The sequence below is a fragment of the Gluconacetobacter dulcium genome, from assembly GCF_014174165.1.
In the GTDB taxonomy this organism is placed as follows: Bacteria; Pseudomonadota; Alphaproteobacteria; order Acetobacterales; family Acetobacteraceae; genus Gluconacetobacter; species Gluconacetobacter dulcium.
Genome location: NZ_JABEQN010000002.1, coordinates 230,687 through 280,410, shown reverse-complemented (window position 1 = coordinate 280,410; position 49,724 = coordinate 230,687). Strand labels below are relative to the sequence as shown.

54 protein-coding genes and 1 tRNA gene (1 of these 55 cut by a window edge) are annotated in these 49,724 nt (G+C 65.5%); 15 read left to right on the top strand and 40 right to left on the bottom strand.

What is annotated here, in order from left to right:
• From dxs to HLH25_RS02965, 4 genes are all read right to left on the bottom strand, one after another.
• Positions 1-1,255 (bottom strand): 1-deoxy-D-xylulose-5-phosphate synthase (gene dxs, locus HLH25_RS02980; RefSeq protein ID WP_182972640.1); only part of this gene is annotated, 1,255 nt, incomplete at its 3' end.
• Positions 1,256-1,260: 5 nt separating this feature from the next.
• The gene (locus HLH25_RS02975) at positions 1,261-2,196 is read right to left on the bottom strand and encodes a polyprenyl synthetase family protein (RefSeq protein WP_182972639.1); all 936 of its coding nucleotides are present in this window, start codon (positions 2,194-2,196) and stop codon (positions 1,261-1,263) included.
• Positions 2,197-2,203: 7 nt separating this feature from the next.
• On the bottom strand, positions 2,204-2,434 hold the full coding sequence (locus HLH25_RS02970; RefSeq protein WP_114728417.1) for an exodeoxyribonuclease VII small subunit: 231 nt from the start codon (positions 2,432-2,434) through the stop codon (positions 2,204-2,206).
• Positions 2,435-2,576: 142 nt separating this feature from the next.
• Positions 2,577-2,822, bottom strand: coding sequence for a sulfurtransferase TusA family protein (locus HLH25_RS02965; RefSeq protein WP_114728414.1), 246 nt, complete (start codon positions 2,820-2,822; stop codon positions 2,577-2,579).
• Between the two features lie 127 nt (positions 2,823-2,949).
• On the opposite strand from HLH25_RS02965, the gene HLH25_RS02960 reads away from it, so the two are divergent.
• On the top strand, positions 2,950-3,864 hold the full coding sequence (locus tag HLH25_RS02960; RefSeq protein ID WP_182972669.1) for an ROK family protein: 915 nt from the start codon (positions 2,950-2,952) through the stop codon (positions 3,862-3,864).
• Between the two features lie 106 nt (positions 3,865-3,970).
• On the opposite strand, the gene HLH25_RS02955 is transcribed toward HLH25_RS02960, so the two are convergent.
• Together HLH25_RS02955 and HLH25_RS02950 are read right to left on the bottom strand one after the other, a co-directional pair.
• Positions 3,971-4,762 carry an RlmE family RNA methyltransferase gene (locus tag HLH25_RS02955; RefSeq protein WP_182972638.1) on the bottom strand — a complete coding sequence of 264 codons (792 nt, stop codon included), beginning with the start codon at positions 4,760-4,762 and terminating at the stop codon, positions 3,971-3,973.
• Positions 4,759-5,892 (bottom strand): Ppx/GppA phosphatase family protein, encoded by a 1,134-nt coding sequence (locus HLH25_RS02950; RefSeq protein ID WP_182972637.1) that lies wholly within the window; start codon positions 5,890-5,892, stop codon positions 4,759-4,761. The genes HLH25_RS02955 and HLH25_RS02950 overlap by 4 nt, the downstream gene beginning before the upstream one ends.
• Positions 5,893-6,061: 169 nt before the next feature.
• Between HLH25_RS02950 and HLH25_RS02945 the strand changes: the two genes are divergently transcribed.
• Positions 6,062-6,135, top strand: a tRNA-Gln gene (locus HLH25_RS02945).
• 205 nt (positions 6,136-6,340) lie between these two features.
• Here HLH25_RS02945 and HLH25_RS02940 read toward each other — a convergent pair.
• The 6 genes from HLH25_RS02940 to sthA all read right to left on the bottom strand — a co-directional run bounded on the left by HLH25_RS02940 (position 6,341) and on the right by sthA (position 12,516).
• Positions 6,341-6,730 carry a type II toxin-antitoxin system death-on-curing family toxin gene (locus HLH25_RS02940; RefSeq protein WP_182972636.1) on the bottom strand — a complete coding sequence of 130 codons (390 nt, stop codon included), beginning with the start codon at positions 6,728-6,730 and terminating at the stop codon, positions 6,341-6,343.
• A complete protein-coding gene (locus tag HLH25_RS02935) occupies positions 6,727-6,957 on the bottom strand; it encodes a hypothetical protein (RefSeq protein WP_182972635.1) in 231 nt (76 codons plus the stop codon). The genes HLH25_RS02940 and HLH25_RS02935 overlap by 4 nt, the downstream gene beginning before the upstream one ends.
• Positions 6,958-7,121: 164 nt before the next feature.
• The gene (locus HLH25_RS02930; RefSeq protein WP_182972634.1) at positions 7,122-7,781 is read right to left on the bottom strand and encodes a YoaK family protein; all 660 of its coding nucleotides are present in this window, start codon (positions 7,779-7,781) and stop codon (positions 7,122-7,124) included.
• A complete protein-coding gene (locus HLH25_RS02925; protein WP_182972633.1) occupies positions 7,781-8,950 on the bottom strand; it encodes an oxalate decarboxylase family bicupin in 1,170 nt (389 codons plus the stop codon). The genes HLH25_RS02930 and HLH25_RS02925 overlap by 1 nt, the downstream gene beginning before the upstream one ends.
• Positions 8,951-9,270: 320 nt before the next feature.
• Entirely contained in the window at positions 9,271-10,776 is a 1,506-nt protein-coding gene (locus HLH25_RS02920) for a YifB family Mg chelatase-like AAA ATPase (RefSeq protein ID WP_182972632.1), read from the bottom strand.
• 240 nt (positions 10,777-11,016) lie between these two features.
• Positions 11,017-12,516 carry a Si-specific NAD(P)(+) transhydrogenase gene (gene sthA / locus HLH25_RS02915; RefSeq protein ID WP_182972631.1) on the bottom strand — a complete coding sequence of 500 codons (1,500 nt, stop codon included), beginning with the start codon at positions 12,514-12,516 and terminating at the stop codon, positions 11,017-11,019.
• 279 nt (positions 12,517-12,795) lie between these two features.
• On the opposite strand from sthA, the gene HLH25_RS02910 reads away from it, so the two are divergent.
• Entirely contained in the window at positions 12,796-13,653 is an 858-nt protein-coding gene (locus HLH25_RS02910; RefSeq protein ID WP_182972630.1) for a phosphotransferase, read from the top strand.
• 118 nt (positions 13,654-13,771) lie between these two features.
• Here HLH25_RS02910 and HLH25_RS02905 read toward each other — a convergent pair whose 3' ends face one another.
• Positions 13,772-14,617: an aldo/keto reductase gene (locus tag HLH25_RS02905; protein WP_182972629.1), complete on the bottom strand. Its 846-nt coding sequence runs from the start codon at positions 14,615-14,617 to the stop codon at positions 13,772-13,774.
• Between the two features lie 142 nt (positions 14,618-14,759).
• Here HLH25_RS02905 and HLH25_RS02900 point away from each other — a divergent pair, with 142 nt between their 5' ends.
• On the top strand, positions 14,760-16,028 hold the full coding sequence (locus HLH25_RS02900) for a cation:proton antiporter (protein WP_182972628.1): 1,269 nt from the start codon (positions 14,760-14,762) through the stop codon (positions 16,026-16,028).
• A 199-nt stretch (positions 16,029-16,227) separates the two neighbouring features.
• Positions 16,228-17,484 (top strand): outer membrane beta-barrel protein, encoded by a 1,257-nt coding sequence (locus tag HLH25_RS02895; protein WP_182972627.1) that lies wholly within the window; start codon positions 16,228-16,230, stop codon positions 17,482-17,484.
• Between the two features lie 60 nt (positions 17,485-17,544).
• Here the strand turns inward: HLH25_RS02895 and HLH25_RS02890 are convergent, their stop codons facing one another.
• The 6 genes from HLH25_RS02890 to HLH25_RS02865 all read right to left on the bottom strand — a co-directional run bounded on the left by HLH25_RS02890 (position 17,545) and on the right by HLH25_RS02865 (position 22,543).
• Positions 17,545-18,333: a GIN domain-containing protein gene (locus tag HLH25_RS02890; RefSeq protein WP_182972626.1), complete on the bottom strand. Its 789-nt coding sequence runs from the start codon at positions 18,331-18,333 to the stop codon at positions 17,545-17,547.
• A gap of 42 nt (positions 18,334-18,375) precedes the next feature.
• Complete coding sequence (locus tag HLH25_RS02885) at positions 18,376-18,960, bottom strand: DUF1700 domain-containing protein (RefSeq protein ID WP_182972625.1); 585 nt, start codon at positions 18,958-18,960, stop codon at positions 18,376-18,378.
• Positions 18,957-19,292 carry a PadR family transcriptional regulator gene (locus HLH25_RS02880; protein ID WP_114728394.1) on the bottom strand — a complete coding sequence of 112 codons (336 nt, stop codon included), beginning with the start codon at positions 19,290-19,292 and terminating at the stop codon, positions 18,957-18,959. Before HLH25_RS02880 ends, HLH25_RS02885 begins: the two co-directional genes overlap by 4 nt.
• A gap of 216 nt (positions 19,293-19,508) precedes the next feature.
• Positions 19,509-20,288 carry a 5'/3'-nucleotidase SurE gene (gene surE / locus HLH25_RS02875; protein WP_182972624.1) on the bottom strand — a complete coding sequence of 260 codons (780 nt, stop codon included), beginning with the start codon at positions 20,286-20,288 and terminating at the stop codon, positions 19,509-19,511.
• A gap of 129 nt (positions 20,289-20,417) precedes the next feature.
• The gene (gene metC, locus HLH25_RS02870) at positions 20,418-21,608 is read right to left on the bottom strand and encodes a cystathionine beta-lyase (protein WP_246401103.1); all 1,191 of its coding nucleotides are present in this window, start codon (positions 21,606-21,608) and stop codon (positions 20,418-20,420) included.
• Positions 21,609-21,655: 47 nt separating this feature from the next.
• A complete protein-coding gene (locus HLH25_RS02865) occupies positions 21,656-22,543 on the bottom strand; it encodes a sulfurtransferase (RefSeq protein WP_246401101.1) in 888 nt (295 codons plus the stop codon).
• 205 nt (positions 22,544-22,748) lie between these two features.
• Between HLH25_RS02865 and HLH25_RS02860 the strand changes: the two genes are divergently transcribed.
• Together HLH25_RS02860 and HLH25_RS02855 are read left to right on the top strand one after the other, a co-directional pair.
• Complete coding sequence (locus HLH25_RS02860) at positions 22,749-23,819, top strand: AI-2E family transporter (RefSeq protein WP_182972622.1); 1,071 nt, start codon at positions 22,749-22,751, stop codon at positions 23,817-23,819.
• A gap of 62 nt (positions 23,820-23,881) precedes the next feature.
• Positions 23,882-24,517 (top strand): endonuclease/exonuclease/phosphatase family protein, encoded by a 636-nt coding sequence (locus HLH25_RS02855; RefSeq protein WP_246401097.1) that lies wholly within the window; start codon positions 23,882-23,884, stop codon positions 24,515-24,517.
• Here HLH25_RS02855 and cls read toward each other — a convergent pair.
• Positions 24,508-25,923 carry a cardiolipin synthase gene (gene cls, locus HLH25_RS02850; protein ID WP_182972620.1) on the bottom strand — a complete coding sequence of 472 codons (1,416 nt, stop codon included), beginning with the start codon at positions 25,921-25,923 and terminating at the stop codon, positions 24,508-24,510. The two genes, HLH25_RS02855 and cls, sit on opposite strands and share 10 nt — an antisense overlap.
• Before the next feature lie 97 nt (positions 25,924-26,020).
• Here cls and HLH25_RS02845 point away from each other — a divergent pair, with 97 nt between their 5' ends.
• On the top strand, positions 26,021-26,440 hold the full coding sequence (locus tag HLH25_RS02845; RefSeq protein WP_182972619.1) for a YraN family protein: 420 nt from the start codon (positions 26,021-26,023) through the stop codon (positions 26,438-26,440).
• Positions 26,441-26,478: 38 nt separating this feature from the next.
• Here HLH25_RS02845 and HLH25_RS02840 read toward each other — a convergent pair whose 3' ends face one another.
• The 10 genes from HLH25_RS02840 to purB form a co-directional block, all read right to left on the bottom strand.
• Positions 26,479-26,760 (bottom strand): hypothetical protein, encoded by a 282-nt coding sequence (locus tag HLH25_RS02840; RefSeq protein ID WP_182972618.1) that lies wholly within the window; start codon positions 26,758-26,760, stop codon positions 26,479-26,481.
• Between the two features lie 191 nt (positions 26,761-26,951).
• Positions 26,952-27,287, bottom strand: coding sequence for a Grx4 family monothiol glutaredoxin (grxD, locus tag HLH25_RS02835; RefSeq protein ID WP_182972617.1), 336 nt, complete (start codon positions 27,285-27,287; stop codon positions 26,952-26,954).
• Positions 27,288-27,349: 62 nt separating this feature from the next.
• Positions 27,350-27,583: a BolA family protein gene (locus HLH25_RS02830; RefSeq protein WP_114728372.1), complete on the bottom strand. Its 234-nt coding sequence runs from the start codon at positions 27,581-27,583 to the stop codon at positions 27,350-27,352.
• A 28-nt stretch (positions 27,584-27,611) separates the two neighbouring features.
• On the bottom strand, positions 27,612-29,825 hold the full coding sequence (purL, locus tag HLH25_RS02825; protein ID WP_182972616.1) for a phosphoribosylformylglycinamidine synthase subunit PurL: 2,214 nt from the start codon (positions 29,823-29,825) through the stop codon (positions 27,612-27,614).
• On the bottom strand, positions 29,822-30,523 hold the full coding sequence (gene purQ / locus HLH25_RS02820) for a phosphoribosylformylglycinamidine synthase subunit PurQ (RefSeq protein ID WP_182972615.1): 702 nt from the start codon (positions 30,521-30,523) through the stop codon (positions 29,822-29,824). Before purQ ends, purL begins: the two co-directional genes overlap by 4 nt.
• Positions 30,520-30,897 carry a Rap1a/Tai family immunity protein gene (locus HLH25_RS02815; RefSeq protein WP_182972614.1) on the bottom strand — a complete coding sequence of 126 codons (378 nt, stop codon included), beginning with the start codon at positions 30,895-30,897 and terminating at the stop codon, positions 30,520-30,522. Before HLH25_RS02815 ends, purQ begins: the two co-directional genes overlap by 4 nt.
• Positions 30,894-31,136 (bottom strand): phosphoribosylformylglycinamidine synthase subunit PurS, encoded by a 243-nt coding sequence (purS, locus tag HLH25_RS02810; protein WP_182972613.1) that lies wholly within the window; start codon positions 31,134-31,136, stop codon positions 30,894-30,896. Before purS ends, HLH25_RS02815 begins: the two co-directional genes overlap by 4 nt.
• The gene (gene purC, locus HLH25_RS02805; RefSeq protein WP_114728362.1) at positions 31,133-31,897 is read right to left on the bottom strand and encodes a phosphoribosylaminoimidazolesuccinocarboxamide synthase; all 765 of its coding nucleotides are present in this window, start codon (positions 31,895-31,897) and stop codon (positions 31,133-31,135) included. Before purC ends, purS begins: the two co-directional genes overlap by 4 nt.
• 156 nt (positions 31,898-32,053) lie before the next feature.
• Complete coding sequence (locus HLH25_RS02800) at positions 32,054-32,788, bottom strand: NRDE family protein (protein WP_182972612.1); 735 nt, start codon at positions 32,786-32,788, stop codon at positions 32,054-32,056.
• A 24-nt stretch (positions 32,789-32,812) separates the two neighbouring features.
• Complete coding sequence (gene purB / locus HLH25_RS02795; protein WP_182972611.1) at positions 32,813-34,168, bottom strand: adenylosuccinate lyase; 1,356 nt, start codon at positions 34,166-34,168, stop codon at positions 32,813-32,815.
• A 234-nt stretch (positions 34,169-34,402) separates the two neighbouring features.
• Between purB and HLH25_RS02790 the strand changes: the two genes are divergently transcribed.
• Genes HLH25_RS02790 through HLH25_RS02770 form a run of 5 tightly spaced genes read left to right on the top strand, consistent with a single transcriptional unit; the run spans position 34,403 to position 38,390 of the window.
• On the top strand, positions 34,403-34,993 hold the full coding sequence (locus HLH25_RS02790; RefSeq protein ID WP_310889043.1) for a YjbE family putative metal transport protein: 591 nt from the start codon (positions 34,403-34,405) through the stop codon (positions 34,991-34,993).
• Between the two features lie 33 nt (positions 34,994-35,026).
• The gene (locus HLH25_RS02785; protein WP_246401032.1) at positions 35,027-37,048 is read left to right on the top strand and encodes a lytic transglycosylase domain-containing protein; all 2,022 of its coding nucleotides are present in this window, start codon (positions 35,027-35,029) and stop codon (positions 37,046-37,048) included.
• On the top strand, positions 37,045-37,524 hold the full coding sequence (locus HLH25_RS02780; protein WP_182972609.1) for a phosphatidylglycerophosphatase A family protein: 480 nt from the start codon (positions 37,045-37,047) through the stop codon (positions 37,522-37,524). Before HLH25_RS02785 ends, HLH25_RS02780 begins: the two co-directional genes overlap by 4 nt.
• Positions 37,525-37,552: 28 nt before the next feature.
• Positions 37,553-38,050, top strand: a complete 498-nt coding sequence (locus HLH25_RS02775) for a CinA family protein (RefSeq protein WP_182972608.1) — start codon at positions 37,553-37,555, stop codon at positions 38,048-38,050.
• A gap of 58 nt (positions 38,051-38,108) precedes the next feature.
• Positions 38,109-38,390, top strand: a complete 282-nt coding sequence (locus HLH25_RS02770) for a hypothetical protein (RefSeq protein ID WP_182972607.1) — start codon at positions 38,109-38,111, stop codon at positions 38,388-38,390.
• A gap of 202 nt (positions 38,391-38,592) precedes the next feature.
• Here HLH25_RS02770 and HLH25_RS02765 read toward each other — a convergent pair whose 3' ends face one another.
• The 6 genes from HLH25_RS02765 to pdhA form a co-directional block, all read right to left on the bottom strand.
• Positions 38,593-39,090, bottom strand: coding sequence for a type II toxin-antitoxin system RatA family toxin (locus HLH25_RS02765; protein ID WP_182972606.1), 498 nt, complete (start codon positions 39,088-39,090; stop codon positions 38,593-38,595).
• Positions 39,090-40,079, bottom strand: coding sequence for a lipoyl synthase (gene lipA / locus HLH25_RS02760; RefSeq protein ID WP_182972605.1), 990 nt, complete (start codon positions 40,077-40,079; stop codon positions 39,090-39,092). Before lipA ends, HLH25_RS02765 begins: the two co-directional genes overlap by 1 nt.
• A gap of 138 nt (positions 40,080-40,217) precedes the next feature.
• A complete protein-coding gene (lpdA, locus tag HLH25_RS02755) occupies positions 40,218-41,627 on the bottom strand; it encodes a dihydrolipoyl dehydrogenase (RefSeq protein ID WP_182972604.1) in 1,410 nt (469 codons plus the stop codon).
• A gap of 71 nt (positions 41,628-41,698) precedes the next feature.
• Complete coding sequence (locus tag HLH25_RS02750) at positions 41,699-42,973, bottom strand: pyruvate dehydrogenase complex dihydrolipoamide acetyltransferase (protein WP_182972603.1); 1,275 nt, start codon at positions 42,971-42,973, stop codon at positions 41,699-41,701.
• Between the two features lie 12 nt (positions 42,974-42,985).
• Entirely contained in the window at positions 42,986-44,332 is a 1,347-nt protein-coding gene (locus HLH25_RS02745; RefSeq protein WP_182972602.1) for a pyruvate dehydrogenase complex E1 component subunit beta, read from the bottom strand.
• Between the two features lie 3 nt (positions 44,333-44,335).
• The gene (gene pdhA / locus HLH25_RS02740; protein ID WP_182972601.1) at positions 44,336-45,361 is read right to left on the bottom strand and encodes a pyruvate dehydrogenase (acetyl-transferring) E1 component subunit alpha; all 1,026 of its coding nucleotides are present in this window, start codon (positions 45,359-45,361) and stop codon (positions 44,336-44,338) included.
• On the opposite strand from pdhA, the gene HLH25_RS02735 reads away from it, so the two are divergent.
• Positions 45,350-45,670 (top strand): hypothetical protein, encoded by a 321-nt coding sequence (locus HLH25_RS02735; RefSeq protein WP_182972600.1) that lies wholly within the window; start codon positions 45,350-45,352, stop codon positions 45,668-45,670. The two genes, pdhA and HLH25_RS02735, sit on opposite strands and share 12 nt — an antisense overlap.
• Positions 45,633-47,051 (top strand): helix-turn-helix domain-containing protein, encoded by a 1,419-nt coding sequence (locus HLH25_RS02730; RefSeq protein WP_182972599.1) that lies wholly within the window; start codon positions 45,633-45,635, stop codon positions 47,049-47,051. Before HLH25_RS02735 ends, HLH25_RS02730 begins: the two co-directional genes overlap by 38 nt.
• 39 nt (positions 47,052-47,090) lie before the next feature.
• On the opposite strand, the gene moaC is transcribed toward HLH25_RS02730, so the two are convergent.
• The 4 genes in view from moaC to HLH25_RS02710 are tightly spaced (at most 12 nt apart) and all read right to left on the bottom strand, a layout consistent with a single transcriptional unit that may run on beyond the window.
• Entirely contained in the window at positions 47,091-47,591 is a 501-nt protein-coding gene (moaC, locus tag HLH25_RS02725) for a cyclic pyranopterin monophosphate synthase MoaC (RefSeq protein ID WP_375288952.1), read from the bottom strand.
• Positions 47,592-47,603: 12 nt separating this feature from the next.
• Positions 47,604-48,464, bottom strand: coding sequence for an indole-3-glycerol phosphate synthase TrpC (trpC, locus tag HLH25_RS02720; RefSeq protein ID WP_182972597.1), 861 nt, complete (start codon positions 48,462-48,464; stop codon positions 47,604-47,606).
• A 2-nt stretch (positions 48,465-48,466) separates the two neighbouring features.
• Positions 48,467-49,582, bottom strand: a complete 1,116-nt coding sequence (gene trpD, locus HLH25_RS02715) for an anthranilate phosphoribosyltransferase (protein WP_182972596.1) — start codon at positions 49,580-49,582, stop codon at positions 48,467-48,469.
• Positions 49,583-49,588: 6 nt separating this feature from the next.
• A protein-coding gene (locus HLH25_RS02710) for an anthranilate synthase component II (RefSeq protein ID WP_182972595.1) crosses the window boundary here: on the bottom strand, positions 49,589-49,724 show its 3' portion. 461 nt of this gene lie beyond the right edge of the window; 136 of the gene's 597 nt are visible here — the last part of the coding sequence; the start codon falls outside the window, past its right edge — the gene reads right to left on this strand; it ends in the stop codon at positions 49,589-49,591.

Below are 49,724 nucleotides of genomic sequence, written 5' to 3'. Positions count from 1 at the left end.
TGGAATAGATGGCGCAGAACGGGCGCAGCCCCTCGGTGGCCATGCCGGCGGCGAAGGTGACGGCATGCTGCTCGGCGATCCCGACATCGAAGAAGCGGTCGGGATAGGCGCAGGCGAAGGCATCGAGCCCGGTGCCCGACGGCATGGCGGCGGTGATGGCGACGATGCTGTCGTCCTGCTTCGCCCGGTGCGTCAGTTCGCGGCTGAAGACCGAGGTGTAGCTGGGCGGGCCGGGGGGCGCCTTGGTCTGCACGCCGGTGACGACGTTGAACTTCGCCACCGCGTGATATTTGTCGCCCGCCGATTCGGCCGGGCGGTAGCCGCGACCCTTCTCGGTGAGGATGTGCAGCAGGATCGGGCCTTTGTCGTCGGCGTCGCGCAGGTTGCGCAGGATCGGCACCAACTGGGTGAGGTCGTGGCCGTCGACCGGGCCGACATAATAGAAGCCCAGTTCCTCGAACAGCGTGCCGCCGGTGATCATGCCGCGCGCATATTCGTCGGCCTTCCTGGCGGTGCGTTCCAGCCGCTCGGGCAGGCGGCGGGCCACCTTGCCGGCGAGGTCGCGCAGGCCGAGGAACTGGCGCGAGGACATCAGCCGCGACAGGTAGTTGGACATGGCGCCGACCGGCGGGGCGATCGACATCTCGTTGTCGTTCAGCACCACGATCAGCCGCCCGGCGCCGGGGCCGGCGACCGAGGCGTTGTTCATCGCCTCGTAGGCCATGCCGGCCGAGATCGAGCCGTCGCCGATCACCGCCACCACGTTGCGCTCGCGGTAGGAGGGGTCATGCTCGGCGCGCAGGTGGTGCGCCACCGCCATGCCCAGGCCGGCCGAGATCGAGGTGGAGGAATGGGCGGCGCCGAACGGGTCGTATGGGCTCTCGCTGCGGCGGGTGAAGCCCGACAGGCCGCCGGGCTGGCGCAGGGTGCGGATGCCCGTGCGCCGGCCGGTCAGGATCTTGTGCGGGTAGGCCTGGTGGCCGACATCCCAGATGATGCGGTCGTCGGGCGTGTCGAACACCGCGTGCAGCGCCACCGTCAGTTCCACCACGCCCAGCGAGGCGCCCAGATGGCCGCCCGTGGTCGAGACCGCATCGACCGTCTCGGCCCGCAATTCCTCGGCCAGCTGGCGGAGCTGGTCCACCGACAGGTTGCGCAGGTCGCGCGGCGCGCTGACCCGGTCCAGCAGCGGAAAACGGCCCTTCGTCGGGATCGCGTCGTCCGGAATTTCGGCGTGGCTCTTGTCTTCGGCCATGGTCTTCAGCTCCTGCGATCGACGACGTAACGGATCAGGTCCCGCAACCGGTCGGCTTCGGGTCCGAAGATATCGAGATGGGCTTCCGCCTGTTCGGCCACGCGCCGCGCCTCGCGGGCCGCACCGTCCACGCCCAGCAGGGCGACATAGGTGGATTTGCCGGCCGCCTGGTCCTTGCCGGCGGTCTTGCCCAGTTCCTCGGCGCTGGCGGTGGCGTCCAGCACGTCGTCGGCAATCTGGAAGGCAGCGCCCAGGTCGCGCCCATAGGCGGCGATGCGGGCACGAACCGACGGATCGGCCTGCCCGAGAATCGCCCCGGCCTCGGCCGCGTAGCGGATCAGGCAGCCGGTCTTGAGCGCATGCAGGCGCTCGACTTCCGGCAGGGACAGCGAACGGCCTTCGCCTTCCATATCGATCATCTGCCCACCGACCATGCCGGCCGCGCCCGAGGCGGCGGCGAGGGCGGCCACCAGGCCGATGCGGATGGCCGCGTCGGGGTGGGTGGCCTCATGAGCCAGAATCTCGAACGCCATCGTCTGGAGCGCGTCTCCGGCCAGGATGGCGGTCGCCTCGTCGAACTTGCGGTGCGTCGAGGGCTGGCCCCGGCGCAGGTCGTCGTCATCCATCGCCGGCAGGTCGTCATGCACCAGCGAATAGGCATGCAGCATCTCGACGGACGCCGCGACGCGATAGGACCGGGCAGCATCGACATGGAACAGGCTGGCGACTTCCGCCGTCAGATAACCGCGCAGGCGCTTGCCGCCGCCCAGCGTGGCATAGCGCATGGCGTCGATCACCCGACCCTCGGCACCCGGCACCGGGGGCAACAGACTGTCAATGGCGGCTTCGACGGCCGTGGCCCGTGTCGACAGGGAAGACCGCAGCAGGCTGGCGCGGTCCGCGGTCTGCCCTGTCCGGGCGGTCGCTGTGGTGTGGCTCATCGGTACGTCAATCCATCGATTTCGTCTCCAGCGCGCCATCGGCCCGCTGGATGATCGCCTGAACGCGGGCGTCGGCCTCGTTCAGCTTGCTTTCGCAGTGTCGTCGCAGAGCCGCCCCACGCTCATAGGATGCGATGGCATCCTGGAGGCGAAGCTGTCCGCCTTCGAGCTTGCGCACGATATCCTCGAGCTGCGCGAGGGCGTCCTCGAAGGAGAGCTGGGACAGATCTTCCGTCATTGGGTGCGGTACTTCCATCATGAGGCGCAGGAATTACTCCCAGGTGGCCGCTTCTGCCAAGGGCATAGGGCGGATAGGGGGATTTTGTGCCGGATGTGGCATTTAGGGCACGTCTTTGGAACGAACAGGCAAGTATGGCGTCCTAAGTGGTTGCCGCCGCTTCGGGTCGGCGCCTGATCACGAAAGAGAGCACGCCGCCATCCTCGCCGAATGCGATCAGCGCATGGCCCGTTTCACGACAGAATGCCTGGAAATCGGCAACGCTGGCCCGGTCGGTCGCGATCACGCGCAGCCGGTCGCCCGGCTGCATGCTCCGTAAGGCCCGATTGGCCTTGAGGACGGGCAGGGGGCAGCTCAACCCTTTGACGTCGAGCAGCGTCTCGCTCATGGCAGCGGGCTCCGGAAGGCGGCAGCGGATCACGAACCCTCTGCCTGGGGGTGACTTTACGGCACGAAAGGTCGCACCATAGATAGAAATGGCGACCATGGAAAATATCACGGCTGACGGGATGGATATGACCGGCTATCGGATTGGAATCGATTTTGGCGGAACGAAGATCGAAATCGCGGCATTGGCCCGCGCGGACGGCCGGGAACTGGTCCGACGACGCATTGCCAATCCCGGACATTACGCCGGCGCGGTCACGGCCATTCGCGATCTCGTCGCCGCCATGGACGCCGAACTGGGCGGCACGGGCACCGTGGGGATCGGCATTCCGGGCTCGATCAGCCCGGAGAGCGGCCTCATCAAGAATGCGAACGCCACCTGGCTGAACAACCAGCCCTTCGGGCGGGATCTGACCGAATCCGTCGGGCGCGAGGTCCGGGTCGAGAATGATGCCAACTGCTTCGCCCTGTCCGAAGCCGTGGATGGTGCTGGCGCCGGCCGCCGCGTCGTGCTGGGGGTGATTCTCGGTACGGGGATGGGCGGCGGACTGGTGGTGGACGGCAAACTGCTGACCGGCGCCCACCATATCGCCGGCGAGTGGGGGCACATCCCGCTACCCTGGCCGCGAATCACGGAAATGCCGTTCCCCAAATGTTTCTGCGGCAACGAAGGTTGCCTGGAACGATTCCTGAGCGGCCCGGCCCTGGCGCAGGACTGGAAAGGACCGGGCCATCGCGACACGGCAGGAATCGAGGCGGCAGCCGAGGCGGGGGACATCACCGCCATCGGCGCGCTGGATCGCTATGTAGACCGACTGGCGCGTGCCTGCGCCATGGCGATCAACTTCCTTGACCCGGATGTCATCGTGCTGGGTGGCGGGGTATCGAACCTGCTCTCGATCTACGCCCGCGTGCCGTTGCTGATGCCCCGCTACGTCATCACGCCCCAGTGCGATACACCTGTCGTCCGCAACCTGCATGGCGACAGTTCCGGCGTGCGCGGCGCGGCCTGGCTATGGTCGGCGGACGAGATGGCGGCGTAAGAGGCTTATGGCCCTATGGCGGGCGCTCTCGGTGCCGAGCACATTTCTGCGCGGGCTCTAACCTGGGAGCCGAACGGGAAGGCGGTTTGAACCCGCCTTCCTCACTCTACTCTTCCGATGGCTTCGGCAGAACCCGATCGGGTCGAAAACCGGTTGCGACCACGTACAGTTCGCTCGATTCCTTGCGGCTGGCCGGCGGCTTGGCGTGGCGAACGGTCGCGAAAGCGTGCTTCATCGGTTCCAGCATCTGCTTCTCAGACCCGCCCTGAAAGACCTTGGCGACGAAGGTGCCGCCCGGTGCCAGCACCTTCAGCGCGAAATCAAGGGCCAGTTCCGCCAGGCCCAGAATGCGCAGATGGTCGGTCGGCGCGTGGCCGGTCGTATTTGGCGCCATGTCCGACAGGACCAGATCGGCCGGGCCACCCAGCAATTCCGTCAGCTTGTCCGGCAGATCGGGATCATTGAAATCGCCTTCGAGAATCGTGGCGCCGGAAACAGGATCGACCGGCAGCAGATCGACGCCCACGACATTGCTCGCACCGCGCTTGACGGCCACCTGCGTCCAGCCACCCGGCGCCGCGCCCAGATCGACCACCCGCATGCCGGGCTGGATCAGATGGAAGCGGTCATCCAGTTCGATCAGCTTGAAGGCCGCGCGCGACCGCCAGCCCTGCTTGCGGGCGGCCTGCACGTACGGGTCGTTCAGTTGCCGGTTGAGCCAGCGCTGCTGGGCCGTGGTGCGCCCCCGCGCGGTGCGCAGCGATACGGCCTGGCTCCGGGTCGCGCGTGCGGCGCCGGAATCCGCCGCCGCATCGCCGGTACCGGGGGCTGAACTGCTGCTGAGGGCCTTGCCGGGAACCCGTGACTTGCCACCACCGGCGGGAGGACGACGCTTCATGGAAGCGATACGCCCATCGCCGGCGGCCGGGATGCGGCAAAGGGCAGGGGAGACGGTGACGACGGCATGGCCACACTGGTCGAATCGTTGATCATGCGCAGCAGCATACCATCACGCAGGCCGCGATCGGCCACCATGATTTCCGGCACCGGCCACACCCGGTGAATGGCCTCGAAGATCGCGCAGCCCGGCATCACATACTGGGCACGGTCGGGGCCGACACATGGGTGCTGGCTCAACCCGACCGGCCCCATGGCGGCCAGCGTGCGAATCGCCTCCAGGGCCGGCCCGGCCTCCAGGATCGTGCCGTCCACCGCCGTCCGGCTGTAGCGTGTGAGCGACAGGGCAATGCTGGCCAGGGTGGTGACGGTGCCGCTGGTGCCGATCAGGCTGACATTGCCGCGGCTGATTTCGCGGCGAATGCAATGCACGGCCTCGAACGCGCGCAGTTGGTTGGCGATCTGCTCGACCATCCGCTGATAGCCCTGTTCGCTGAACGCGCTCTCGCCGAACTGCTCCGCCTGGGTGATCACGCCCGCCGGCAGGCTGAGATAACCGCTGAGATCCTGGCGGCGGGTATGCCGGTCGGTGCGGACCCACGCGATTTCGGTCGAGCCGCCACCGATATCGAACAGCAGCGCGCGGGTGCGCGTGGGGCACACCCGGTCGTCATGCAGCAGGGCCGAACAGCTTTCCATCGCCAGTTCGGCTTCCTCGCGTGAGGAAATCACGGTGATATCCAGCCCGGTTTCCTGGCGGGCGCGCTCGATAAAGGCCGCGCCGTTGCCGGCGCGGCGGCACGCTTCGGTCGCGACCGCGCGGTAGCGATACAGCCGCCGACGCTCCATGCGCATGGCGCAGATTCGCAATGCGTCGATAGTGCGATCCATCGCATGGGGGCTGAGTTCCCCGGTCCGTTGCAGACCCTCGCCCAGCCGAACGATCCGGTTGAAGCTATCGACGACACGAAAGCCGTCGGCATGCGGGGCAGCGATCATCAGCCGGCAATTATTCGTTCCAAGATCAATGGCGCCGAACATGCCAAGCATGCCGCGATTCGGCCGAAATCCCGAAGCACGGGGGAGTCGCGTCGCCTCCTGGCCATCGCGCCAGGACATCGTATTGTCCATCGGACGGTCCCTCTGCCACCACCGTATGGAGTATATACTGTGTGCTGAGCCGCACGCAGGGCAAGACAAATATGTCCGATTGCAAAAACAGCACGGAAAGGTGCTTGTCACGCTCCGTGGCCGATGCTATCAGCCCCTCACCGCACGGCACTAAGCCCGGTCGCCCGGTTGGGGGATAGTTTAGCGGTAGAACTACCGGCTCTGACCCGGTCAGCCCTGGTTCGAATCCAGGTCCCCCAGCCAATTGCATACAACACCTTGATTTTCTGTTCTTGAGCACGGCTCGACAGGCAGAAAGCGGGTTCGCGACCCATTTGCAGTACGAGGCTGTATTACACGCTCCGTCCCGGCCGCATCAGGGATCGGATGGGGTGGGCACAGGAAGCATATCGTCTCTTCCGGCGCTGGGCAGTCTATTGGTGGCGGCGTCTCCCCGGTCCCTTACCTTCTATTCTTCCGGTGACCCGCCTGTAGTAACATTGTCTCGAAGCCAGCGTCGCAGGTGCTCGAAATCAAATGCTCCGTCCGCATAGTGGCCGAGCACGAAATCTTCCGTCTCCCTGGCACCGGCCGTGAGCCGGACGCCGTTGATGGCGAGGAACGTATAAGTCACGGCGAAAGACGTGCGCTTGTTGCCGTCAATGAACGGGTGGTTTTGCGACAGGCTTTCCCAGAGTGCCGCGGCTTCCTCAATGAGATCAGCATAATAGCCGGTCTGAGGACGAAATAGCGCGGCTTCCAGCAACCCGGGATCGCGGACGCCCGCTGCGCCGCCATAGCGATGGATCTGATCGTCATGAATGGCCAGAACTTCGATGACCGTCAGGTAATCGGTCACTCCGCCAGTTTCCGATAGAGCGGGGCGAATGTTTCGTGGCTGGCTTGGTAGGCCGCCATGACATGCACGCGCGGTCGATTTTGCTTCCGCTTCTCGATCAGATCGGCGAGTGCCTCGTCAATCAGCGTTTGAAGTTGCCGCCCTTCGTTTTTGGCGATCTCGCGCACGGTCTTCAAAATATCCGAGTTGACTTGCGTCGCGAATTTTTCGCGTTCGTGAGTCGCCATGACGCTTCATCCTTAGGTATCGGCTCCAAAGCTATCATGATCTGTCATGATTTATCAAGAAAGTGGCTGACCCGAGGACCATTTCGTTGAAAGACACTTCCCACATTCGTCTCTCGCCGGGGAATGACTGTTGCCGTCGTCAGCTCATGGCAACGACCCTGCGTTCAATCCTGTTGCAGGTCGTCAGGGCAGAGAAAGCAGAGGCCGATCAGGAGCGGGACCGGCAACAGGAAGTAGCCGGATGTCGCCTGACGCATGAGGACGGAGAGAAACGCTCCGGCGACGCAGCCTGCCCAGCCGAGGCCGGGCAGGGCGGCGGCCAGGGAGAAGGCAGGCTTGCCGCGCTGTGCGTTCCAGAGAAAGCCCACGATGTTATCCGCGAATTTGACGATGTTGTTCGTGACGACGATCGTCTGCACGGAAACGCTGGAGAAGCGGGAGAGCACCTCGCCCTGCATGGCCATCGCGACGGTCAGCAGCAGGGTTTCCGTTCGCGCCCCCATGGCGGCGGCATGCGACCAGTGCAGGCATTGGGCCAGGACCAGAAGGGCTGCGATCCAGAGCCATTCGTGACGATAGGCGCGCAGGCAGCGGCGCAGCAGGCTGGCGGCGAGGGCTCCGCAGAAAAACAGGCCGAGGACGGTGCCGATGGCAGCCACCTTCGGCCAGTTCTGTTCGGCAAGCGAAATGCCGAAATTGGTCGAGTTGCCCGTCATGGCGGCGCTGAAGATGCCGTGGAGTTCCACATACCCCACGGCGTCCACATATCCGGCGACGAGGCCCAACGCCGTCACCCGCAGCGCCGAGCGCGTCGTGGGGAGCATCAGACGATCAGGGGCTTGTCCTGGCGCAGTTTCGACAGGGTGTCCTCATCGAGGTTGAGGTGCTCCTTCACCATCTGGCGCGGTGACAGGCCGAGCCATTGGTTGGCCGAGAAATCGGCGAACCGGTCGCTCCTGAAAGCTTCCAGGAACACCATCGGCTCGTCGCCGATATTTTCCAGATAATGACCCATGCCCAGCGGCACGTATCCCACATCGCCGGCGCAGTAATCGAAGGTCCGCGCCTTGCCGCCGGATGCGAAAACGGTCATGCGGGCGCGGCCACGGACGAAATACTGCCATTCGTCGTTGTTGGGGTGCCAATGGAGTTCACGCAGCCGCCCCGGTTCCACGACGTTGATCGCGGCAGCGATGGTGGATGCCGCCGGAAAATTGCGTGAATCCACGACCCGCACGGTCCCGCCGGCGGCCTGGGCGGGCTTCTGCTTCAGGAAGCGATGGGTGTACTGGATTGGCGACGGCCCCTGAGGGCACTTGATCGCGTCCTGCTTCGCGACCGTGGGTTCGGTGCCGTTGAAGATCCAGCGCGTCTTTTCGACCTCGGTGGGCAGATGGGCGAACGCGGATTCCGGGACGCCGAAATTCTTCGCGAGGATGTGTCGCGGCGTGTGGGCGAACCAGTCGCTGACAAGGAACGTCTCGTTTTCCGAGAAATTCGCATCATCGAAGACCAGCAGGAATTCGCACCCTTCCTCGCCGCGCCCCTGGATGGAATGGGGAATGCCGGCCGGGAAGTTCCAGATGTCACCGGCCTCGACATCATCCACGAAGGGGCGCCCCTCGGTGTCGATGGCGGTGACGCGGGCCTTGCCTGCGATCATGAAGCCCCACTCGGCTTCCTTGTGATAATGCAGTTCACGGTATCCGCCGGGCTTGAGGCGCATGTTGACGCCGGCAAGCGTGGTGGCGGCAGGGAGTTCGCGAATGGTGATTTCGCGCGCCCAACCACCCGAGCCAAGGCGATTGCGCGCGTCGGCGTAGGAAAATTTCAGGTTGGGAATGGTTCCGGCATCGGTATCCGGCGACGCAAGCAGATCGGACACTTCGCGTTCGCGAGGAAGATTGCGCGGGCCGAGAATGCTGGCGCCGCGATCGCCACGAATGGGTTCCGGTGCTTCGGGCTTTGAAGTGAGCCAGGGAAGATCGGTCATCGGAATTGCCTCCTGATCAGCCGTTGTTGTGACATAATATGTCACAAGCAGCCGATCATCGTTGACACGGATCAACGCATCCGATCGCTCACGCCCCTGTGACCATTGCCCGGTCACGTCTCACGATCCCGCGCCGCGCGGACGCCGGACGCTTTCATAGGGCTGATCGTCGCCGGAAGGCACGAAGTAATAAATAAAGTAATAATAAAATATAAAAGTTGTTTAATATATATTATGCCAATTAATATTTGTAATTCGTTGTATTATTATAGTAAATAATTCACCTATATAAGTATTTTTGCATCAAGACGTAATGCCAATCAAGAACGCCGGTCGGGTCGACGCAGCCTGTAGGTCAGGGCTTCGGCGACATGGGGCTGGCCCGTTTCCGTCTCTCCAGCCAGATCGGCGATCGTGCGGGCGACGCGCAGCAATCTTGTAAATCCACGCGCCGACAGGCGCAGCCGGTCAGCCGCCCGCACGGCATAATCGCGGGCGAGGGCATTGACGGGGAACAGGTCGGGCGAGGCCTCGGCATTGGTCAGTCCGTCCTGGCGCGCGGCCTGGATCGCGCGCGCGGCGGCGACGCGACGCGCCACCACGGCGCTGCTTTCACCGTTGGGCAGACCAGCCAGCTCGGCGGGCGAGACCGGTTCGACATGCACGCTCATATCTATCCGGTCCAGCATCGGGCCAGAGATGCGGGACGTATAATCCTCGCCACAACGCGGCGCCTTGCGGCACTCCTGCGTCGCATCTCCCAGATAGCCGCAACGGCACGGATTCATGGCCGCGACCAATTGAAAGCGGGCAGGGTAGGTGACATGCCCCGACGCCCGCGCCACCGTAATGGTGCCGGTCTCGATCGGCTGGCGCAGCGCCTCCAGCGCCGGGCGCGAAAATTCCGGCAGTTCGTCAAGAAACAGCACGCCTCGATGCGCCAGACTGACTTCGCCGGGCCGTATCCGACTGCCGCCACCCACAAGGGCAACCTGGCTGGTCGAGTGATGCGGATCGCGAAAGGGGGGCCGAAAGATGGGCAACCCCATGGGCAACTGGCCGGAGATGCTGTGAATCCGGCTGATCTCCAGGATCTCGGCACTGGTGAGGTCGGGCAGCAAGGAAGGCAGACGTGCCGCCAGCATGGATTTGCCGGCACCGGGTGGGCCGGTCATCAACAGGGAGTGCGCGCCGGCCGCCGCGATTTCCAGCGCCCGGCGCGCCGTTTCCATGCCGCGCACATCCGCCAGATCCGGCCCGCCTGCAAGGTCGAACGGCAGGCGAGCCGGCAGTTCGACCGATGGCAGAACCTGTTCGCCGGTCAGATGATTGACCAGTGTCAGCAGGCAATCCGCCGCGACGATATCCAGATCGTCGCCAGCCCAGCGCGCTTCGGGGCCTTGCTGCGCGCCGCAGATCAGGCCGCGCGACTGGTCGATCGCGCTCAGGGCGGCGGGGAGCACGCCGGGCACCGGATTGATCCGTCCATCCAGCGACAATTCGCCGATCGCGCCATAGCGTCCGCTTTCCTCGGGCGGGACGACAGCCATTGCCGTCAGAAGGGCCAGCGCGATCGGCAGGTCGAAATGCGATCCTTCCTTGACGATGTTGGCGGGCGCCAGATTGACCACGATGCGCTTGGCCGGCAGCGCCAGACCCATGGCCGCCAGTGCCGCGCGCACACGTTCGCGCGCTTCGGCCACGGCCTTGTCGGCCAGACCGACGATCAGGAACGATGGCAGGCCAGACGCAAGCTGCACCTCGACCCGTACGGGAATGGCGTCGATACCCGACAGGGCGAACCCCAGTACGGAAGAATTGGTCATGCAGCCCCGATCGCCGGAAAATCCTGTATCATCATGTTGTAACCCAGAAAGCCGCCCACGGAACCCCATGGCAGCCTCCATCGTGGCGCACATATGAGTTGGCATAATATATATTATACAACATTCGGCTGTCGGCGAGGCCTGGATGGAATGCTCCTCCCACGCAGGCCGGGTCGCTGTCGAGAACCCGTTACGGCACGTCTGCGCGTGTCCATCAAGCCAACCACGTTCGCCCCATTGTCAGGGCGTTTTTTCAGGACTTTCACTGCCTGGTCGACGCGTCGCGCGTCGTGGCGCCGATTCCGGTGGAGAGATCGCCGGCAAGATGCCTTCCACGGCATCACGCGGCGTAATCCGGTTCCATACATCCAACGCCGCAATCTTGTATGCCTCGGCAAAGGTCGGATAGTTAAAGGTCGCTTCGATGAAATATTCGACGCTGCCATCGAAATTCAGGACCGCCTGACCGATATGGATCAGCTCGGTCGCCCCTTCCCCCACAATATGCACGCCCAGAAGGCGATGCCCCTCCAGCCCGACGACGAGCTTCAGGAACCCCTCCGTCTTGCCCATGATCACGCCGCGCGAGGTCTCGCGGAAACGGGCGATCCCGGTCTCGTAAGGGATCTTCCGCGCCCGAACCTCCTCTTCCGACAGGCCGACGGTAGAGATTTCAGGTACTGCATAGATGCCATAGGGAAAGAATTTTGGCGCGGCGGGCACGGGCTGGCCACAGGCATGGCAGGCCGCGATACGGCCCTGTTCCATGGAGGTAGACGCCAGCGCGGGAAAGCCGATCACGTCGCCAGCGGCGTAGATATTCGGAATTTCGGTCTGGAACGTGATCGGATCCACCGTCAACCGCCCGCGCGAATCCGCTTTCAGTCCGGCGGCCTCCAGATCCAGCGCCTCCGTCGCGCCCTGCCGGCCTCCCGTATAAAGCAGCAGATCCGCGCGCACGCGCCGGCCACCCTCCAGAATGGCGACAGGCTGGTCCGCCTCGACCACAATCGATTCCACCGTGCTGCCCAGACGGAAATTGACGCCGCGATCACGCAGTTGATGCACGAATTCTTCCACCGTTTCATGGTCGATGAATTCCAGCACATGTTCGCGCTGATCGATGATCGTCACCCGCACGCCCAGCGCGCTGAAAATCGTTGCGTATTCGATGCCGATCACACCCCCGCCGATTACGGTCAGCGAACGTGGCAGGCAGGTCAGGCGCGTCATGCCATCGCTGTCGATGATCCGGGCATCGTCGAAGGGCACATAAGCCGGCCGGTGCGGTATGGAGCCCACGGCAATGACGATGGCGCGCCCGCGCACCCGTTGCTCGACCCCCTCACCTTCCGCGATCGCCAGCGTATGGCGATCGAGAAAACGCGCTTCCCCCTTGGTCACGGCGATGTCGTTGCGAGCAAACTGATGCTCCAGCACCTCCACCTCGCCCTGAATGGTCTTGCTCAGGCGCATGCTCAAATCCTGCGCCTCGATACATTGCTTCACGCGGTAATTGACGCCGTAGAATTCGCGTTCCCGCCAGCCGGTCAGGTTCAGGATCGTCTCGCGCAATGTCTTGGAAGGAATGGTCCCGGTATGAACCGACACGCCGCCAACCTGGGCCTGTCGTTCGATCACCAGCACCGATCGGCCGAATTTCGACGCCTGTACGGCCGCCCGCCGTCCCGAAGGGCCGGAGCCGATGACGATCAGATCGTAATCATACACATCGCTCATAATTCTTGCCCCCAAGCAGACCCGCAAATGGGGCATCTGACAGAAACATGACGTCGCCACCGCCCCCCGGTTGCCTCAGAAACTATTTGCAAAGTCACCCCGCAGGAGTCCCTCGGTTATTTTCTGTATTTCGATGCTCCGGCATCCGATGGCGATCCGGCAGCGGCCGCGTTATTCCGCACCGTCCGGACCGGAATCGACGCGCTGGGTGCGGGGGCGCATATTGCAGGCAAATAAGGCCATCGTTTCTGATGCGCCTGCGCATTGGTGTGACGATTCATGGACCCGCAAATCGCCGAACGTATCGCATTGATCCTGAACTGGACTCCGAACGCTTTTGCGCGTGTCGTCGGCGGCTATACGCCCGCCGCGCGATACCGGGTCGAGGCTGCTGCGGGCAAGAGCGCGTTCGTAAAGATCGCGACCAATAGCGAGACATCGTCCGCGCTCCGCAGGGAAGCCGCGGCCTACCAGATGGTAGACGTGTCGTTCCGTCCTGCTCTCATCGGTTTTCAAGATGACGAAACGCATCCGATATTGGTGACGGAAGATCTGTCCGGCTGCTTTATCGCGCCGCCATGGCATGCGAGGACGATCGAAAGCACCCTGTGTCTCGTCGAGCGTCTGCACGCCTCGCAGGCGGCGCTGCGCCCCTATCGCGACATCCATGGCGACATGGAGAGCGGATGGACGCTCGTTCAGCGCGATCCACAGCCTTTCCTGGGACTGGGCATTGCCTCGCACGCCTGGCTCCGCCGCGCGTTGCCTGAATTGCTGGCAGCGGAAGCCTGCTGCGCAACGTCGGGTTCCGCGAGCTGTCATTATGACATTCGTAGCGACAATCTGGCCTTCCTGGAGGCAGGAGCGAAGCTGATCGACTGGTCGGAAGCCTGCCTGTCCAACCCGCGCCTCGACCTGGGTTTCTGGCTGCCGAGCCTTGCCAGCGAAGGCGGACCCGTTCCCGAGGCGCTATTGCCTGATGCGCCGGAGATCGCGGCATGGGTTTCGGGCTACTTCGCGGCGCGCGCGGGCCTGCCCGTCATTCCGCACGCACCACGGGTGCGGCAGGTGCAGCAGCGCCAACTCGTCACCGCGCTCGCATGGGCGCAGAGGGCCTTGCGCCTGCCGACGCTGTAGCCGGCACTATAGTGTGCGCGACGATCCAGTCTTCCACCGTTCGCAACGCGATCGGGCCAATGGTCTCCCTGATCGTGCCGTATTCTGACGGTAGCCCCGTCTGGGCTGTCTGGAACAGTCAGAATTCCTCGTAACGCGCCGGGTCCTGATCGAAGGTCCGGCCATCGGGCCGCGCAAGCGTCGCGATTTCCGCCATGTCGTCGGCGCTCAGTTCGAAATCGAACACCGAGAGATTCTCGACCTGCCGCGCGGAACTGGCGGCCTTGGGCAACGAGACGCTGCCAAGCTGCACATGCCAGCGCAGGATCACCTGGGCCGTCGTCCGCTCTACCCGCTTGGCGATCTTCTCGATAACCGGGTCCTTCATCAGGTGATTGGCGCGGCCGAGCGGGCTCCAGGCCTCGGTCACGATGCCGAGCGACCGGTCGAAGGCCAGTTGTTCATGCTGCGGAAAATAGGGGTGCAGTTCGATCTGGTTGACGACCGGGGTCACGCCGCTATCCGCGATAATCCGCTTGAGGTGCTCCGGTAGGAAATTGCAGACGCCGATCGCACGCACCAGCCCGCGCCTGCGGGCCTCGACCAGCGCACTCCAGGCTTCGGCGTAGAGGTTCTTGCTGGGGTTCGGCCAGTGGATCAGATAGAGATCGTAGTAATCGAGCTGCGCGCGATAAAGCGATTCCTCGACCGTGGCGATGGCCTCGTCGAAATGGTGGTGCCGGCCCGGCAGTTTGGAGGCCACGGTCAGGTCGTCGCGCGGCACGCCGGCCTTGCGGATCGCGGTGCCGAGCGCTCCTTCGTTTTCGTAATCGAAAGCGGAATCCAGCAGGCGATAGCCATTGCGAATGGCGGAGACCATTCCCTCGACGCCGGACGAACCATTCAGCTTGTAGGTCCCGAAGCCGATGGCGGGAATGGCGCTGCCGTCGTTCAATGTCAGCTCGGGAACAGCAACCTTGCTCATTCAGAAATTCCTTGCGCGGATCGGTTCATAAGGCGGACGCCCCAGGGGCCTTCCCGTCCTAACGGGTCAGCCGAAGCGCCGTTCCCCTGAACGGGACTTCAGGTGCCTTGACAGAGGCACGCTCGCCCTGAAGGCATAAATCATGAATGCCCTCGGTCTTTTCGCCATCCTCACGACGCTGTCCACCCTGTTCGGCATTGTCAACCACCGGACGCTGCGCCTGCCGATGACGATCGGGGTGCTGGCGATCTCGCTGGCCGTATCGTTGGCGATCATGGCGCTGGACCCGCTGTTTCCGTCCCTCGACCTGTATCTGGTCCCCCGTTCGCTGCTGGGGGCGATCGACCTGCCCCGGACCCTGCTGGACGGCGCGCTGTCGCTGCTGCTGTTCGCGGGTGCGATGCAGGTCGATCTGCACCACATGCTCTCGCGCGTCATCTCCGTCACCGCGCTGGCGGTGCTGGGCACGATATTCGCGGTCGGATTGCTGGCCGTGTCCGCATGGTGCGTCTTTCCGCTGGTCGGGGCACCGGTGCCGTTCGTGTGGTGCGTGGTGCTGGGGGCGATCCTGGCGCCGACCGACCCGGTATCGGTGGTCGGTATGCTGCGGCGGCTGGGACTGCCGGCCCCGTTGCAGGCCATTTTCGCGGGAGAAAGCCTGTTCAACGACGGCGTCGGGGTCGTGATTTTCGGTGTCACGATCGGGCTGGCCACCGGCGAGGTCGCGTCGGTCTCCACGGCCGATATCGCGACCGATTTCCTGCTTCAGGCCATTGGCGGCGGTCTGCTGGGCGCACTGACGGGCTGGGTCGCGCTGCGTCTCGTCCGGGGGGTGGATGACGCGCATATCGCCCTGCTGGCCACGCTCGCCCTGGCCTCCGGCACGTTCGCGCTGGCCAACGCCCTTCACATGTCCGGACCGATCTCCGTGGTCGTGGCCGGCATGAGTCTGGGCACACGCCATGGCCATGCCGCGATACAGGACCATGCGCGCGCCGAACTCCTGGCATTCTGGTCGATGGTCGACGAAGTGCTGAACGCCATGCTCTTTCTGCTGATCGGTTTCGAGATCCTGGAGATCACGCCGCGCCTTTCGGCGTTGCTCGCGACCCTGGCCATCATACCGCTGTCGATCGCGGCGCGCGGACTGAGCGTGCTGTGCGCGACGTTGCCGGTCTATCCGCGCAACCGCGATCGCTGGCGGGCCCTCGCCGTTCTGACGTGGGGTGGCCTGCGGGGCGGAATTTCGGTCTCGCTGGCACTCGGGCTGCCGTCCGGTCCGTTGCGCGACACGCTGCTTCCTGTCTGTTACGGTGTCGTGGTGTTTACCATTCTCGTGCAAGGGCTGACGATGGAACGCCTGGTCGGGCGCCTGTATCGCCCGGTTCCGGCCGGTACCAACGCGGCCTGAGCCGAATATTCCGTCGGCACGGCCCAGGCGCGCGCGTCGCGCGGGTTGTCCGCTGCGGGCCGGGCAGGCTACAGCCTGGAACAGAACGCTATCCTGTTGTTAAAAGAGTATATTTTTATTCCGAAACGAACAGGATGCCCCGCCGGGCCACATGCCATATCCGGCGGGTGTATATGCCTGCGCATCGGAGAACGGGATCATGACGAGGGCCATGCAGAGCATCTTCCGCCAGTCAGGGGGGCCACTGCGGCTGGTACTGGCTCTCTCGGGCGCCGTCTTCGCCGGCGGCGTGGCCGGTGCCCGCGCCGACACGGTCCACGACTGGTGGCATGATGTCACGCTACATGGCCAGATCGAGGGCGGTGTCAACGCCAACCCCGCCCGGCCGGCAAACGGCAATAATTTCGGCGCATTCATCGGCGACCATGCCAATCAGGCGCAACTCGACCAGGTCACCCTGACAGTGGCGCGGGCGGTGGACCATAGCGCCTCCACTTATCAAATCGGATTCAATATCAAGGCCCTGTACGGCGCCGACGCCCGCTATTACGAGATCGCCGGCATCACGGACCGCATGATGAGCGGGCGCTACCAGTTCATCCCCGCCGAAGCCCATCTCGACGTTCACCTGCCCTGGCTGACGCGCCATGGACTGGACATGCAGGCCGGCATCCTGCCCTCGCCGATGGGGATAGAAACGCTGGACCCGGCGACCCGCCCCTTCTACACGCTGGCCTACACCACCCAGTATTCAACGCCGTTCGAGCATGTCGGCGCGATGTTCCAATGGCATGCCACCGAGCGGTTCGACGTGCTGTTCGGGGTCGATACCGGCAACCAGGTCTCGTTCGGACGCGGCGACGACAACGATGCCGCCGCAGGGTATTTCGGGCTTTCGGGCAACGGTTTCGCGGACGGACGCCTGTCCTTCACCTATCTGGGCCGCGTAGGGCCGGAAAACGCCGTGCGTGCGTTGGGAAACCGGGCCAACAGCGCGCAGCGGTTCTGGAACGACCTCGACATCACCTATAAAATCAATAACCGCCTGTCGGTAACCGGCGAATTCAACGCGATGCATGATGAGGGCATCCGGGCCGATACCTACAGTTTCGTCAGCTTCCTGAGTTATACGCTCACCCCGTCGCTGACATTCAATTATCGGGGCGAGATCTATCGCGACAATACAGGGCTGATCGTGACCAGTTTCCTGGACAACAACGCCTATATGCGCGCGACGCTCGGCCGGCCCGCCGATACGCAATCCGCCCCGCCGACGACTTACGGCGCGCTGACGCTGGGCCTGACCTGGCATCCGTTGCTCGGCCATGGTGTCAGCCTGTTCGAAATTCGGCCGGAGATCCGTTTCGATCGCTCGCTCAGCAATACAACCCCGTTCAACGACCTGCGGAATGCCGGCCGTTTCACGTTCGGCGGAGATGCCGTGCTCGGCTTCTGACGCGCTCGGTACGTTGGGGAGAAGGACAATCACCCTTCTCCCCTGTCATCCCCCGCCTTTTCAGAGCTGAACGTCTCCCGCGCCTTCCTGCACCTTCGGCGCGTCATCGTCGTCGTCTTTGTCGTGATCGTCATGGTTGCCGTCATCGACCGTGATGGAGCCGATTCCGCTGACCTCCTTGGTCAGGGACGCCGGCTTGCGGGTCAGGTTCACCGCGCCAACGCCACTGAGGCGGACGGAAGCATGCCCGCTAGGCCCGATGCTGACATGCCCGGCACCCGAGATCGTGACATCCGCGTCCCGCACGACCATGTCCGACAGATTGGCCTGCGCCGCCCCCTCGACCCTCAGCACCACCGTGTCCGCCTTGCCGTGCCCCGTCAGGCTGCCCGCCCCCTCGACCGTCAGGGACAGGTGATCCACCGCCACGTCGTTCAGCGTCAGCACGCCGGCGGAGCGCAGGGTTATCGTCTTCAGGGCCGGGGCGGTGACCACGATCCGGAGATGATGGTTGTGCCAGCGATGGTGCCCGGCATGGTCGAGGGAGAGCACATCGCCATCCAGCTTCACCCGGTCCACGATCGCACTGGCCCCGGTCACTGTAATGCCGGCCGTCGGTCCCTGCGTATAGACGATGCTGGCCGGAAGTTCGAACGTCAGCGCCTCGCCGCCCTTCCAGTCCAGCTTGTGCGAGACCGTCGGCGCCGACGACGCGCCGCCGTCATCGTCATCCAGCAGGTCCCAACCCGAAACGTTCCAGAATATGGGGCCGCGCACGGCCGCCACGGCGAAGCAGGTCATCGACAGAAACGCGCCGCCGACCGCCACCAGTATAAGTCCACGAATCATGGCTCTCTCCTCGCGCCCATCGGCGCCGTTGGACATGTTCTGTCAGTCGCGCAGCGGCGCATTGCTGCCCCTTGCGATCAGCCGGTAATGGGCCCGCCCGTAGCGGACCAGCAGGTTGACCAATCCGATGGTGAACAGAATGCAGAGCGCCGTCAGCGCGGCGCCGCCGCTCATGACGCCCAGGCTCAGCAGCCCGGCCTGCAACCGGTCGCCGGCGAAGCCGGGCAGATTGGTGATGAAGGCAAACGGCAGCATCAGCCCCCCGCCCAGCGCGGTGACGAGCCCGAGCAGCAGGAAGGCGAACAGCGTGCTCACCACGCTGACCAGCACCGGCAGCACGACGAACAGGTCCAGCGCCGCCAACCCGATAATCCCCACGATCACGCCCAGTGCCGCAGTCAGGCTACGCTCGTCCTCCCACCGGCGCAGGCCGGCTTCGGCGCGGAGTTCCCGCGCCAGACGTGCGGGGTCGCCTAGCGAGGCCGCGACATCGGCATCGCTGCGACCGGCCGCGCGCCCGGCGTCGAAATGCCCTTCGTAATCGGCAATGATGTCGTCGATGGCCGATCGCGGCAGCCCCCACAGGCCGCTCCTCAGCCTCCGGAGAAACGAATCCCGCTCATTCATGATGTCTTCTCCAGATCCAGTTCCAGAATAGCGGCGACGGCGCGCGTAAAGTCGGTCCAGGCCGCTTTCTGGGCATTGAGGTTTTTTCGGCCGCCTTCGGTCAGGCGATAATATTTTCGCGGGGGGCCGGATGAGGATTCGACCAGGTAAGTGGAAACCAGCCCGTCCTTCTGCATCCGGCGCATCAGGGGGTAGATCGTTCCCTCACCCATATCGATGGCGGCGGACAGACGGCTGGCGATGTCGTAGCCGTATGAGTCCGACCGCGCGAGAAGTGCGAGAACACAGAGTTCCAACACCCCCTTCTTGAACTGGACGAGATTGCTGTCCACGACGCCTCGATCCTTGAATGGGCTCCGCACCGCACGGAACCTGTCTATGCAAGGTAGCCATCACTAACCGGTTCCTTGCAATAGTTTTCTGCGGCGATCACGAAATTTGGACACAAAAAAAGCCGGACAAGCCGGCTGAGTTTGTTACTTCAAAAGGTAAGAAAGCGATTATAATATAATGTTTTTAAACAATAACTATTGCATATTTATTCAAAATCACATCCGTGCCGCACGCATCCGTTCCAACACGCCCCGATCGGTGCGTTCATAACGCAGCGGCGTGACCGACACCTTCCCGGACAGAACGGCTGCGGTCTCGGTTCCTTCGTCATCGGTGGTGGAAGACCGGGTCAGGCTCAGCCAGTGATAGGCACCGTTACGCGGATCGGTGCGCGCCGTGATCGAGGCGCCGCCGAGCAGGCCCGCCCCCTGGCTGGTCAGCACCAACCCATCCACCTGTTCGGGCGAACGATCCGGGAAGTTGATGTTCAGGCAGGCATCGCGCGCCCAGTCGAGCCGTACCATCTCGCGAATGACGGAAGGCGCCACGGCTCGCGCCGTCGCCCACCGCACCGGCTGGTCGCGGGTAAACAACTGGCTCAACGCGATCGAGGGAATGCCCAGCAGCAACCCGGTCATCGCGGCGCCCACCGTGCCCGAAAACACTGTTTCCATCCCCAGGTTGGCGCCGCGATTCACGCCGGACAGGATCAGGTCCGGCGGCTGCTCGGCCATCAGATGCCTCACGCCCATCACCACGCAGTCGCCCGGCGTGCCCGTGACGCCATAACGCCGCTCGCCCCGCTGGCTGACCCGCAGCGGGTCATGCAGGCTGAGCGCGTGCGAAGTGCCGCTCTGGTCCCGTTCGGGCGCCACGACCCAGATTTCGGGGGCCAGGGTCGCGGCGATCTCGACCAGCGTGGCCAGTCCCGGCGCGTCGATGCCGTCATCGTTGGTCAGAAGAATCCGCCGCGCGATAAAATCGCCATCCACCATGTCACGTTCCCGATCGGCGACCGTCGCGCGTGGCGGCGATGGCGCATCTGTTGCCTGTCGGGCCGGAGCGCCCGGCCGTCTCCCTTGCGTATCACCGCAATGGCGGGACGGAAACGGGGTGCGGCCCGGTCAGTCGCCGTACGTGGTCGCGCCCGTCAACACGTCCAGACCCGCCGACAGGTCGGCGATCAGGTCTTCGGGGTTTTCCAACCCGATATGCAGGCGGAACGCCGGGCCGCAATCCGGCGCATCCGGCGTGCAGGTACGCACCACGCCGCCGGTCGTGGGCAGGACCAGGCTTTCATAGCCGCCCCACGAGGCCCCGATTCCGAACAGGGTCAGGGAGTCGATCATGGCGACCATCGCTTCCTGGCTGTAATCCGGCCGGCACACCACGCCGAACAGGGCCGAAGCGCCGCTGAAATCGCGCCGCCAGATCTCGTGCCCAGGGCAGGACGGCAGCGCGGGATGCAGCACGCGCGCGACTTCCGGCCGGTCGGCCAGCCACAGCGCCACGTCGATGGCGCTGCGCGACTGGCGCTCCAGCCGGGCGCCCATGGTGCGCAGGCCGCGCAGGGTCAGCCAGCAATCGTCGGGGCCAGCCACCTGCCCAAGCTGGATGCAGGTGTCGCGCAGCACATGCCAGTCCTGCTCGTCCGCCACCGAAACCGCGCCGATGATGCTGTCCGAATGGCCGGCCGGATATTTGGTCAGCGCCTGCACCGCGATATCGACCCCATGATCGAACGGGCGGAAGATCCCGACACCCCAGGTATTGTCCAGCATCAGCCGCGCGCCATGCTCATGCGCGACATCGGCGATCATGCGGATATCCTGAACCTCGAACGTATGGCTGCCCGGACTCTCGGCGACCACGACCTGGGTATTGGGCCGCATCATCGCCCGCAGCCCCTCGGCATCGGTCAGGGGCGGATAATAGGTGGTTTCCACCCCGAAGCGCCGCAGCACCGTATTGGCGAAACGCCTCGTGGGGCCATAAACCGAGTCCGGAATCAGGCAATGACCATTCCTGCCCAGGAACGCCAGCAGCGGCGTGGTGCACGCGGCGAGACCGGACGATACGATCTGGGTATGGCGCGCGCCCTCGATCGCCGCGATCGCGGCTTCGAGTTCATGCTGGATCGGCGTCCCCATGGCGCCATAGATCAGCTCGTGATCATAGCGCCGGGTGCCGTTGCGGTTCATGTCCGCCACGGTCGGGAACAGCACCGTCGAGCCGCGGGTGGGCGGCTGGTTGACCAGGGTGCCGCGGGCATCGGGCGGCAGGTCGCGGGCCAGATGAACCAGCAATGTGCCCATCTCGCGCCACCCGCGCGACACGGCCTGATGCAGGGCGCCGCGGTCGGTCACGAAACGGCACTCCGTCCCGGCCCGGTTTCCACCGGTGCGCCTGGTGTCGAACCCCATTCGGCCCATGAGCCGTCATAGAGCGCATCGCCCGTACGACCGCAGATCGCGAGCCCCAGCGACAGCACCGCCGCCGAGACGCCGGAACCGCAACTGGTGATGACCCGCCGGTCCTCGGTCACACCGGCTTCGGCAAAACGTGCCCGCAGGGCTTCGGGCGGCAGGAAGGCGCGATGATCGTCCAGGAGCGTGCCGAACGGCAGGTTGCGCGCGCCCGGCATATGGCCCGACACGACCCCAGGCCGGGGCTCCGCCACTTCGCCCGTGAAGCGCCCGTGGGCGCGGGCATCGAGGATCAGCCGGTCTCTATGCCGCACATGGTCGCGCATGTCACCCAACCCCGCGACCAGCCTGAAACGTGGCGTCGGGCGAAAGGCGGCAGCTTGCACTGCCTGTGGCGCGCCTGCATCCACCGGGCCACCGGCACGTTGCCAGGCCGGCAGGCCGCCATCCAGCACCTGCACGCGCTCCAGCCCGAACAGGCGGGCCAGCCACCACCCCCGCGCCGCCGATGCCGCGTTGCCCTGATCGTAGAAGACCACATGGGCGGCGTCCGACACGCCCAGCGCCCCCGCCAGCGTCGCAAAGCGCGCCTGGGTCGGGATCATGTGCGGCAGGGGGGACTCAGGGTCGGAAAACTGCTCGATATCGAAGCGGCGGGCGCCCGGCAGGCGGGCTTCGACGAAACGCTGTTCCGGGTCGAACGTCTCGCCCGGCAGCGGCATCGTGGCATCGAGCAGGACGAGGTCCGGCGCGGAGAGGATATCCCGCAGCCGCGCGGGCGAGATCAGGGGATGAATGGACGCATGCATCGATAAGGGCCCCATCACGGTTCCATGCTGTCCGGAGCCCAGACGGAGCGACAGGGCAGCCGCAGCACGGATCGTCCTTAGCTGAGCGGCTCGGTCCCGATCAACCGTCGCTGTCTCGGCGGCCCGCTATGCGGCGCATGCCCTTTACCATCCCGGTGCGGTGCCACATCATCGAACGGGGCCGAATGCGCTCCGGCGTCGCGAACCATGGCGGGAATGAATGACCGAGCGCATCATGATGGGGTTGTTGCTGGGCGGGGTAGCCTTCGGGTGCGGCGCCATCCTCTATCCCTTCATGTCGGCGCTGCTGTGGGCGGCGATCCTGACCTTCGCGACATGGCCGATCTACGTGCGCGTCCGCCGCAGCACCGGGCCGGCGGTCGGCGCCGTCATCATGACGGCGCTGACCACGCTGATCGTCGCCGTGCCGCTGGTGATCGTGGTCAGTTCCAGCATCGCGGACCTTCCCGGCACGTTCGCGCGCCTGACCGCCGGGCTGACTTCCGTCCACCTGCCCCCGCCTGCGTGGCTGTCGCGCATTCCCCTGATCGGCCCCGACCTGACAAACAAATGGAGCCAGTGGGCGACCGATCTGGGTCATGCCGAACATATGCTGCTGCCTTATGCCGGCAACATCGCGCAGTCCATGCTCAGCGGCCTGATGCTGGTGGCCAGCGGCCTGGTCCATCTGGGCATGGCGCTGTTCATCGCCTTCTTCTTCTGGCTGGGCGGCGACGCGCTGGGGGCGACATTCACCGCCGTCATCCGGCGCATCGCCGGTGGCTATGCCGACCGCATCATCGGCATCATCGGCCGGACCATTCGTGGGACGGTCTATGGTATCCTGGGCACCGCCATCATCCAGGGCGTGCTGACGGGCCTTGGCTTCGCCATGACCGGCCTGCCGCAACCGGTCCTGTTCGGCATGATCACCGCCGGCGTCGCGGTCCTGCCGGTCGGCGCGCCGCTGATCTGGATTCCGGGGGCGCTGGTCCTGATGCTGACGCATCATCTCTGGCGCGGGATCTGCCTCGTGGCGTTCGGCACCATCATCATTTCCGGGGCGGATCATATCATCCGGCCGATGTTCATCTCGCGCGGCGCGCAACTGCCCTACCTGCTGACGGTCCTGGGCGTGCTGGGCGGAGTCTGGACCTTTGGCGCGCTGGGGATCTTCCTGGGGCCGGTACTACTGGGCGTCGGCTACACGCTGACGGCCGAATTCGCTGCCAACGTACCGGGTCGGCCGAGAGAAGCCGCCCGGATAGAGGAGACCTTCATCGAACCATGAGCATTACGCACCCCTCTCCGCTGCTGCCCCCGCGTCCGGGGCAAAGTCCGCGCCCGGCCCATATGCCGGCGCCGGTCATCGGGTCGGAACGCAAGATCGTCAGTTGGAACCTGCTGCGCCGTGTCGGCGCCACCCCGCGTGATGTCATTCACCTGATCGAGGAGGAACGGCCGGACCTGCTGCTGATGCAGGAAGCGACCGAGGATTTCGATGCCCTGCCCCACCTGATCGGCGGACATTACGCCCGCGCGCCCCTGCCCGGCCGCGTTCACGGCGTCGCATGCTGGAGCCCCGGCCCGTTCCGGCGCCCGCCGCTGGCCTGCACCCTGCCCTCCGGCCCGCTGGTGCGCCGGGTCGCGCAGGTGATCGAATGCGCGTCCTTCGGGTTCTCGGTGGCCAACGTCCATCTGTCGCACGGTCAGATCATGAACCGCCGCCAGTTGCGCCGCCTGGTCCAGATCCTGCCGTCACACGCCGCCGTGCTGGGAGATTTCAACCTGGTCGGCCCGACCCTGATGCCGAGCTTCCGCGATGTCGGCCCCCGCGCGCCCACCCACAGGATGGTCGACATGGTGCCGATCCGGATCGACCGCTGCCTGGTGCGCGGCCTGATCTGCACCCAGGCGCGGGTGCTGAACCATTATGCCTCAGACCACCGGCCCATCGCGGTGCGGCTGGAACGCTCGGCTCACAGATAGGGCAGCAATAGCCGGGCCGCCGCATCGCGCAGGCGGATCGGCAGCGTCCGGCGGTCCAGATCGTAATGGGTCAGGCGATCATGACGGTGCGCGACGATGAAATCGTCGATCCGCGCCGCCAGGGCGTCGTCATAGGCTTCCAGATTGATTTCGAAATTCAGGCGCAGGCTGCGCACGTCAAGGTTGGAACTGCCCACGCAGGTCCAGTGCCGGTCCACCACCATCAGCTTGGAATGGTTGAAGGGCGGCCGGGCCTGCCAGACGCGACAGCCCGAATCGAGAAAGCGCGGCAGATTGGCCGCGCGCGCCCAGTCGATCAGCGTGTGATTGCTGTGTCGCGGCACCACGATATCGACCTCGATCCCGCGCAGGGCCGCCAGCGCCAGTTCGCTGAGAAACCGTTCGCTGGGCAGGAAATAGGGCGTCATCAACCGCACCGACTGCCGGGCCAGCGTGATGGCCTGGAGCATCGTGTATTCGATCTTCTCCATGTCGGAATCCGGCCCCGCCGTCACGATCCGCGCCAGCGTATCGCCCTTCCACGTCACTTCGGGAAAGAGCGATGGTGGCAGGTCTTCGCCCCAGGCAAAGGACCAGTCCCGCGCGAAGGCTTCGGTCAGTTGATGGACGACCGGGCCTTCCAGCCGGAAATGCGTATCCGCCACCGGGTGGCGGGGATGAGTCGCCATCAGGTTCTCTACCCCGATGTTCAGCCCGCCCATGAAGCCCAGATGCCCATCCACCACTAAAATCTTCTTATGGTTGCGCATGTTGATGAAGGGCATGCGCCAGGGCAGCATCGAATGCATGAAGCGCGCCACCGGCACCCCCTCCCGGCGCAGCGCCGCCGCGACGGGGCAGCGGAAATAGCCGCTGCCGATCCCGTCCACCAGCACCCGCACGGCGACGCCACGCCGATGGGCGCCGATCAGCGCGGCCAGGAACCGCGCACCCGCCGCATCGCCGCGAAAGATGTAGGAACAGAGCAGCACGCTGCTGGTGGCCCCTTCGATCGCCGCCAGCATCTGCGGATAGACCTCGTCCCCGTTATGCAGCATCTCGACATGGTTGCCGCCCATCAGCGGCCGCCCGGTCAGCTTGCCCACCATATGCGCCAGCGGGGCGAAGCCGCCCTCTTCTGCGCGCTTCCAGCGGGAGGAGAGCGTGCGGCTGTGCCAGGAGGCCCGCCCGATCAGCTTGCGCGCCCGACGATGGACGCGATTGATGCCGAACATCGCGTACAATGTGCCGCCGGTGAACGGCATCAGGATGGTAATGCCGATCCAGCCGATCGCGGCGCCGACATCCTTCTTGTTCAGCAGCACATGCACCGTCACCAGCATCGCAACCGCGATCCGGGACAGAAACACCAGCAGAAGAACGGTTTGCCAGTACACGATCAGCATGCGTCAGCTCGATCCATGATGATGGGCGGCGGCGTTGTCGAATCGGGCGCTGCGGGGCACAGTTCAAGCCGACGCGGAGAGAGGGTCAGGACGATTGATGGTGCAGCCGGAACGGGGCAAGGATCAACTCTCGGCCGGCCTGCGTGCCCGAAGGCAGGTCCGCGGCGCGGCGTCGCATGTACGCGGCCTGCAAGCCGAACAGGCGGCCACGGCCTGGCTGCGTCAGGGCGGGTGGACGATCCTGGGCCATCGGGCCCGCACGCGCTGGGGAGAGATCGACCTGGTCGCCCGTCAGGACGACCTGCTGGCCTTTTGCGAGGTCAAATGCCGCCCCTCCTACGTCGAGGCGGCGGAAAGCCTGACCCGTCATCAGATGCGCCGACTGGCCAACGCGGCCACGGCATTGTGCGCCGCACATCCCGACTGGGTGTGCGGACAGATGCGTTTCGATGTCCTGCTGGTCACCGCCGACGGAACCGTACACCACATCGTCGACGCGTTCAGGCCGGAAGCATAGACGCCCCGGCCATCCGCGACGGGTGGGCGTAGCCCGGATCAGGTGCGCTGACGCCCTTTATGGACCGGACGCCGGGCAGAGGCCGCGGCATGGGGATGATAGACAACATTATGAACCAGACCGCGCGAGCGGACGGTTGCATGAGCCGAATGGCGGTCGCTGACCGAGGCCACATGCACAATGCGCGCGTCATGGCGATAGGCGACGTGCCGCACCGGCGCGGGGATCGCGGTCAGGGCGTCCAGAGTCAGCCGCCCGGCTTCATCATTCGTCACCACATGGGCCTGTGCGGCATGCGGGGGGGCAACAAGCAGGAACATTCCGGCTCCGAATGCGCCGAACGCGGTTTTCCTGAATAGAGCCTGGAACATCCATCACCTCACACCAACCCGATGGGGAAAAGCTAAACGAAAGGCGGGGTGGGCGACAAGAGAAACGGCGTGGTTCCACTATAAAAAACGGGCCGGTCACGCCGACCGGCCCGTTCTTCAGATCGCGACGGGCGAAAGGATCAGGCCGAGGCCGACACGATCCCTTTTTCCTCGAACAGCTTTTCCAGTTCGCCGGTCTGGAACATTTCGGTCACGATATCGCAGCCACCGACGAATTCGCCCTTCACATAAAGCTGCGGCACCGTCGGCCAGTTCGTGAAATCCTTGATTCCCTGGCGCAGTTCCGCGTCTTCCAGCACATTGGCGGTCTGGAACGGAACCCCGGTGTGGTTCAGGATCTGCACCACGCGGGCCGAGAAGCCGCATTGCGGGAACAGGGCGGTCCCTTTCATGTACAGCATGACCGGGTTGGTATCGATATCGTTCTGGATGCGCTGCGCGATGGTTTCAGCCATATTCTTCAGTCCTGTGCAGTAGGCGGCCGGGGGCGACCGCGCAATGGGGGCGCTTGTTCTGTTCAGTCCGGCGCGGTGGTTTGCAGGGCCAGGGCGTGCAGTTTGCCGCCCATATGGCCCTGAAGCGCCGCATAGACGATCTGATGCTGGCGCACGCGCGACAGCCCTCGGAAGGACTCGCTGACGACGGTGCAAGCATAATGATCGCCGTCCCCTGCCAGGTCTTCGATACTGATCGAAGCATCGGGCAGGGCCGTGCGGATATAGGTTTCAATCTCCTGAGCCGTCATGGCCATCGGCGTTCCTCCTTCGCGACCGGGTCGCTCACTCGTCCATCAGGGCGGGAAAAAATGCCGAATTGACCGCTTTCATCCGCGCCTTCGATATTGTGGCGCCGCTGGGCAAAGTCAAACCGTCTCCCCCCACCTGGCCGAGGGTCCGCGTTTCCACCCCGGCCGATGTCGCGGCAAGGGTAAAGGCCTCGGCATCGCGCACCGCCACAACATATCGTGACTGGTCTTCGCCGAACCAGAACGCCTCGGGCCGCATGCCCGATTGCGGCGCGGAGAGGATGCACCCGGCTTCACCCACCATGGCCATCTCGGCCAACGCGACCAGAATGCCGCCGTCCGACACGTCATGGCACGCCAGAACATGACCGGCTTCGATCTGCTGGCGGACGAAATCGCCGTTCCGGCGTTCCGCCGCCAGATCCATCGTCGGCGGGGCGCCGTCTTCGCGGCCATGGATCTCGCGCAGCCACAGCGACTGGCCGAGCTCGCCACGGGTGGCACCCACCAGCACCAGCGTGCCATCGGCCGGCATGGCCAGGCCGATGGCACGGTTCACGTCCTCCAGCACGCCCAGGCCGCCGATGGCCGGCGTCGGCAGGATCGAGACCGACGAACCGTCGGGCGCGCGGGTTTCGTTGTAGAGCGAGACATTCCCGCTCACGACCGGGAAATCCAGCGCGCGACACGCCTCGCCCATGCCTTCGATGGCGGCGACGAACTGTCCCATCACCTCGGGCTTTTCCGGCGAACCGAAATTCAGGTTGTCGGTCACGGCCAGCGGGCGCGCACCGGTCGCCACGATGTTGCGCCACGCCTCGGCCACCGCCTGCACCCCGCCCTGCCGGGCATCGGCCCGGCAATAGCGCGGCGTGCAGTCCGTGGTCAGCGCCAGACCCAGCGACGTGCCCTCGACCTTGACGATCGCGGCATCGGCGGCACCCGGCCGCTTGACGGTCTGGCCGCCCACGGTGCTGTCGTACTGGTTCCACACCCAGGCGCGCGAGGCCAGGTCCGGGCAGCCGATCAGCCGGATGAGCGCCTGCTCGATCCCGACCGGGTCGGTGATCTGGCCCAGCGGCGCGGGCTCGGGCGACGGCGCGGTCGGGCGACGATAGAGCGGCGCCTGATCGGCCAGCGGGTCCAGCGGAATATCGGCTTCGACGCGCCCCTGATGGCGCACGACGATATGCCCGGTATCGGTCAGATGACCGATGATCGCGAAATCCAGTTCCCACTTCTCGAAGATCGCACGGGCGAGTTCCGTCTTGTCGGGATGCACGACGATCAGCATGCGCTCCTGGCTTTCGGAGAGCATCATCTCGTAGGCGGTCATCCCGCGCTCGCGCTGCGGCACAGCGTCGAGGTCGAGGTCGATCCCCACCCCGCCCTTGCCCGCCATCTCGACCGAGGACGAGGTCAGGCCGGCCGCGCCCATGTCCTGAATCGCCACGATCGCGTCGGTCGCCATCAGTTCGAGGCACGCCTCGATCAGCAGCTTTTCCACGAACGGGTCGCCGACCTGCACGGTCGGGCGCTTGGCCAGCGCGTCCTCGTCGAACTCGGACGACGACATGGTGGCGCCATGGATACCGTCACGCCCGGTCTTGGAGCCGACATAGACCACCGGATTGCCGATGCCGGCGGCGGCGGAAAGAAAGATGCGGTCCTGGCGGGCAATGCCCACCGTCATGGCATTGACCAGCGGATTGCCGTCATAGGCCGGGTGGAAATTGATTTCCCCGCCCACGGTCGGCACGCCGACGCAATTGCCGTAACCGCCGATGCCACGCACCACGCCATCGACGATGCGACGGGTCTGCGGGTTTTCCGGACTGCCGAACCGCAGCGCGTTCAGATTGGCCACCGGCCGCGCGCCCATGGTGAACACGTCGCGCAGGATGCCGCCCACACCGGTCGCGGCCCCCTGATAGGGCTCGATGAACGACGGATGGTTATGGCTCTCCATCTTGAAGATGGCGGCCAGCCCCTGGCCGATATCGACCACGCCCGCATTCTCGCCGGGGCCATGGATCACCCACGGCGCCGTCGTCGGCAACGTGCGCAGCCACACGCGCGAGGATTTATAGGAACAATGTTCCGACCACATGACGGAAAAGATGCCCAGTTCGGTCAGGCTGGGCGTGCGCCCCATGATCGAGAGCACATTGCCGTATTCTTCGGCCGTCAGCCCGAATTCCCGTGCCAGGGCTTCGTCGACGGGCTTCTGCCCCGTTGCGCTGCTCATCGGACCAGAGCCTCCACCAGCCCTTCGAACAGGGGCTTTCCATCTTCGCCGCCCATCAGCGGGTCCACCAGATCCTCGGGGTGCGGCATCATGCCGCAAATCCGCAGATTGGCACTGAGCACGCCGGCAATCGCCTTGATGCTGCCATTGGGATTGGTCTGCGCATCGCTCTCATCCACGCGGCCGTCGGGCCGCGCGTAGCGGAATGCGATGCGGCCGCTGTCTTCCAACGCGCGGATCGTCGCGTCGTCGGCGATATAGTTGCCATCGCCATGCGCCATGGGGGCGCGGAACACGTCGCCCGCCTTCCAGCGACGGGTAAAGGGCGTATCGTCACGCTCGACCCGCAGATGGCAATCCTGCGACAGGAAGCGCAGCGCGCCATTGCGCAGCAGCGCCCCCGGCAACAGGCCGGCTTCCGTCAGGATCTGGAAGCCGTTGCACACACCCAGGATATGGCCGCCAGCCTCGGCAAAGCGACGGATCGGGGCCATGATCGGGGCATGAGCGGCCATGGCGCCGCAGCGCAGGTAATCGCCGTAGCTGAACCCGCCGGGCAGCACCACGAGATCCAGGTCCGGCAGATCGGTTTCGCCATGCCAGATCATCACCGGCTCGCGCCCGGTCACGACCCGCAGCGCGATCGCCATGTCACGTTCCCGGTTCGTGCCCGGAAAGACGACGATTCCGGCCTTCATTTGCCGCCACCGCAGGGATAGGCCTCATGCAGGGCGGTAAAGGTCAGTTCCCCGACGGGCTTGGACAACTGGTCGGTATGGGCATGCAGCCAGGAGACGACATGCCCGCGCATCTCGGCGCTGGTCACGCCGGATTTGATGCAAAAGCCGGTCGGCGCGGCCTTGTCGCCTTCGTTGCGGTCATAGACATGCGTCAGCGCAACAGAATCGGCCAGGCCGGAGAGGTAGGCATCGCAGATCGCAACGCTGGGCGCGCGGCTGCACAGTTCCAGGAACCGCCCACCCTGCAAATTCGAGACGCGCTGGGCCATGGCCGAAGCCGGGAGGCCGGCCGCCAGGGCGGCGACCAGCAGAATGGAACGACGGGCGCTCATGCCACCACCTCGGTCACGAAATCCTCGATCACCAGATTGGCCAGCAGGCCGCGCGCCATGGCATCGGCTTTCTCGCGTGCCACGGCGGGGTCGGTCTCGTCCAGTTCCAGTTCGATCACGCGGCCGATCCTGACCTCGCCCACACCACCGAAGCCCAGTACATGCAGGGCATGGCCCACGGCCTTGCCCTGCGGGTCCAGCACGCCGTCCTTCAGCATGACCGTCACGCGTACTTTCATTGCATCACCTCCGGCCCCTTCATGTCGGAATTCGTGGCCTCGGGCAGGATGCCGAGCCGCCAGGCCACTTCCTGATATGCTTCCTCGACACGGCCCAGGTCGCGCCGGAAGCGGTCCTTGTCCAGCTTCTCGCTGGTCTTCGCGTCCCACAGACGGCAATTGTCGGGCGAGATTTCGTCCGCCAGGACGATGCGCATCTCGTCGCCTTCCCACAGCCGGCCGAACTCGAGCTTGAAATCGACCAGCGTGATGCCGATGCCGACGAACAGCCCGGTCAGGAAATCGTTGGTGCGCATGGTCAGCGCAACCATGTCGTCCAGATCATGAACACTGGCCCAGTCGAAGGCCGTGATATGCTCTTCGCTGACCATCGGGTCGTTCAGGCTGTCGTTCTTGTAGTAATATTCGATGATCGTGCGCGGCAGGCGCGTGCCCTCGGGAATGCCCAGCCGCTTGGCCAGGCTGCCGGCGGCGACGTTGCGCACCACGACTTCCAGCGGAATGATCTCGACTTCACGGATCAACTGCTCGCGCATGTTCAGGCGGCGGATGAAATGGGTCGGGATGCCGATATCGTGCAGGCGCATCATCAGATGCTCGCTGATGCGGTTGTTCAGCACGCCCTTGCCGGTGATGATCCCCTTCTTCGCTCCGTTTCCGGCCGTGGCATCATCCTTGAAATACTGGACCAGCGTCCCAGGTTCCGGACCCTCGAAGAGGATCTTGGCTTTTCCTTCGTAGAGCTGACGACGGCGGGCCATACTCGTCCTTACATGCGGCTGATGGAGGGCATGGGCTGCATGTCCTCCGATATGGGAGCCCTGTGAGCCCCCCGGAATGCGACTGCCTCATAGCAATGATTGGTCGCGGAAGATACTATTCCCTCGACGGCACGCCATGACGGTGCCGCCGGTCGCTCAGGCGGCGGAGAGATCCACCGCCGCATAGCCCACGCGATCCGGCGCGCCGGCCGCGAAATGCCAGGACGGCGTGGTGGCCGGATCGGCCGGCAGGCCGATGACAGACGAACTGCATGTGCCGAATCCCGCGCGCGGCGGAATGTTCAGTTCGCTACCGGCCGGCAGCGAACGGTCGGAGAGCAGGCGCGTCCAGTTCGCCCAATCCGGCGGCACCGGGCGCTCGGCCTCGCGGAAGCGTGGCAGGTGCCGGCCGATGCGCGGGATCGACATATCGTCGGGTTCGGTCGTCGCGGCCATGTGCGTGCCGGGTTCCAGCGCCCTGACCTCCGGTGTGGCATAGCCGAGGCCGGAGATGAAATAGGCGTTCTCGCGGTCGGCCACCATCATGTTGAACGACCGCCACGCCCCGGCATCCAGGTTGCCGATGGCCCGCGCCGCCTCGGCCGCCGTGGCATGGTCCAGCGCCAGCAGAGGCAGTTCGCCGCGCGAACGCTTGCCCGGCGCCGGACCCAGGCTGCCCACCCGATTCATCACGCCGGCAACCACGCCCGCATCGTTCAGGGCCAGCCAAGACCCGCCGGCCAGCCTGTCCCGTCCGCCGACCACCGTGGGCCGATCCGGCCAGTGGCGGCCGGGCGCGTCCCATATGCGGTCCAGCCGTTCGTCACGGTTGGCACCGAACAGCAGTGGCCAGGCGGCGCCGGGGGCAAAGGACAGGACGATCGTACACATACGGGCTCTGGCTGCTCCTGTGCCTCAGCCGGCGCGGGCCGGGCCGGCTTCGCCGAAAACGCGGGTATAGCTGTGATCCAGCGCACCCAGATGGGAATCGCTGTTCATCGCCGCATCCAGCACCTCGGCCGGCACGCGGCCAGCCACTTCGGGGTCGGCATCCAGGTTCTCGCGGAACGTACGGCCATCGGGCTCGCCCAGTCTGGTCCAGGTCGCCATGGCATTGCGCTGGACGATCCGGTAGGCGTCCTCGCGCAGGATGCCGGCCCGCGCCAGTGCCAGCAGCACCTCGCCGGAATGGACGACGCCGCCCAGGCTCTCCAGGTTGGCCATCATGCGATCCGGATAGATCACCAGCTTTTCCATCATGCCGGCCAGACGAGCCAGCGCGAAATCCAGCCCGATCGTGCCGTCGGGGCAGATATTGCGCTCGACCGACGAGTGGCTGATGTCGCGCTCGTGCCACAGCGCCACATTCTCCAGCGCCGGGATGACATGGGCACGCACCAGTCGCGCCAGTCCGGTCAGGTTTTCCGACAGCACCGGGTTGCGCTTGTGCGGCATCGCCGACGAGCCCTTCTGGCCCGGATGGAAGAATTCCTCGGCTTCACGCACTTCCGAACGCTGGAGATGGCGCACTTCGATCGCCAGCCGCTCGATGCCGCTGGCGATGACCGCGAGCGTGCAGAAATAGGCCGCATGGCGGTCGCGCGGGATCACCTGGGTCGAAACGCCCTCCGGTTCCAGCCCCAGCTTCCCGGCCACGAAGGTCTCGACGCGCGGATCGACGTGGGCATAGGTACCCACCGCGCCAGAAATGGCGCAGGTGGCGATTTCGGCGCGGGCACGCACCAGTCGCTCGCGATTGCGGGCGAATTCGGCGTAATGGCCGGCCAGCTTCAGGCCGAACGAAGTCGGCTCGGCATGGATCGCGTGGCTGCGGCCGATGGTCAGCGTGTATTTATGCTCGAACGCCCGGCGCTTCAGCGCCTCCAGCACGGCGTCCAGATCCGCCAGCAGCATGTCGGTCGCCTGGACCAGTTGCACCGACAGGCAGGTATCGAGCACGTCCGACGATGTCATGCCCAGATGCACGAACCGGCTTTCCGGGCCGATCTTCTCGGCCAGCCAGGTCAGGAAGGCGATAACGTCATGGCGCGTCTCGGCCTCGATCTCGTCGATGCGGTCCAGATCGGCCTGCGAGAACGCGGCCATGGCGGCATCGCCCTTCTCGCGCACCACGCGCGCGGCTTCCGCCGGCACGCCGCCGTACTGCGCCATGGCTTCGCACGCCAGAGCCTCGATTTCGAACCAGATCCGATACCGGTTCTCGGGGGCCCAGATGGCGGCCATGGCGGGACGGGTATAACGCGGAACCATCGTGCTCGGCTTTCTCTCTTCGACCAGATGCCGCCGGGCGGCATCGTCACGTCATGCGGCTATCCCGGATCAATCGACATCTGTTCCGGGGACGGGGCTGCCCCTTTAGCCGATTTCCCGCGCCACGTCTTCCTTCGAAAGCGGCAGAGCCCTTGCCGGGTTGTAACGGGAATGGTCAACATCACGCGGCATCGGCCACATGCCGATGGATTATTCTCTGTCGGGAGCGAGACCATCTTCACCCTTTCCGCGCTGGCCTCGCTGTTGCAGGTCATCCTGATCGACCTGACCCTGGCCGGCGACAACGCCGTGGTGATCGGCCTGGCCGTGCGCGGCCTGCCGCACCCGCTGCGGGGGCGCGCCATCCTGGCCGGTGTCGCCGCAGCCGCGATCATTCGCGTCTGCCTGGCGATCGTCGCCGTCCAGTTGCTGGCCATCATCGGCCTGACCCTGGCCGGCGGCATTCTGCTGCTGTGGGTCTGCTGGCGCATGTTCCGCGAACTGCGCCAGCAGGAAGCCCCGGCGGCCTCCGACGAAGCGCCCCCCGGCGCGCTGCGTTCCGCCATCATCCGGATCATCGTCGCCGACCTGTCGATGAGCCTCGACAACGTACTGGCCGTCGCCGGCGCGGCCGGCGAGCATCTGTGGGTGCTGATCTCCGGCCTCGCGATCTCGGTGCTGATGATGGCCCTGGCGGCCTCGCTGATCGCCCGGCTGCTGGAACGGTTCCGCTGGATCGCCTGGATCGGGCTGCTGATCGTGCTGGGCGTGGCGATCGAACTGATCATCAAGGGCGGCGGCGAAATCTGGCATGTCGTGTCATGATCGCGCGCCACGCCTGCTGACATGAGGCCCGTCATGCCGCCATTCGCCATGCCCCCCACCCCGCGTCGCGTCCCATCGCGCTCCGGGAGGGGCCTTGCGCGCGTGGCGGGCATCGCGGCGTGGACGGTCCTCGCGTGCCTGTCCTCCCCCGCGACCGCCCGTGACATCGCCAGCGACATCCCCGCCGCACCCTCCTTGCCTCCGGCGTCGGGCGACGTGGCGGCTCGGGTCGAAACCTACCTGCGTCTCCTCTCTCCCGAAGGCGGGAGCATCGGCGACTATCTGGCCTTCCTCGACCAGCAGCCGGCATGGCCCCGTCGCGCGGCGATGCTGGCCCGCGTCCAGAGCCTGATGGCACAGGCCCCCGTCGATGACGACGCCCTGGCACGGGCCTGCGCCACACTGCCGCTCACCGCCGCCCCCGCTCTGCTGGCCTGCGCCCGCCTGCCCGCGCCATCGCCCGGCCTGATGGCCCAAGCCCGACAGGCCTGGGTGGCGGGAATCGACCGGGCGGCGGATGAAGGCCCGTTTCTGGCGGTCTTCGGCTCCGCGCTGACGGAAGACGACCAGTGGCAACGGTTCAACCGCCAGGAACTGGACGGCCATACCGATGCCGCCCGCAGGCAGGCCACCCGGTTGCCCCCGGCACGGCGGGCATTGGCACTGGCCCGGCTTGCCTTGCGAACGGCCCGGCCCGATTCCGGCATGGCCGCCGGAGTGTCCGCGCTGGCGGCTGTACCGCCCTCGCAGGCCGATGACCCCATCCTGATCCTGGACCGGCTGCGCTGGCTGCGACGGACGGGACAGGTCGATGAGGCCGCTGCCCTCTGGCCGCAATCCGGCCTCGCGGCCGAACGGCGCATGCCCCTGCCCGCCTTCTGGAGCGAACGGGACTCGCTGGCGCATGAAATGCTGCTGGCCGGCCGCGATCAGGAGGCGCTGTCTCTGGCGATCGCGACCAGCGACATGAGCCAGGCTGCCCGGAACGATGCCGATTTCCTGGCCGGGTGGATTCTGCTGCGCCGTCTGCACGATCCGAAACGCGCCACGGAACGGTTCCGATCGCTCTGCACCTCCCGCGCGCTGATCACCCGCAGTCGCGGCCTGTACTGGACCGGCCGCGCGCTGGAGGAATCCGGCGACACCACGGGCGCGCGCACGGCGTGGCAGCAGGCCGCCGCCATGCCCGGCACCTTCTACGGCCAGATGGCGCTGTCGCGGCTGGACGGAGATGCCGCCAGCCCCCTGCTGTTTCCCGAACGCTCCGGCGCGCTGGTTCGCGACCGGCTGGGCCGCGTGCCCATGCCGGCATGGACCACCGACGACATGCACCGGTTCGAGGCCAGCGATCTGGTGCAGGCGGCCCGGCTTCTGGCGGCCCAGGGCGACCTGCCCCATGCGCGCGATTTCCTGCTGTTGCAGGATTCGCGGCAGGATAATGCCGCCGGCCATGCCCTCGCCGCGATGCTCGCGGTGCGGCTGGGCATGCCCGACGTGGCGGTGGCGATTACCCGCCGCGCGGGCCGCGACGGAATCGCGCTGCTGCCGCTCGGCTGGCCGACGCCGTTCCGGGCCACGCTCGAAGAGGGATTGCCCGCCGGCTTCGTCATGGCGGTGATCCGGCAGGAAAGCAGTTTCGATCCCGCCATCGTCAGCCGGGCCGGTGCCTATGGGCTGATGCAGCTTCTGCCGGGTGCCGCGCGCGACGTGTCGCGGTGGGCTGGCCTCGCGACCGGCACGCTGACGGGCGCCAGCCTCACCGACCCGACTCTGAACATGCGAATCGGCACCGCCTATCTCTCGCGGCTGATGCGCAGGTTCGACGGCGCGGTTCCCTATGTCCTGGCGGCCTACAATGCCGGGCCGCACCGCACGGACCAGTGGCTGGCCTCGGTTGGCGACCCTGCGCATGCCGACCCTACGCCCACGGCCATGCTCGACTGGATCGAGAGCATTCCGTTTGCCGAAACCCGCAGCTATATCCAGCGCGTGGAGGAAAATCTGGCTGTCTATCAGGCCCTGGCCTCCGGACCCGGATCGGAGGCACCGCCATGACCCCTGCCCGCCTTGTCGCCAGTTTCGGCGGCTGCGGCTTTTCGCCCTTCGCACCGGGGACGGTCGGTTCCCTGGCGGCGCTCGTCTTCGGCTTGCTGTTCCTGCCCCACCCTGTCGTCATGGGCGTGGCGATCCTGCTCTGCTGTGCGATCGGCTATGTGGCGACGGCGCGGGTCAGCGACGGCGAGGATCATCAGTGGATCGTGATCGACGAAGTCGCGGGTATGTGGATCGCGATGTTTCCGCTGACGTTCGGTCCCATGCCGGTGGACCCGCTATGGCTCGACCGGCTCGATATCCTCTGGCTGGTGCTCGCTTTCGCGCTGTTCAGGCTGTTCGACATCACCAAGCCCGGTCCCGTCGGCTGGTTCGACCGGCGGCATGACGCGATCGGCATCATGGGCGACGATATCGTGGCCGGCATCATCGCGGCCCTGCTTCTTGCAACCGCGCGGATGCTGATCGTCATGGCCTGAAAACCTCGTGAGGTGCCTCATGATGTCCATGTTGAACGAAACAGTCTTGGCCCAGGCGGCGGATGTGCTGGACCGGATGCGCCGCGCCGGCGTGCGGGCCGTCACCGCTGAAAGCTGCACCGGCGGACTGGTCGCCGCCGCACTGACCCATCACGCCGGATCATCCGAGACGGTCGAAGGCGGATTCGTCACCTATTCGAACGCGATGAAAACCGCGCTGCTTGGCGTCCCGCCGGCACTGCTGGCCCGCCATGGGGCGGTCAGCGCCGAAGTCGCGGCCTCCATGGCGCGGGGGGCGCTGGCTCACGCACCGGATGCCGATCTCGCGGTCTCCATTACCGGCATTGCCGGCCCCGGCGGCGGTTCGGCGGAAAAACCGGTCGGTCTGGTCTGGTTCGGGGCCATTCGCCGCGACGGCGAAGGCAGCACCGTCTCCCGCCACTTTACCGGCGATCGGGAAACCATCCGCCGACAGGCCGCCCGACAGGCGCTGGACCTGCTGGCAGAACTGACGGACGCCACATGAAAGCCGTTCCGGCCCGGCCTTCATGGCCGGGCCGGAACGCCTGTCCGGATGGCCGGACTTGCTCCGGATTTATTGCGGCGAACGCTCCGGCATCGTGGGTGCCGCAGGGGTGGGCGGCGAGATCGTGCCGGTTCCCGCGGGAACGGTTGCGGTGGGCTCGGTGGGCATCGACATCATGGGCGCGGTGCCCGGAGGAACGGCACCGGACGGAACGGCACCGGGCGGAACGGCACCGGGCGGGATCGCCGCCTCGGGCGGCGGCGGGTTGCCGGCACGGGCGGTGGCGAGGCTCTTGGCGTTCAGATCATCGGTCGTGGACGAGCCCGTGGCCGATTCCTGATGATCCTTATGGTGATGATGGCGGTGGTGAGGCTCCGCGAGGACCGGCGTACCGACAACCAGGGAAGCGGCGACAATCATCGGACCGAAAGACAATTTCATCACGATCGTTCCTCCAAAGGCTGGGACGCGCCCACATGCGGGCACGCGGCGTCATGACGGCCCTGGGCCATCATGCCACCTTGCGCCAATGCCAACGTCCCTCAGGCGCCTCCGGTTCCGGCCGGCTGCGCAGTCGTGGGCTGCGCCAATGTCTTGTCGGTCGCGGGCGGCGGCCCGTAGATATCGCGCGCCCGCCGGATGAAGGCCGAGACCATCAGGCGCACGGCCTCGTTGAACACCACCCCGATCGCGGCCTGCAACAGGCGCGAGCGGAATTCGAAATCGACGAAGAAATCGACCAGGCAGCCCCGTGGGTCCGGCGTAAAGGTCCAGACATTGTTCAGGTAACGGAACGGCCCTCTTTCATAACGCACGCGGATGCGCGTCGGATGTTCAAGGTCCACGCGGCTGGTAAACGTCTCGCGGAAGGGGCCGAAGCCGATGGTCAGGTCGGCCACCAGTTCGGTCTCGGTGCGGGTGCGCACGCGGGCGGCGGCGCACCAGGGCAGGAATTGCGGATATTTGCCGATATCGGCCACGAGGTCGAACAACTGCTCCGGCGCATAGGCAATCAGGCGACGTTCCGCATGCGTCGGCATCAGACGCTCTCCGCCCCGCCGCGCACCGCCGCCAGCTTCGCCTCGCGCGCCGCGCGCAGTTCGGCGAAGTCGGAATCGGCATGGTAGGAGGAGCGGGTCAGCGGCGAGGCGCTCACTTGCAGGAACCCCTTGGCCCGCGCCATCGCGGCATAATCGGCGAATTCGTCCGGCGTGACGAAATGCCTGACCGGCGCATGCTTCACCGTCGGCTGAAGATATTGGCCCAGCGTGATGAAATCGACATCCGCCACCCGCAGATCGTCCATCACCTGCAAGATCTCGGGCCGTTCCTCGCCCAGCCCGACCATCAGGCCCGATTTGGTGAAGATCGACGGATCATGGCGCTTCACGTCATCCAGCAGCCGCAGTGACTGATAATAGCGCGCACCGGGGCGAATGGAGGTGTACAGCCGCGGCACGGTTTCCAGATTATGGTTGAACACATCCGGACGCGCCGCCACGACCACTTCCAGCGACGCCGGCTTGCGCAGGAAATCCGGGGTCAGGATCTCGATGGTGGTGGTGGGCGACGCCGCGCGCACCGCCCCGATCACACGGGCGAAATGCGCGGCGCCCCCATCGGGCAGATCGTCGCGATCGACCGAGGTGATGACGACATGGCGCAGGCCCAGCTTGGCCACGGCCTCGCCCACACGCTCGGGCTCGCCGTCATCCAGCGGGTTGGGCATCCCGGTGGTGACGTTGCAGAAGGCGCAGGCGCGGGTGCAGATCTCGCCCATGATCATCATGGTGGCGTGGCGCTGCGACCAGCATTCGCCGATATTCGGGCACGCCGCTTCCTCGCACACCGTCACCAGCTTCTGCTCGCGCATCAGGGCGCGGGTCTCGTGGTACACCGGGTGATTGGGCGCCTTGACGCGGATCCAGTCCGGCTTGCGGGCGATGGGGTTGTCCGGCCGATGCGCCTTCTCGGGATGACGGAGCAGCGCACCGCCTTTTCTATGGTCGATCACCACGCGCGTGGACATAAGGCAGAACCCATAAAGCAGACAGACAGCCAGAAGTGGAACGTCGCGGGGGGCGCGTCAAGCAAACATCCCCCCTCCCCGCGCGCCGGCGATCAAAAGCTCAGGAGCAGCCTCCCGGCGTCTCCATTCAGTCTCCATTCAGATGTGCAGCGCCCCGTCATAGGCCGCCAGCACCGCCTCATGCATCGCTTCCGAGATGGTGGGATGCGGAAAGACCGTTTCCTTCAGTTCCGCGTCGGTCAACTCCGACGTGCGGGCGATGACGTAGCCCTGGATCATTTCCGTCACCTCGGCACCGATCATGTGCGCGCCCAGCAACTCGCCGGTTTCGGCGTCGAACACCGTCTTGACCAGCCCCTCGGGCTCGCCCATCGCAATCGCCTTGCCATTGCCGATGAACGGGAAGCGGCCGACGCGCACCTTGTGCCCGGCCTCCTTGGCGCGGGCCTCGGTCAGGCCGACCGAGGCGATCTGCGGCCGGCAATAGGTGCAGCCGGGGATGTTCAGCGGGTCGATCGGGTGGACATGCCGCCCGGCGATCGCCTCCACGCACATCACGCCCTCATGGCTCGCCTTGTGCGCCAGCCATGGCGGCCCGGCCAGATCGCCGATGGCATAGATGCCCGGCTCGCCGGTAAAGCATGTCGCATCGACCTTCACATGCGTCCGCTCAACGGTGACGGCGGTGCCTTCCAGGCCGAGATTCTCGACATTCCCCACAATGCCCACGGCCGAAATCACACGGTCCACGGTCAGGGCGTGCGTCTTGCCGCCGGCTTCGACCGACAGGCTCACATTATCGGCACCCTTGGTGATCGGGCCGATCTTGGCGCCCGTCAGGATGGTCATGCCCTGCTTGACGAACGCCTTGTGCGCCAGCGCGCTGATTTCCTCGTCCTCGACCGGCAGGATGCGGTCCAGCACTTCGACGACCGTCACCTCGGCCCCCATGTTGCGATAGAACGAGGCAAACTCGATACCGATCGCGCCCGAGCCGATCACCAGCAGCGATTTGGGCATTTCGGTCGGCACCATCGCCTCGCGATAGGACCAGATCAGCTTGCCGTCAGGCTCCAGCCCCGGCAGCACGCGGGCACGCGCGCCGGTCGCCAGGATGATGTTCTGCGCACTCAGCATCGCCACCGGCTTGCCGTCCTTGGTCACGGACAGCAGGCGGCGGCTGCCATCCTTGCCCGCCAGCGCCCCGAACCCGTCGAAGACCGTGACCTTGTTCTTCTTCAGCAGATGCCCGACGCCGGAGGAAAGCTGGCCGGCCACCTGGCGCGAGCGCTTGACCACCTTTTGCAGGTCGAACCGCACATTGTCGGCCGCGAAGCCGAATTCGCCCAGATGGTGCAGCAGGTGATTGATCTCGGAGGCCCGCAGCAGGGCCTTGGTCGGGATGCAGCCCCAGTTGAGGCAGATACCGCCCAGATGATTGGCCTCGACCACGGCGGCCTTGAGCCCAAGCTGGGCGGCGCGAATCGCGGCGACATACCCGCCGGGACCGCCGCCGACGACGACGAGATCGAATTCTGTCTTGTTCATGGATGTACGTTCCCGGAGCAGGATGCCGGTGCAGAAAAGCCCGTGGCCCGGACGAACCGGGCCACGGCGGTTCAGACGACGAGGCTGAGCGGCGATTCGACCATCGAGCGGAAGGCAGCGACCCATTCCGCCGCCAGCGCGCCATCGACCACGCGATGATCGACCGACAGCGTCACCGTCATGACGGTGGCGATCGCGAGCGCATCGCCCTTCACCACCGCCCGCTTCTCGCCCGCCGCGATGGCCAGGATGGCGGCTTGCGGCGGATTGATGATGGCCGAGAATTCCTTGACCCCATACATGCCCATGTTCGAGATCGAGAACGAACCGCCCTGGAATTCCTGCGGCTTCAGCTTGCCGGCGCGGGCGCGGGCGATCAACTCCTTCGCCTCGTTGCTGATCTGGCTCAGCGACTTGCGGTCGGCATTGCGGATGATCGGCGTGATCAGCCCGTCGGGCACCGACACCGCGACCGAGACATCGACATCGTCATACAGGATGGTCGCATCCTCGGTGTAGGACGCATTGACCTTCGGCACCCGCCGCAGCGTAACGGCGACGGCCTTGATCAGCAGGTCGTTGACCGACAGCTTGAACGCCCCCGGCCCTTCGGCCGGCGAGGACGCATTGAGCTGCGCGCGCAGGGCCAGCAGCGCATCCAGTTCCACGTCCATGGCGACGTAGAAATGCGGAATGGTCGATTTCGCCTCGGTCAGCCGGCGGGCGATGACCTTGCGCACCGACGAGTTCGGCACCGCCGTATGCGGCACGTCGATCGTCGGCGTGGGCTGCGGCGCGGCCTTGGGAGCGACCGGCGCCGCAACCGGCGCGGCCAGGGCCGCCTCGACATCGCGGCGCACGATGCGGCCATTCGGGCCACTGCCCTTCACCGCACCCAGATCGACACCCTTCTGGGCCGCGATACGTCGAGCAAGCGGTGAAGCAAAGACCCGTCCCGCCTTGGGCGCGGCCTCACCGACCGGGGCCGGGGCCGGAGCCGGTGCGGCTGCCGGCGGAGCCGATGCCACGGCCGGCGTCGCAGCCTGGGCGGCAGGAGCCGCTTCCGGTGCCCCTGCGGTCGGCGCCGCATCCGGCACCGCCTCACCGTCCGCCACCAGAATGGCGATCGGCGCATTCACCTTCACGCCTTCGGTCCCGGCCTCGACCAGGATACGCCCCAGCGTCCCTTCATCGACGGCTTCGACTTCCATCGTCGCCTTGTCGGTCTCGATCTCGGCGATCACGTCGCCGGAGGCGATAGCCTCGCCTTCCTTCTTCAGCCAGCGGGCCAGCTTGCCTTCGGTCATGGTCGGCGACAAAGCCGGCATCAGGATATTCACGGACATGGCGCGCGTTCCTCAGACCAGCTTGCGGACCGCATCCACCACCCAGGTCGGGTTCGGGAGGGCCAGCTTTTCCAGATTGGCGGCGAAGGGCATCGGCACATCGGCCCCGGCGACCCGCGCAGGCGGCGCATCGAGATAATCGAACGCATGTTCGATGACCTGCATCGCCACTTCCGCGCCGATCCCGGCAAAGGGCCAACCTTCCTCGACGCAGACCAGGCGGTTGGTCTTCTTCACGCTGGCGACGATCGTCTCGGTATCCAGCGGGCGGATGGTCCGCAGATTGATCACTTCGGCCGAAATCCCCTGCTCGGCCAGAATCGCGGCGGCTTCCAGCGCCGTGCCGACCATGATCGAGAAGGCGACGATGGTCACATCCGTCCCCTCCCGCTCGATCTTGGCGCGGCCGATCGGCAGGATGAAATCATCATCGACCGGGCATGGGAATTTCTGGCCGTACAGGATCTCGTTTTCCAGCACGATCACCGGGTTCGGATCGCGGATCGCGGCCCGCAGCAGCCCCTTGGCATCGGCCGCCGACCAGGGTGCCACCACCTTCAGGCCCGGCACATGGCCGTACCAGCTCGCATAGCATTGCGAATGCTGGGCGCCCACGCGGGCGGCGGCACCGTTCGGGCCACGGAACACGATCGGGCAGGAAATCTGGCCGCCCGACATATAGCGCGTCTTGGCCGCCGAATTGATGATGTGGTCGATCGCCTGCATCGCGAAATTCATGGTCATGAATTCCACAATGGGCTTCAGCCCCGTCAGCGCGGCACCCACGGCCATGCCGGTAAAGCCATGTTCGGTGATCGGCGTGTCGATCACGCGCTTCTCGCCGAATTCGTCCAGCAGCCCCTGCGAGACCTTGTAGGCCCCCTGGTACTGCGCGACTTCCTCGCCGATCAGGAACACGTCCTCATCCCGCCGCAGTTCGGCGGCCATGGCGTCGCGCAGGGCTTCGCGCACCGTGATCTCGACCGTCTCGCCCCATTCCTTTTCGGGCGCGACCGTCGGTGCGGCAGGCGCGGCCTGGGCCGAGGTTGCAGCGGCCTGTTGTGCGGCCTGCGGCGCGGCCGGCGCAGCGGCCTTGGTGGCCGGCGCGGCTTCCGCTCCATCCGATTGCAGGTTCGCGATCGGCGTATTCACCGCGACATGCTCCGTGCCTTCCGGCACCAGGATGTCGCCCAGCGTTCCTTCATCGACGGCTTCGACTTCCATCGTCGCCTTGTCGGTCTCGATCTCGGCGATCACGTCACCGGCGGCGATATGGTCGCCGGGCGTCTTCAGCCAGCGGGCCAGCTTGCCCTCGGTCATGGTCGGCGACAGGGCGGGCATCAGGATCTGCGTGGTCATCGTTCAGCCCTCCACCAGCACGTCGGTCCACAGTTCCGACGGATCGGGTTCCGGGCTGCTCTGCGCGAAATCGGCCGCATCGACCACAATTGCCTTCACCTTGTCCTCGATCGCTTTCAGTTCCGCCTCATCGACACCGACGGACAGCAATTCACGACGCACCCGGTCGATCGGGTCGTGGTTCTTGCGCATCTCGTCCACTTCGCTGCGCGGACGATATTTCGCCGGGTCGGACATGGAATGGCCGCGATAGCGATAGGTGGCCATTTCCAGCAGGAACGGCCCCTGGCCGGCACGACAATATTCGACCGCCTCGCGCGCCGCCTGCCGCACGGCTTCCACATCCATGCCGTCGACCTTGCGCCCCGGAATCCCCCAGGGCTCGCCATTGCGCCACAACGCCTTCGAGGCCGAGGCCCGCTCGACGCTGGTGCCCATGCCGTAATGGTTGTTCTCGATCACGAACACGCAGGGCAGCTTGTGCAGCGCCGCCAGGTTGAAGCTCTCATAGACCTGGCCCTGGTTGGACGCGCCCTCGCCGAAATAGGCGACCGCAACCTCGTCGGTGCCGCGATATTTGTTCGCGAAGGCCAGCCCGATCCCGAGCGCGACCTGCGCGCCGACGATCCCGTGCCCGCCATAGAAATTCTTCTCGCGCGAGAACATGTGCATCGACCCGCCCTTGCCGCGGGAATAGCCACCCTCGCGCCCGGTCAGCTCGGCCATGACGCCACGCGGGTCCATCCCGGCGGCCAGCATCTGGCCATGGTCGCGGTAGGAGGTAATAAGCTTGTCGCCCGGTTTCAGTTCCGTCTGGATGCCGACGACCACGGCTTCCTGGCCGATATACAGATGGCAGAAGCCGCCGATCAGACCCATGCCGTACAATTGGCCGGCGCGTTCCTCGAACCGGCGGATCAGCACCATGTCGTAAAAGGCGTGCTTCAGTTCGTCCGTGGTGAAGATCGCATTGTTCCGGTCTGGGCCGGAAACGCCCGCGTCAGTGCCGGACGGTTTTTGATCGTCCATGGTTTTTCTCCCTTTTTGCGCACCGCGACGCCGGAACGGGATGATGCCCCCGCTCTCTGGCGCTCCGGTCAGATGATGTTCACTCAATTTGCCGTGTTTACGGATCGGGAATACGGCTTTCCCGATAAATCGACCTGCGACGGCAATGGCGAAATCCGACGGCAGATTTACGATTTTCGCCACCTTTTTATCGTGCTGGGGGCCGTCCTCAAAGGCGGAAAGAGGTGTAGGGTCGGAAACAAACCGAGCGCATTTGGTAAACGGAGTGAACGTGAGCGACAGCAGCGGCCGAAAGATGTTCTGCGGTAACAGGGTGCGCGCGCTGCGCACCGCGAATGCGATCTCGCAGAGGATGATGGCCCAGCGCCTGGCCATTTCCGCCAGTTACCTCAATCAGATCGAAAACAACGCCAAGCCGGTCCCTAGCCGGCTGCTTATGGCGCTATGCGACATGTTCTCCGTCGCCCCGAGCTATTTCGGCGATGACGGTGAAATCCGGATGCTCCGGCTCCTGCGGGAAGCCTCCAGCGACCCGATGTTCCGCTCATCGCTGCCGGAGCGCGAGATCCATGGCGCGATCAGGGACAATCCCGCTTTCGTGAAGATGTTTCTCGAACTCTATCGTTCGGTCAGAACCATGCACGAACAGGGCACCGAGATTCAGCCCGACAAACGGACGGAAGCCGAGCGCGCCTCGGCATGGTCCAAACTCTCCTCGGCCTACGAGATCGTCGGCGACTGGGTGCAGGCGGAGCGAAACTATTTCGACACGCTCGACCGCACTGCCGAACAATTGTACGAAACCGCCCGGCTGGATACCGACACGATCGGAACAGGGCTGGAACGCCATCTTCGCGATCGCTTCGGCGTCACGGTCTCCACGACGACCATCGCGCCCGTCATCGCCAACAGCAGCCCCTGCCATTTCGACAGCAGCGAAAAAACCGCCCGTTTCGTCCCCGGCCTGTCCGGCCCGACCCGGACATTCTGCATGGCCCGGCTGATCGCCCATCTGGGATATTCCACGCTGATCGACGAGGCCGCCCGTCACCCGCTCCTGTCCGACGAGAACACCCGTTCGATCGCCCGTGCCGCAATGGCCAATTATTTCGCGGGCGGGCTCATGATGCCGTATGAATTGTTCGCGGCGAAGGCCAAGGCGTTCAAGCACGATATCGATTGCCTGCAAACGACCTTCTCGGCCAGTTACGAGCAGGTATGCCAGCGGCTCTCGTCCCTCCAGCGTCCGGGCGCGGAAGGGGTTCCGTTCTATTTCATCAAGGCGGATGTGGCGGGGAATGTACTGAAAAGCTACAGCGCCAACCGTTTCAGCCGCGCCCGTTTCGGGGCGCTGTGTCCACGCTGGAACGTCTTCGAAAGCTTCTCCGCCGCCGGCAAGCTGATCATCCAGATTTCGCAGGATACCGAAGGCGGCCTGTTCATCAGCGTGGCGCGGGCGGTTCTCTCCCACCCGCAGTCATTCTTCGACCGCCAGCCGAAACGCGCGATCGTCCTGGGCTGCTCCGTCGCCCACGCGGACGAAGTCGTCTATTCGTCGATGCTCAACCTGCACGATCCGCGCACATTCATCTCGATCGGCCCCGGCTGCCGGTCGTGCGTCCGCGCCGATTGCGAACACCGCGCGATGCCGCAGAGCGGCTTCTTCTTTCAGCCGGCCGCAAATGCCTGACCAGACGCCCCGCACGGACGAACCTGCCCAGGCACCACCCTATTCCGATGCGGCCGCTGGCACTTCTGCCCGCTGATACGGCCCGGATCGTCCACCGGATTTATGGATCAGGCGGACATGGCTGATCGTCATGTCCCGGTCCACCGCCTTGCACATGTCGTAAAGGGTCAGCGCACAGACGCTGACCGCCGTCAGGGCCTCCATCTCCACCCCGGTCTGGGCGGTCGTGCCGACACTGGCCTCGATCTCGATCCCGCTGCCATCCCCGGCAGGCGTCAATTCCATGCGCACGGAACTCAGGGCCAGCGCGTGGCAGAGCGGAATGAGGTCCGAGGTCTTCTTCGCCGCCATGATGCCCGCAATCCGGGCAACCGCCAGCACATCGCCCTTCTTCATGCCGCCGGAGAGAATCAGCCCCAGCGTTTCGGGCCGCATCGTCACCAGCCCCCGCGCGACGGCCTGCCGTTCGGTCACCGGCTTGCCGGCGACATCCACCATCACGGCATGGCCGTTCGCGTCGAGATGCGTCAGATCACCCACAACCGGCACGATTCAGGCATCACCCAGCAGGACGCGGGCCGCCGCGCCCGGCGAGGGATTGCGCAGCAGGCTTTCGCCCACCAGAAAACCACTGGCCCCGATGGCGTTGAGCCGCATGACGTCATCATGCGTACCGATCCCGCTCTCGGACACCACGATCCGATCCGGCGGCACCAGCGGCGCAAGCTGAAGCGTCGTCTCAAGGTCCGTCTTCAATGTCTTGAGGTTGCGGTTATTGATTCCGATCAGCGACGTATCCAGCGCCAGCGCCCGGTTCAGTTCGGCCTCGTCATGCACCTCGACCAGAACGTCCATATCCAGTCCACGCGCGATATCCAGCAGTTCGGCAGCCTCGCTGTCGGTGAGGACCGCCAGGATCAGCAGCACGCAATCCGCGCCGATGATGCGGCTTTCATGTACCTGCCAGGGGTCGAGAATGAAATCCTTGCGCAGGATCGGCAGCGAACAGGCATCGCGCACCCGTTGCAGATCTTCCGTGCAGCCATGAAAGCACGACCCCTCGGTCAGCACCGAGATGCAGGCGGCTCCAGCCTTTTCATATTCGGCGGCGATACCCGCCGGATCGTAGTCGACGCGCAGAATGCCCGCCGAGGGCGAAGCTTTCTTGATTTCCGCGATCAACCCGATCTGGCGGTCGGCCGTCCGCTGTTTCAGCGCCTGGCCGAAACCACGGGTGGGCGTGCTGACTTCGCGAGCGCGGGCCGTGACCTCCTTCAGAGGCGTCACGGTCGCCCGTTGCGCGACATCGACCCTGGTCCGGGCGCAGATGCGCGCAAGGACATCCGGAAGTCCATCCGGGTCCGAGGCGGTGCCGCACTCGTTCTGAGCGGGATTCGTCGCGGTATCGTTCATGATCAACCCTGTATGAATTCGTCCCGCACGGACGGCCTGCCGGCGCGCGCGGATTTCAAGACAGCCAGTGCAGACCCGTCATCCAGAACACGGGCCGCCTCGGCGACCAATGCCCGCAGAGAGGCGGGCTGCACTTTCCCTTCTTTCAGAATGCCCCCACGTCCGGCCACATGCAGCGCTGCCGCCGTGTTCAGCAGAACCGTGTCGCGATAGGCTCCGCGGGCACCGGCCAGCAATTCTTCCAGGGCGGCGGCGTTCTCCGCAGGCCCTCCGCCCGCAATCGCCGAAATCGGTGCATGGGGCAAACCGGCATCGCCGGGTTCCAGCACGAAATCATACAGAACGCCGTCCTGCAAAGCCACGATCGCCGTGGGGCCGGCCAGCGTCAGTTCATCAACGCCCTGCCCCACGCCGCATGTGCCATGGACGGCCCATGCGCACTCCGAGCCCAGAAGCTGCAACGTCTCCACGACCGGCCGCAGCCACGCCCGATCGAACACCCCGACCAGTTGGCGCGTCACGCCGGCCGGATTGCACAGCGGGCCGATCAGGTTGAACAGCGTCCGCATCCCCAGCGCCGAACGCGCGGGTGCGGCGAAGCGCATGGCCGGATGGTGCGATGGGGCCGCCATGAAAGCCAGCCCCCCCTCGTTCAGCCGCGCCGCGATCACGGCCGGATCGTCCGACACCGCCACGCCCAGCGCACCCAGCACATCGGTCGCCCCCGATCGCGACGACAGCGCCTTGTTGCCGTGCTTGGCCACCGGCACCCCCAGCGCCGCCAGCACGAAGGCAACGGCGGTCGAGATATTCAGCGTTCCCAGCCCGTCACCGCCGGTTCCGCAGACATCGATCGTGCCCGCCGGTACCGGCGCCACTCGCCGCATGCGCGACCGCACGGCGCGCACGGCGCCCAGCAACTCGGCCCGCTGCTCGCCCCGCACCCGCAGCGCCATCAGAAACGCCGCGATCAGCATGTCCGGGATGCCGCCATCCATAATCAGGCCGAACGCCTGTTCGGCATCGGCCTCGTTCAGGGTTTCCCCAACCGCCAGCCGGTTCAGAATGGCCCTGAAGGCGTCGGTCGGGGCGACAGTCAGGGCCGGCGTGCCATCCATCTTCTGTCAGGCCGCCTTTCGCGGCGTATTGAGGCCGCGCGCGATCGCCAGAAAATTGGCCAGAATGGCGTGCCCATGCTCCGACGCGATACTCTCGGGATGAAACTGGACGCCAAACACCGGCAGCGTCCGGTGGCGAAGC

What these genes read in the sequence shown, in the direction of transcription:
- lipA (WP_182972605.1), bottom strand. Translation starts at nt 40,079, where the DNA reads ATGTCCACGCGCGTGGTGATCGACCATAGAAAAGGCGGTGCGCTGCTC.
- purB (WP_182972611.1), bottom strand. Translation starts at nt 34,168, where the DNA reads ATGGTTCCGCGTTATACCCGTCCCGCCATGGCCGCCATCTGGGCCCCC.
- HLH25_RS02780 (WP_182972609.1), top strand. Translation starts at nt 37,045, where the DNA reads ATGACCCCTGCCCGCCTTGTCGCCAGTTTCGGCGGCTGCGGCTTTTCG.
- lpdA (WP_182972604.1), bottom strand. Translation starts at nt 41,627, where the DNA reads ATGAACAAGACAGAATTCGATCTCGTCGTCGTCGGCGGCGGTCCCGGC.
- HLH25_RS02865 (WP_246401101.1), bottom strand. Translation starts at nt 22,543, where the DNA reads ATGGGGCCCTTATCGATGCATGCGTCCATTCATCCCCTGATCTCGCCC.
- HLH25_RS02745 (WP_182972602.1), bottom strand. Translation starts at nt 44,332, where the DNA reads ATGACCACGCAGATCCTGATGCCCGCCCTGTCGCCGACCATGACCGAG.
- HLH25_RS02855 (WP_246401097.1), top strand. Translation starts at nt 23,882, where the DNA reads ATGCCGGCGCCGGTCATCGGGTCGGAACGCAAGATCGTCAGTTGGAAC.
- purC (WP_114728362.1), bottom strand. Translation starts at nt 31,897, where the DNA reads ATGGCCCGCCGTCGTCAGCTCTACGAAGGAAAAGCCAAGATCCTCTTC.
- HLH25_RS02785 (WP_246401032.1), top strand. Translation starts at nt 35,027, where the DNA reads ATGCCGCCATTCGCCATGCCCCCCACCCCGCGTCGCGTCCCATCGCGC.
- HLH25_RS02830 (WP_114728372.1), bottom strand. Translation starts at nt 27,583, where the DNA reads ATGGCCATGACGGCTCAGGAGATTGAAACCTATATCCGCACGGCCCTG.
- HLH25_RS02840 (WP_182972618.1), bottom strand. Translation starts at nt 26,760, where the DNA reads ATGTTCCTGCTTGTTGCCCCCCCGCATGCCGCACAGGCCCATGTGGTG.
- HLH25_RS02960 (WP_182972669.1), top strand. Translation starts at nt 2,950, where the DNA reads ATGACCGGCTATCGGATTGGAATCGATTTTGGCGGAACGAAGATCGAA.
- HLH25_RS02950 (WP_182972637.1), bottom strand. Translation starts at nt 5,892, where the DNA reads ATGGACAATACGATGTCCTGGCGCGATGGCCAGGAGGCGACGCGACTC.
- surE (WP_182972624.1), bottom strand. Translation starts at nt 20,288, where the DNA reads ATGGTGGATGGCGATTTTATCGCGCGGCGGATTCTTCTGACCAACGAT.
- HLH25_RS02920 (WP_182972632.1), bottom strand. Translation starts at nt 10,776, where the DNA reads ATGACCAATTCTTCCGTACTGGGGTTCGCCCTGTCGGGTATCGACGCC.
- HLH25_RS02765 (WP_182972606.1), bottom strand. Translation starts at nt 39,090, where the DNA reads ATGCCGACGCATGCGGAACGTCGCCTGATTGCCTATGCGCCGGAGCAG.
- HLH25_RS02975 (WP_182972639.1), bottom strand. Translation starts at nt 2,196, where the DNA reads ATGAGCCACACCACAGCGACCGCCCGGACAGGGCAGACCGCGGACCGC.
- HLH25_RS02800 (WP_182972612.1), bottom strand. Translation starts at nt 32,788, where the DNA reads ATGTGTACGATCGTCCTGTCCTTTGCCCCCGGCGCCGCCTGGCCACTG.
- pdhA (WP_182972601.1), bottom strand. Translation starts at nt 45,361, where the DNA reads ATGGACGATCAAAAACCGTCCGGCACTGACGCGGGCGTTTCCGGCCCA.
- HLH25_RS02895 (WP_182972627.1), top strand. Translation starts at nt 16,228, where the DNA reads ATGACGAGGGCCATGCAGAGCATCTTCCGCCAGTCAGGGGGGCCACTG.
- HLH25_RS02815 (WP_182972614.1), bottom strand. Translation starts at nt 30,897, where the DNA reads ATGAGCGCCCGTCGTTCCATTCTGCTGGTCGCCGCCCTGGCGGCCGGC.
- HLH25_RS02750 (WP_182972603.1), bottom strand. Translation starts at nt 42,973, where the DNA reads ATGTCCGTGAATATCCTGATGCCGGCTTTGTCGCCGACCATGACCGAA.
- HLH25_RS02925 (WP_182972633.1), bottom strand. Translation starts at nt 8,950, where the DNA reads ATGACCGATCTTCCCTGGCTCACTTCAAAGCCCGAAGCACCGGAACCC.
- HLH25_RS02970 (WP_114728417.1), bottom strand. Translation starts at nt 2,434, where the DNA reads ATGACGGAAGATCTGTCCCAGCTCTCCTTCGAGGACGCCCTCGCGCAG.
- HLH25_RS02860 (WP_182972622.1), top strand. Translation starts at nt 22,749, where the DNA reads ATGACCGAGCGCATCATGATGGGGTTGTTGCTGGGCGGGGTAGCCTTC.
- HLH25_RS02845 (WP_182972619.1), top strand. Translation starts at nt 26,021, where the DNA reads ATGGTGCAGCCGGAACGGGGCAAGGATCAACTCTCGGCCGGCCTGCGT.
- purQ (WP_182972615.1), bottom strand. Translation starts at nt 30,523, where the DNA reads ATGAAGGCCGGAATCGTCGTCTTTCCGGGCACGAACCGGGAACGTGAC.
- HLH25_RS02900 (WP_182972628.1), top strand. Translation starts at nt 14,760, where the DNA reads ATGAATGCCCTCGGTCTTTTCGCCATCCTCACGACGCTGTCCACCCTG.
- trpD (WP_182972596.1), bottom strand. Translation starts at nt 49,582, where the DNA reads ATGGATGGCACGCCGGCCCTGACTGTCGCCCCGACCGACGCCTTCAGG.
- HLH25_RS02965 (WP_114728414.1), bottom strand. Translation starts at nt 2,822, where the DNA reads ATGAGCGAGACGCTGCTCGACGTCAAAGGGTTGAGCTGCCCCCTGCCC.
- HLH25_RS02775 (WP_182972608.1), top strand. Translation starts at nt 37,553, where the DNA reads ATGTTGAACGAAACAGTCTTGGCCCAGGCGGCGGATGTGCTGGACCGG.
- HLH25_RS02885 (WP_182972625.1), bottom strand. Translation starts at nt 18,960, where the DNA reads ATGAATGAGCGGGATTCGTTTCTCCGGAGGCTGAGGAGCGGCCTGTGG.
- sthA (WP_182972631.1), bottom strand. Translation starts at nt 12,516, where the DNA reads ATGAGCGATGTGTATGATTACGATCTGATCGTCATCGGCTCCGGCCCT.
- HLH25_RS02890 (WP_182972626.1), bottom strand. Translation starts at nt 18,333, where the DNA reads ATGATTCGTGGACTTATACTGGTGGCGGTCGGCGGCGCGTTTCTGTCG.
- HLH25_RS02910 (WP_182972630.1), top strand. Translation starts at nt 12,796, where the DNA reads ATGGACCCGCAAATCGCCGAACGTATCGCATTGATCCTGAACTGGACT.
- HLH25_RS02955 (WP_182972638.1), bottom strand. Translation starts at nt 4,762, where the DNA reads ATGAAGCGTCGTCCTCCCGCCGGTGGTGGCAAGTCACGGGTTCCCGGC.
- HLH25_RS02930 (WP_182972634.1), bottom strand. Translation starts at nt 7,781, where the DNA reads ATGCTCCCCACGACGCGCTCGGCGCTGCGGGTGACGGCGTTGGGCCTC.
- cls (WP_182972620.1), bottom strand. Translation starts at nt 25,923, where the DNA reads ATGCTGATCGTGTACTGGCAAACCGTTCTTCTGCTGGTGTTTCTGTCC.
- metC (WP_246401103.1), bottom strand. Translation starts at nt 21,608, where the DNA reads ATGGGCACATTGCTGGTTCATCTGGCCCGCGACCTGCCGCCCGATGCC.
- grxD (WP_182972617.1), bottom strand. Translation starts at nt 27,287, where the DNA reads ATGGCTGAAACCATCGCGCAGCGCATCCAGAACGATATCGATACCAAC.
- purS (WP_182972613.1), bottom strand. Translation starts at nt 31,136, where the DNA reads ATGAAAGTACGCGTGACGGTCATGCTGAAGGACGGCGTGCTGGACCCG.
- HLH25_RS02935 (WP_182972635.1), bottom strand. Translation starts at nt 6,957, where the DNA reads ATGGCGACTCACGAACGCGAAAAATTCGCGACGCAAGTCAACTCGGAT.
- trpC (WP_182972597.1), bottom strand. Translation starts at nt 48,464, where the DNA reads ATGAACGATACCGCGACGAATCCCGCTCAGAACGAGTGCGGCACCGCC.
- HLH25_RS02905 (WP_182972629.1), bottom strand. Translation starts at nt 14,617, where the DNA reads ATGAGCAAGGTTGCTGTTCCCGAGCTGACATTGAACGACGGCAGCGCC.
- purL (WP_182972616.1), bottom strand. Translation starts at nt 29,825, where the DNA reads ATGAGCAGCGCAACGGGGCAGAAGCCCGTCGACGAAGCCCTGGCACGG.